The sequence below is a fragment of the Rosettibacter firmus genome (assembly GCF_036860695.1).
In the GTDB taxonomy this organism is placed as follows: Bacteria; Bacteroidota; Ignavibacteria; order Ignavibacteriales; family Melioribacteraceae; genus Rosettibacter; species Rosettibacter firmus.
Genome location: NZ_JAYKGJ010000001.1, coordinates 1,384,114 through 1,440,156, shown reverse-complemented (window position 1 = coordinate 1,440,156; position 56,043 = coordinate 1,384,114). Strand labels below are relative to the sequence as shown.

69 protein-coding genes (2 of these 69 cut by a window edge) are annotated in these 56,043 nt (G+C 30.9%); 38 read left to right on the top strand and 31 right to left on the bottom strand.

Annotation, left to right across the window (positions count from 1 at the left end; all coding sequences use genetic code 11):
- The 3 genes in view from VJY38_RS06220 to VJY38_RS06210 are tightly spaced (at most 44 nt apart) and all read right to left on the bottom strand, a layout consistent with a single transcriptional unit that may run on beyond the window.
- Positions 1-178: the start of a LytR/AlgR family response regulator transcription factor gene (locus VJY38_RS06220; protein WP_353679812.1), read on the bottom strand. Its footprint begins 593 nt before the window's first position; 178 of the gene's 771 nt are visible here — the first part of the coding sequence; it begins with the start codon at positions 176-178; its stop codon lies beyond the left edge, outside the window.
- Complete coding sequence (locus VJY38_RS06215) at positions 150-869, bottom strand: sensor histidine kinase (protein ID WP_353679811.1); 720 nt, start codon at positions 867-869, stop codon at positions 150-152. Before VJY38_RS06215 ends, VJY38_RS06220 begins: the two co-directional genes overlap by 29 nt.
- Positions 870-913: 44 nt before the next feature.
- Positions 914-1,807, bottom strand: a complete 894-nt coding sequence (locus VJY38_RS06210; protein ID WP_353679810.1) for a DUF1684 domain-containing protein — start codon at positions 1,805-1,807, stop codon at positions 914-916.
- 133 nt (positions 1,808-1,940) lie between these two features.
- On the opposite strand from VJY38_RS06210, the gene VJY38_RS06205 reads away from it, so the two are divergent.
- Genes VJY38_RS06205 through VJY38_RS06195 form a run of 3 tightly spaced genes read left to right on the top strand, consistent with a single transcriptional unit; the run spans position 1,941 to position 3,529 of the window.
- Positions 1,941-2,816 (top strand): SPFH domain-containing protein, encoded by an 876-nt coding sequence (locus VJY38_RS06205; protein ID WP_353679809.1) that lies wholly within the window; start codon positions 1,941-1,943, stop codon positions 2,814-2,816.
- Between the two features lie 13 nt (positions 2,817-2,829).
- Positions 2,830-3,330, top strand: coding sequence for a hypothetical protein (locus VJY38_RS06200; protein ID WP_353679808.1), 501 nt, complete (start codon positions 2,830-2,832; stop codon positions 3,328-3,330).
- A 1-nt stretch (position 3,331) separates the two neighbouring features.
- A complete protein-coding gene (locus VJY38_RS06195; RefSeq protein ID WP_353679807.1) occupies positions 3,332-3,529 on the top strand; it encodes a type II toxin-antitoxin system antitoxin in 198 nt (65 codons plus the stop codon).
- Positions 3,530-3,559: 30 nt separating this feature from the next.
- Here the strand turns inward: VJY38_RS06195 and VJY38_RS06190 are convergent, their stop codons facing one another.
- The 8 genes from VJY38_RS06190 to VJY38_RS06155 form a co-directional block, all read right to left on the bottom strand.
- A complete protein-coding gene (locus VJY38_RS06190) occupies positions 3,560-4,324 on the bottom strand; it encodes a hypothetical protein (RefSeq protein ID WP_353679806.1) in 765 nt (254 codons plus the stop codon).
- 206 nt (positions 4,325-4,530) lie between these two features.
- A complete protein-coding gene (locus VJY38_RS06185) occupies positions 4,531-5,124 on the bottom strand; it encodes a DUF502 domain-containing protein (protein WP_353679805.1) in 594 nt (197 codons plus the stop codon).
- A gap of 15 nt (positions 5,125-5,139) precedes the next feature.
- Positions 5,140-5,967 carry an MOSC domain-containing protein gene (locus VJY38_RS06180; RefSeq protein WP_353679804.1) on the bottom strand — a complete coding sequence of 276 codons (828 nt, stop codon included), beginning with the start codon at positions 5,965-5,967 and terminating at the stop codon, positions 5,140-5,142.
- Between the two features lie 79 nt (positions 5,968-6,046).
- A complete protein-coding gene (locus VJY38_RS06175) occupies positions 6,047-6,793 on the bottom strand; it encodes a Mut7-C RNAse domain-containing protein (RefSeq protein WP_353679803.1) in 747 nt (248 codons plus the stop codon).
- Positions 6,790-7,548, bottom strand: coding sequence for an enoyl-CoA hydratase/isomerase family protein (locus VJY38_RS06170; protein ID WP_353679802.1), 759 nt, complete (start codon positions 7,546-7,548; stop codon positions 6,790-6,792). The genes VJY38_RS06175 and VJY38_RS06170 overlap by 4 nt, the downstream gene beginning before the upstream one ends.
- Positions 7,549-7,567: 19 nt before the next feature.
- Complete coding sequence (locus VJY38_RS06165; protein WP_353679801.1) at positions 7,568-8,218, bottom strand: HAD family hydrolase; 651 nt, start codon at positions 8,216-8,218, stop codon at positions 7,568-7,570.
- Between the two features lie 20 nt (positions 8,219-8,238).
- Entirely contained in the window at positions 8,239-8,655 is a 417-nt protein-coding gene (locus VJY38_RS06160) for a DUF1761 domain-containing protein (protein WP_353679800.1), read from the bottom strand.
- Between the two features lie 97 nt (positions 8,656-8,752).
- Positions 8,753-9,703, bottom strand: coding sequence for an isoaspartyl peptidase/L-asparaginase family protein (locus tag VJY38_RS06155; protein ID WP_353679799.1), 951 nt, complete (start codon positions 9,701-9,703; stop codon positions 8,753-8,755).
- Positions 9,704-9,806: 103 nt separating this feature from the next.
- Here VJY38_RS06155 and VJY38_RS06150 point away from each other — a divergent pair, with 103 nt between their 5' ends.
- The 11 genes from VJY38_RS06150 (at position 9,807) to VJY38_RS06100 (ending at position 25,043) form a co-directional block, all read left to right on the top strand.
- Entirely contained in the window at positions 9,807-10,973 is a 1,167-nt protein-coding gene (locus tag VJY38_RS06150; RefSeq protein ID WP_353679798.1) for a C1 family peptidase, read from the top strand.
- Between the two features lie 299 nt (positions 10,974-11,272).
- The gene (locus tag VJY38_RS06145; protein WP_353679797.1) at positions 11,273-11,656 is read left to right on the top strand and encodes a hypothetical protein; all 384 of its coding nucleotides are present in this window, start codon (positions 11,273-11,275) and stop codon (positions 11,654-11,656) included.
- A 157-nt stretch (positions 11,657-11,813) separates the two neighbouring features.
- Positions 11,814-12,200: a hypothetical protein gene (locus VJY38_RS06140; protein ID WP_353679796.1), complete on the top strand. Its 387-nt coding sequence runs from the start codon at positions 11,814-11,816 to the stop codon at positions 12,198-12,200.
- A 361-nt stretch (positions 12,201-12,561) separates the two neighbouring features.
- Positions 12,562-13,905 (top strand): type II secretion system F family protein, encoded by a 1,344-nt coding sequence (locus VJY38_RS06135; RefSeq protein WP_353679795.1) that lies wholly within the window; start codon positions 12,562-12,564, stop codon positions 13,903-13,905.
- A 39-nt stretch (positions 13,906-13,944) separates the two neighbouring features.
- Positions 13,945-15,729: a GspE/PulE family protein gene (locus VJY38_RS06130; protein WP_353679794.1), complete on the top strand. Its 1,785-nt coding sequence runs from the start codon at positions 13,945-13,947 to the stop codon at positions 15,727-15,729.
- 140 nt (positions 15,730-15,869) lie between these two features.
- Positions 15,870-17,096, top strand: coding sequence for a type IV pilus twitching motility protein PilT (locus VJY38_RS06125; protein ID WP_353679793.1), 1,227 nt, complete (start codon positions 15,870-15,872; stop codon positions 17,094-17,096).
- Position 17,097: 1 nt separating this feature from the next.
- Complete coding sequence (locus tag VJY38_RS06120; RefSeq protein WP_353679792.1) at positions 17,098-18,654, top strand: hypothetical protein; 1,557 nt, start codon at positions 17,098-17,100, stop codon at positions 18,652-18,654.
- Positions 18,651-19,538: a hypothetical protein gene (locus tag VJY38_RS06115; protein WP_353679791.1), complete on the top strand. Its 888-nt coding sequence runs from the start codon at positions 18,651-18,653 to the stop codon at positions 19,536-19,538. Before VJY38_RS06120 ends, VJY38_RS06115 begins: the two co-directional genes overlap by 4 nt.
- A 1-nt stretch (position 19,539) precedes the next feature.
- A complete protein-coding gene (locus VJY38_RS06110; protein WP_353679790.1) occupies positions 19,540-20,790 on the top strand; it encodes a type II secretion system protein GspD in 1,251 nt (416 codons plus the stop codon).
- A 51-nt stretch (positions 20,791-20,841) separates the two neighbouring features.
- A complete protein-coding gene (locus VJY38_RS06105) occupies positions 20,842-24,360 on the top strand; it encodes a response regulator (protein WP_353679789.1) in 3,519 nt (1,172 codons plus the stop codon).
- 2 nt (positions 24,361-24,362) lie between these two features.
- Positions 24,363-25,043, top strand: coding sequence for a response regulator transcription factor (locus VJY38_RS06100; protein WP_353679788.1), 681 nt, complete (start codon positions 24,363-24,365; stop codon positions 25,041-25,043).
- Positions 25,044-25,084: 41 nt separating this feature from the next.
- Here the strand turns inward: VJY38_RS06100 and menE are convergent, their stop codons facing one another.
- Genes menE through VJY38_RS06065 form a run of 7 tightly spaced genes read right to left on the bottom strand, consistent with a single transcriptional unit; the run spans position 25,085 to position 33,283 of the window.
- Entirely contained in the window at positions 25,085-26,548 is a 1,464-nt protein-coding gene (menE, locus tag VJY38_RS06095; protein WP_353679787.1) for an o-succinylbenzoate--CoA ligase, read from the bottom strand.
- A gap of 2 nt (positions 26,549-26,550) precedes the next feature.
- Positions 26,551-27,603 (bottom strand): o-succinylbenzoate synthase, encoded by a 1,053-nt coding sequence (gene menC, locus VJY38_RS06090; RefSeq protein WP_353679786.1) that lies wholly within the window; start codon positions 27,601-27,603, stop codon positions 26,551-26,553.
- On the bottom strand, positions 27,600-28,499 hold the full coding sequence (locus tag VJY38_RS06085; RefSeq protein ID WP_353679785.1) for a 1,4-dihydroxy-2-naphthoate polyprenyltransferase: 900 nt from the start codon (positions 28,497-28,499) through the stop codon (positions 27,600-27,602). The genes menC and VJY38_RS06085 overlap by 4 nt, the downstream gene beginning before the upstream one ends.
- Before the next feature lie 16 nt (positions 28,500-28,515).
- Positions 28,516-29,349, bottom strand: coding sequence for a 1,4-dihydroxy-2-naphthoyl-CoA synthase (gene menB, locus VJY38_RS06080; RefSeq protein ID WP_353679784.1), 834 nt, complete (start codon positions 29,347-29,349; stop codon positions 28,516-28,518).
- On the bottom strand, positions 29,330-30,178 hold the full coding sequence (gene menH, locus VJY38_RS06075; RefSeq protein WP_353679783.1) for a 2-succinyl-6-hydroxy-2,4-cyclohexadiene-1-carboxylate synthase: 849 nt from the start codon (positions 30,176-30,178) through the stop codon (positions 29,330-29,332). Before menH ends, menB begins: the two co-directional genes overlap by 20 nt.
- Positions 30,153-31,937 (bottom strand): 2-succinyl-5-enolpyruvyl-6-hydroxy-3-cyclohexene-1-carboxylic-acid synthase, encoded by a 1,785-nt coding sequence (menD, locus tag VJY38_RS06070; RefSeq protein WP_353679782.1) that lies wholly within the window; start codon positions 31,935-31,937, stop codon positions 30,153-30,155. Before menD ends, menH begins: the two co-directional genes overlap by 26 nt.
- Positions 31,934-33,283, bottom strand: a complete 1,350-nt coding sequence (locus tag VJY38_RS06065; RefSeq protein WP_353679781.1) for an isochorismate synthase — start codon at positions 33,281-33,283, stop codon at positions 31,934-31,936. The genes menD and VJY38_RS06065 overlap by 4 nt, the downstream gene beginning before the upstream one ends.
- 179 nt (positions 33,284-33,462) lie before the next feature.
- Here VJY38_RS06065 and VJY38_RS06060 point away from each other — a divergent pair, with 179 nt between their 5' ends.
- Positions 33,463-33,894, top strand: a complete 432-nt coding sequence (locus tag VJY38_RS06060; protein ID WP_353679780.1) for a MarR family winged helix-turn-helix transcriptional regulator — start codon at positions 33,463-33,465, stop codon at positions 33,892-33,894.
- On the opposite strand, the gene prmA is transcribed toward VJY38_RS06060, so the two are convergent.
- The 3 genes from prmA to VJY38_RS06045 all read right to left on the bottom strand — a co-directional run bounded on the left by prmA (position 33,891) and on the right by VJY38_RS06045 (position 36,720).
- Complete coding sequence (gene prmA, locus VJY38_RS06055; protein WP_353679779.1) at positions 33,891-34,742, bottom strand: 50S ribosomal protein L11 methyltransferase; 852 nt, start codon at positions 34,740-34,742, stop codon at positions 33,891-33,893. The genes VJY38_RS06060 and prmA overlap by 4 nt on opposite strands.
- 40 nt (positions 34,743-34,782) lie before the next feature.
- Positions 34,783-36,210: a D-alanyl-D-alanine carboxypeptidase/D-alanyl-D-alanine endopeptidase gene (dacB, locus tag VJY38_RS06050; protein WP_353679778.1), complete on the bottom strand. Its 1,428-nt coding sequence runs from the start codon at positions 36,208-36,210 to the stop codon at positions 34,783-34,785.
- Positions 36,211-36,372: 162 nt separating this feature from the next.
- The gene (locus VJY38_RS06045) at positions 36,373-36,720 is read right to left on the bottom strand and encodes a helix-turn-helix domain-containing protein (protein ID WP_353679777.1); all 348 of its coding nucleotides are present in this window, start codon (positions 36,718-36,720) and stop codon (positions 36,373-36,375) included.
- A gap of 92 nt (positions 36,721-36,812) precedes the next feature.
- On the opposite strand from VJY38_RS06045, the gene VJY38_RS06040 reads away from it, so the two are divergent.
- From VJY38_RS06040 to VJY38_RS05970, 15 genes are all read left to right on the top strand, one after another.
- Positions 36,813-36,989, top strand: coding sequence for a hypothetical protein (locus VJY38_RS06040; protein ID WP_353679776.1), 177 nt, complete (start codon positions 36,813-36,815; stop codon positions 36,987-36,989).
- Between the two features lie 96 nt (positions 36,990-37,085).
- Positions 37,086-37,553 (top strand): phage regulatory CII family protein, encoded by a 468-nt coding sequence (locus VJY38_RS06035; RefSeq protein WP_353679775.1) that lies wholly within the window; start codon positions 37,086-37,088, stop codon positions 37,551-37,553.
- Positions 37,511-39,703, top strand: a complete 2,193-nt coding sequence (locus tag VJY38_RS06030) for a Mu transposase C-terminal domain-containing protein (protein ID WP_353679774.1) — start codon at positions 37,511-37,513, stop codon at positions 39,701-39,703. The genes VJY38_RS06035 and VJY38_RS06030 overlap by 43 nt, the downstream gene beginning before the upstream one ends.
- Before the next feature lie 24 nt (positions 39,704-39,727).
- Positions 39,728-40,012, top strand: a complete 285-nt coding sequence (locus tag VJY38_RS06025; RefSeq protein ID WP_353679773.1) for a hypothetical protein — start codon at positions 39,728-39,730, stop codon at positions 40,010-40,012.
- 25 nt (positions 40,013-40,037) lie between these two features.
- Entirely contained in the window at positions 40,038-41,003 is a 966-nt protein-coding gene (locus tag VJY38_RS06020; RefSeq protein WP_353679772.1) for an AAA family ATPase, read from the top strand.
- Positions 41,000-41,257, top strand: coding sequence for a hypothetical protein (locus tag VJY38_RS06015; RefSeq protein WP_353679771.1), 258 nt, complete (start codon positions 41,000-41,002; stop codon positions 41,255-41,257). Before VJY38_RS06020 ends, VJY38_RS06015 begins: the two co-directional genes overlap by 4 nt.
- On the top strand, positions 41,229-41,465 hold the full coding sequence (locus tag VJY38_RS06010; protein WP_353679770.1) for a hypothetical protein: 237 nt from the start codon (positions 41,229-41,231) through the stop codon (positions 41,463-41,465). The genes VJY38_RS06015 and VJY38_RS06010 overlap by 29 nt, the downstream gene beginning before the upstream one ends.
- 104 nt (positions 41,466-41,569) lie before the next feature.
- A complete protein-coding gene (locus VJY38_RS06005) occupies positions 41,570-41,932 on the top strand; it encodes a hypothetical protein (protein ID WP_353679769.1) in 363 nt (120 codons plus the stop codon).
- Between the two features lies 1 nt (position 41,933).
- Complete coding sequence (locus VJY38_RS06000; RefSeq protein ID WP_353679768.1) at positions 41,934-42,119, top strand: hypothetical protein; 186 nt, start codon at positions 41,934-41,936, stop codon at positions 42,117-42,119.
- The gene (locus VJY38_RS05995) at positions 42,104-42,349 is read left to right on the top strand and encodes a hypothetical protein (protein WP_353679767.1); all 246 of its coding nucleotides are present in this window, start codon (positions 42,104-42,106) and stop codon (positions 42,347-42,349) included. Before VJY38_RS06000 ends, VJY38_RS05995 begins: the two co-directional genes overlap by 16 nt.
- The gene (locus tag VJY38_RS05990; RefSeq protein WP_353679766.1) at positions 42,346-42,663 is read left to right on the top strand and encodes a hypothetical protein; all 318 of its coding nucleotides are present in this window, start codon (positions 42,346-42,348) and stop codon (positions 42,661-42,663) included. The genes VJY38_RS05995 and VJY38_RS05990 overlap by 4 nt, the downstream gene beginning before the upstream one ends.
- Positions 42,650-43,084, top strand: coding sequence for a regulatory protein GemA (locus tag VJY38_RS05985; protein ID WP_353679765.1), 435 nt, complete (start codon positions 42,650-42,652; stop codon positions 43,082-43,084). Before VJY38_RS05990 ends, VJY38_RS05985 begins: the two co-directional genes overlap by 14 nt.
- Positions 43,081-43,383: a hypothetical protein gene (locus tag VJY38_RS05980; RefSeq protein WP_353679764.1), complete on the top strand. Its 303-nt coding sequence runs from the start codon at positions 43,081-43,083 to the stop codon at positions 43,381-43,383. Before VJY38_RS05985 ends, VJY38_RS05980 begins: the two co-directional genes overlap by 4 nt.
- Positions 43,384-43,386: 3 nt before the next feature.
- Positions 43,387-43,596, top strand: coding sequence for a hypothetical protein (locus VJY38_RS05975; RefSeq protein ID WP_353679763.1), 210 nt, complete (start codon positions 43,387-43,389; stop codon positions 43,594-43,596).
- Positions 43,589-44,122, top strand: a complete 534-nt coding sequence (locus VJY38_RS05970) for a phage virion morphogenesis protein (protein ID WP_353679762.1) — start codon at positions 43,589-43,591, stop codon at positions 44,120-44,122. The genes VJY38_RS05975 and VJY38_RS05970 overlap by 8 nt, the downstream gene beginning before the upstream one ends.
- 119 nt (positions 44,123-44,241) lie before the next feature.
- Here the strand turns inward: VJY38_RS05970 and VJY38_RS05965 are convergent, their stop codons facing one another.
- The 10 genes from VJY38_RS05965 to VJY38_RS05920 form a co-directional block, all read right to left on the bottom strand.
- Positions 44,242-45,531: a phage minor head protein gene (locus tag VJY38_RS05965; protein WP_353679761.1), complete on the bottom strand. Its 1,290-nt coding sequence runs from the start codon at positions 45,529-45,531 to the stop codon at positions 44,242-44,244.
- Between the two features lie 32 nt (positions 45,532-45,563).
- Positions 45,564-47,003, bottom strand: a complete 1,440-nt coding sequence (locus VJY38_RS05960; protein WP_353679760.1) for a DUF935 domain-containing protein — start codon at positions 47,001-47,003, stop codon at positions 45,564-45,566.
- Positions 47,004-47,047: 44 nt separating this feature from the next.
- Entirely contained in the window at positions 47,048-48,415 is a 1,368-nt protein-coding gene (locus VJY38_RS05955; protein ID WP_353679759.1) for a phage terminase large subunit family protein, read from the bottom strand.
- 137 nt (positions 48,416-48,552) lie between these two features.
- Positions 48,553-49,371: a hypothetical protein gene (locus tag VJY38_RS05950; protein WP_353679758.1), complete on the bottom strand. Its 819-nt coding sequence runs from the start codon at positions 49,369-49,371 to the stop codon at positions 48,553-48,555.
- A complete protein-coding gene (locus tag VJY38_RS05945; RefSeq protein WP_353679757.1) occupies positions 49,371-49,829 on the bottom strand; it encodes a hyaluronate lyase N-terminal domain-containing protein in 459 nt (152 codons plus the stop codon). The genes VJY38_RS05950 and VJY38_RS05945 overlap by 1 nt, the downstream gene beginning before the upstream one ends.
- Before the next feature lie 20 nt (positions 49,830-49,849).
- Positions 49,850-50,191 (bottom strand): hypothetical protein, encoded by a 342-nt coding sequence (locus VJY38_RS05940; protein ID WP_353679756.1) that lies wholly within the window; start codon positions 50,189-50,191, stop codon positions 49,850-49,852.
- 1 nt (position 50,192) lies between these two features.
- A complete protein-coding gene (locus VJY38_RS05935; RefSeq protein WP_353679755.1) occupies positions 50,193-50,519 on the bottom strand; it encodes a hypothetical protein in 327 nt (108 codons plus the stop codon).
- A 169-nt stretch (positions 50,520-50,688) separates the two neighbouring features.
- Positions 50,689-51,078 (bottom strand): terminase gpP N-terminus-related DNA-binding protein, encoded by a 390-nt coding sequence (locus tag VJY38_RS05930; protein ID WP_353679754.1) that lies wholly within the window; start codon positions 51,076-51,078, stop codon positions 50,689-50,691.
- Between the two features lie 2 nt (positions 51,079-51,080).
- Entirely contained in the window at positions 51,081-51,332 is a 252-nt protein-coding gene (locus VJY38_RS05925; RefSeq protein WP_353679753.1) for a hypothetical protein, read from the bottom strand.
- The gene (locus VJY38_RS05920; protein WP_353679752.1) at positions 51,322-51,558 is read right to left on the bottom strand and encodes a hypothetical protein; all 237 of its coding nucleotides are present in this window, start codon (positions 51,556-51,558) and stop codon (positions 51,322-51,324) included. Before VJY38_RS05920 ends, VJY38_RS05925 begins: the two co-directional genes overlap by 11 nt.
- Before the next feature lie 127 nt (positions 51,559-51,685).
- On the opposite strand from VJY38_RS05920, the gene VJY38_RS05915 reads away from it, so the two are divergent.
- The 8 genes from VJY38_RS05915 to VJY38_RS05880 form a co-directional block, all read left to right on the top strand.
- The gene (locus VJY38_RS05915) at positions 51,686-52,654 is read left to right on the top strand and encodes a hypothetical protein (RefSeq protein WP_353679751.1); all 969 of its coding nucleotides are present in this window, start codon (positions 51,686-51,688) and stop codon (positions 52,652-52,654) included.
- Positions 52,655-52,676: 22 nt separating this feature from the next.
- Positions 52,677-53,594, top strand: a complete 918-nt coding sequence (locus VJY38_RS05910) for a major capsid protein (RefSeq protein WP_353679750.1) — start codon at positions 52,677-52,679, stop codon at positions 53,592-53,594.
- 69 nt (positions 53,595-53,663) lie between these two features.
- Positions 53,664-54,092, top strand: a complete 429-nt coding sequence (locus VJY38_RS05905) for a gp436 family protein (protein ID WP_353679749.1) — start codon at positions 53,664-53,666, stop codon at positions 54,090-54,092.
- Positions 54,089-54,508, top strand: coding sequence for a Gp37 family protein (locus tag VJY38_RS05900; protein WP_353679748.1), 420 nt, complete (start codon positions 54,089-54,091; stop codon positions 54,506-54,508). Before VJY38_RS05905 ends, VJY38_RS05900 begins: the two co-directional genes overlap by 4 nt.
- Positions 54,509-54,517: 9 nt before the next feature.
- Complete coding sequence (locus tag VJY38_RS05895) at positions 54,518-54,961, top strand: lysozyme (protein ID WP_353679747.1); 444 nt, start codon at positions 54,518-54,520, stop codon at positions 54,959-54,961.
- Entirely contained in the window at positions 54,954-55,328 is a 375-nt protein-coding gene (locus VJY38_RS05890) for a hypothetical protein (RefSeq protein ID WP_353679746.1), read from the top strand. The genes VJY38_RS05895 and VJY38_RS05890 overlap by 8 nt, the downstream gene beginning before the upstream one ends.
- A 1-nt stretch (position 55,329) precedes the next feature.
- Positions 55,330-55,641 carry a hypothetical protein gene (locus VJY38_RS05885; RefSeq protein WP_353679745.1) on the top strand — a complete coding sequence of 104 codons (312 nt, stop codon included), beginning with the start codon at positions 55,330-55,332 and terminating at the stop codon, positions 55,639-55,641.
- Between the two features lie 7 nt (positions 55,642-55,648).
- Positions 55,649-56,043, top strand: partial view of a hypothetical protein gene (locus tag VJY38_RS05880; RefSeq protein WP_353679744.1) — the start only. It continues 550 nt past the right edge of the window; the window shows 395 of its 945 coding nt (coding positions 1-395); the start codon lies at positions 55,649-55,651; its stop codon lies off the right edge, out of view.

Sequence of the window (56,043 nt, the reverse complement as noted above, 5' to 3'; positions counted from 1 at the left end):
CACTTAAATCAGATAACATTATATCACACAAAACTATATCTGGTGTCTCCTGCTGAAAAAGATTTAAAGCAGAAGTTCCATTATAAGCAACAATTGGTTTAAATCCTCGTTCTTTTAATAACCAATAAATATTATCTGCAAGGTCGTGATTATCTTCTATTATTAGTACTTTTTTCATTTTGATTAAAAGGTATAAAAACTTGAAATTCTGTTCCCTTGTTAAGAGAGCTATAACACTTAATTTTTCCTTCGTGCAATTTAACTAATTTATAAACAATAGCTAAACCCAGACCTAATCCAGGTATATTCTCAGCATTTTTAGCTCTGTAAAAAGGTTTGTAAAGATTTTTAATTTCTTTTTCATCAATTCCAATTCCTTCGTCTCTTATTGAAAATACTAAGAAGTTGTTTTCTTTTTTAATTGTTAATAGAATTTGTCCTCCATCTGGCGAAAATTTAATTGAATTAAGAAATAAATTCATTAATATTTGTTTTAATACAAATTCATCTGCAAGGATATATTTGGAAGTCGTTTCAATATTAACATTTATATAATGATCTTCCTTTGCTTCGACTATTACTTCTTCAATTAAATCATTTATAAATTTTCTTAACTCTATTCGCTTAACATTCAGTTTTTGTGTTTCGTTTTTGTAAAGTACGGTTATGTTATCGATTACATTTCTTAAGTTTATTACAGAGTTTTTAATTTTGTTTAAAACCTGTAACTGTCTACCAACATTTTTCTTTTTTATGTACAATTCAAGTAAATCAACAGAACTTAATATTGTTGATAATGGAGTTCTTAGTTGATGAGATATGGTGCTTAAGAATTCTTTGTTAAATGTATTTGAGTTTTTTTTCTTCATAGAATTGATTTAGTCTTTATGAAGAAAATAAATTTGGTAAATTGTTAATGATCACCATATTTTTTCTCACCAGCAGTAATTCGGAGTTTTAAATAATTTTGTTGTGGTGGAAGTGGACACGTAGCATATTTTGTAAATACACAGGGAGGATTATAAGCTTTATTAAAATCAATATAAATTTTTTCGTTTGGAGCTGGTTTTTTTATGTAAAGAAATCTACCACCTCCATAAGTTTCTTTTCCACTTGTTTCGTCTGCAAAAATTAGAAAATAAGAATCTCCTTCGTCAAGAACATCTAATTTGAATGTTTTACCATCTTTTGTAAACACTAACGAACCTGGTGAGCTTTCTTCTTCAATCATTCCAATAATGTTTGGTACAAAAATTTTCTTTGGTGGATTGTATGGTTCAAATTTAGCTTCGATTTTCCAGTCTTCATTAATAGGAAATGTTTCAATTCCTTTAAAGTTCTTTACCAGTTCACTTTCTATATCACGCAATCTAACACCATATTTATTCCCTCTTTTAATTATATACCATCTTAAACTACCGTGTTGAAGTATGGTTGGATTTCCATCCTTATCGTTTTTTAATTCGAGGGATTTTATTTTTTTACCATCACTGAAAACATCAACATTTTCATTTATTTCAACACGGACAATAGAATCTTTCAAGAAAAACTTTCCTATAAAAGCTGGAGCTTTTTTGGGAAAAATAAGATCATTTGCTTCGTTACTTCCAAAACTATTTTCACCTTCTTTTAACCAGTATAAACCAACAAGATTAAGCCAGCCATTTTCTTTTTTCAAATTTTCAATTCTTTTTTTGTGCCAGTTTTTAATCTCTTTGATATATTCTGGATTCCCTTTCTCAATTAATTTTTCCTGGCAGGCTAAAATTAAACTAAATAATAATGTGAGTAATAAAAATTTCTTCATACGGCTTCCTGGTTTTTATGCTGAAAAATTAATCAATAAATAATAAATAATCTTAAAAAAATTTAAGTATGGACTTGACAAAATGATATTAATATGATATCATTATGATAGCCAAAATAAAAAGGAGTTAAATATGGATGCAATTCAAGAAAAATCAGCAAAAAAAATTAATGGGTTTATAATGATTTTAGTCATAATTGCCCTTTTAATTGTAGATTATTTATTATTTAGGCAAAGTATTGAACCAATTTCAGTACCGTTATTAATTATTTCAGTATTGTTGTTCTGTTTTATTTCAATCAGTTTTAATGGTTTTATTGCAGTTCAGCCAAACGATTCGAGAGTAATAATTCTTTTTGGAAAATATTTAGGAACAGTAAGAACCACAGGATTCTGGTGGGTTAATCCATTTGTAATTAAAAAAAGTGTCTCTTTGAGGATTCATAATTTTAACAGTGAAAAAATAAAGGTGAATGACTTACACGGTAATCCAATTGAAATTGCTGCAGTTATTGTCTGGAGAGTAGTTGATACTGCAAGAGCAATATTTGATGTTCAGAACTATGAACAGTTTGTAGCAATCCAGAGTGAAACAGCAATTAGAGGATTAGCAACAAAATATGCTTATGATTCAGCAGAAGACGAAAAATTTTCTTTGCGTGGTAATCCACAGGAAATTGCAGAAGAATTAAAGAAAGAAGTTCAATCTCGTCTTGATGTTGCAGGTGTAGAAGTGATTGAATCAAGAATCAGTTATTTAGCTTATGCACCAGAGATTGCTCAGGCAATGTTAAGAAGACAACAGGCTCAGGCAGTTGTTGCTGCTCGTCAAAAAATTGTTGAAGGTGCTGTAGGTATGGTTGAAATGGCATTAAAAGCACTGAGTGATCAAAATATTGTAAAATTGGATGAAGATAAAAAAGCTACTATGGTTAATAATTTAATGGTGGCTCTCGTATCAGAAGTTCAAGCTCAGCCAGTAATTAATACTGGAACTCTTTATCAATAAATGAGTATTTAAAATGGAAACACCAATATCAGAATATCTTGGGAAAGAGTTAATATTTAAGAAAAAGCATTTCTTAAAAAGACTATATGAATTGAAGTTTGATGATGTAATTTTATGTCAAATGGAAATAATAAATCCCTTTACAATGCGTGCAATAGTTAAGGGATTTACAAAAGATGATGTTGAATTTTATAAAACAAGTTTATGGTCAAGGGAAATAAATATTAAATATTCGAATAACATGTTACCTTTTGCATCTTATAAAGGTCAGTTATTTAATTTATGGGGAACAATATTTTTGCCTGGTGGTGAACAGTTATTTATTAAATATGATCTGTTTGGTTTGAAATATGAACTAAAAGATAATTTTAATGAAACACTAATTTTATTAAAGAGTGATTTATTTTTTCCTTCAGCAAAAATTCAGATTTTAAAAAAATCACCAGTTGTTGATAAATACCCGTGGTTGATAGCTCTCTTGTTTTATATAATTTTAAAACGAAGAAGTAGATAATATGGCAGAAAAGAAAAAGTTTCTTCTTAGAATAGATGAGAATATTTATAATGCACTCGAAAAATGGGCTGCGGACGAGTTAAGAAGCATTAATGCACAAATAGAATTTTTATTAAAAGAAATTTTGAAAAAGAGTGGTAGATTGGTTGATGTAAAAGAGAATAATCAAACTAAAGAGAATGAAAAGAGCAATAATTAGTTTAATAAGAGTTCCATAAATTAATTTTATTTAATCGATTATGGTTTTGATTTTTCCTGAATATTGCTTGTTGTGTTTATACAATACCCATGAAATATATATGTTTTGATAAAGCACATAAAATACAGGGCCAAGTACTGTAATTGGTTCAAGAAATGTTAAAGAAATCCAGATCGTAAATGCATTGTTTTTTTGTCCAAGCGATTGACTTGCTTCGGCACGAAAATCTTTTCCACCAATTAACCATCCTATTGAAAAAAATAAAAGACAAAGTGCTGCAGAAATCAATGCGATATAAATTACTATTTCAATTTTTCCGGTTAATTCATTTCTTATATAATTTGTTGCATCAGAAGTAGCAATGTAGACATTTATTATTAGTAAGTAATAAGACATGTCCTTCCATTCCACTAATTTTTTCCAGATACTGTGAGATAATATTTTTGTTGCTTTCGCCAATAAAAATGGAATTGATAGAGTGATAATTACTGGAGTAAATATTTTTCCAATGGAAATATTAGCATTGCTATTCATCAATAGTGGTATAAGAAAAGGGATTAATAGAGTTATCACAACATTGTTTAATAATAAAGAGAAAAAAACAAATTCAACTTTCCCTTTTCGTAAACTTATAATTACAGGAGCAGCAATTGCTGTGGGGGCAATCGCAGTAATAAAAGAAGTTCGTGCTAATGAGTTATCGAATAAATTAAATACAAAGTAAAATAAAAGTGATATTAAAATTGTTGTAAATAAAATTACAAAGTGTTTTCTTGTTATTATTTCTTTGTTCACTTTAATATCGAGAAAAGAAAAAAATAAAAGAATCATTAAAAAGTATCTGATTAAAAAGCGATAGCTATGCCCGTATGGGAATAGAATCCCAAGTGTTATTGATAATAATAAGAGAATATTTTTCATAAATAAAAAATTTTTAGCCGTAACTTAACTTATTGTGGATTTATTTTCATTAAGAAGATGGTTTTATTATAGTTAGACAATTATAATTTTGATAGAAACTCTCTTGAACCTGCACCAAGACTTAAAACAACTTTCATCATTTGTTCGACTGGATAATCAAGTTTTATGATGTTTTCTTTTTTTAAGGTGTATATATATCCACCGGTAGGTGCTGGAGCAGATGGTATGAAAACCGTAACATAGCCATTTGAACTTTCATCTGTAACAAATCCTAAGATCATTGTATCGTTTGAAAATGGTTTTACCAATGCAGCATACTTGAATATTAATTTTTCGCCACCAAAAAGTTGAACGGTTGTATCTTTAATAATTTTATAAAAAGGAATTCTTTTTAATAATCCTTCTTCGATCATATGAATTATAATTTTTCCAGCACGGGTCTGAACTAATAATCCAACAATAAAAAATATTAGCAGAATTATAACAATTGAAAGAATGGATGCAATTAACTCATTCAATCTTGTTGTTTGAATAAGAATTATTGTGATGGGTCTAATTTTGTCGGTTAGGAATTCGAAAAGCCATATAAGAACTAAAATAGAAACTATTATTGGAAGGACAACAAGAAATCCACCAAAAAAAGTTGTGCGAAGGAACGATTTAATTTTTATCATAATAAAGCTCACAATTTATTTCCACTCTATAACTTGTAATTCACTGTTAGCCATAATTTCTCCTGTTCCTTGATGAACAAGATTCTGACCAAATAAAATTTTATTATCAAACTTTCTGAATGATGATAATGTTCTTAATGGTTCATCTGATTTTGTTGCAGTATTCTGATCAATAGTTGTTATTACACATCTTGCACAGGGTTTAACAGCATAAAAAGTAATATTCCCAATCTTAAAACTTTTCCATCTGTCTTCATCGAATGGTTTACCGCCAGAGAAAACAAAATTTGGTCTGAATCTATTCATTGGGAGTTTTTGCTTCAAACGAGTATTTAAATTACTTAAAGATTCTTCTCCAATAATAAGAAATGGAAATGCATCTGCAAAACTAACTGAATATTCTTCTATGACATATTTTTTTTGTGGATCAACTATTCTGATAGAACTTTCTGGCATATAAACAAGTGAACAACTTATTCCAAGTGAATCTGAAAAGAATTTATCTAATTCATTAGATATTTTTTTTGCCCTGATTTTATCATCCCATATTTCAACTTCCAGGTCTTCATATAATCTGGAATCTTTTTCTATTTTTCTTAAATTTATTTTTACTGAATTATTATTTCTTGAATCAACAACTGTAAGAATATCGTTATCAATTTTTGTTTTTAGCAATGCCATTTCTGGAAATTTCCTTTGTGTCATAAATATTTTATTTGAATCTACAAGCATAAATCTTCTATCGTATTTTAAGCCTTTTTCTTCAACAATAGCTTTTTGTAATTTTATTCCACCAAGTGATTTTATTGGATAAATATAGATTTCTGATAAAGTATAATTCATAGCTGTTCTATAATTAATTTTACATTATTGGTTATAATTCTTGTTTTAAAGATCCTGAAATTTTTTTCATCAGTTGTTTTTATACTAATAACGATTTGATTTTTTTGACAGTTGCATTCATCTTCTCGAAATGAATACCACGCCAGTATATTTTTTTGCATTGTGTACAAATGAAATATCTGTTTTGTGTTTTCTTTACTTTTTCCGGAATAAGATGAATAATTTCTTTTTTTGATATTCGTTTTAATTTACTCCCGCATTCAAGGCATAATGTAAATGGTTTTATTTGATTGGTTAAGTGGAATCTGTTTATTATCTCAATTATTTGTTCTTGCGGATTTTCACTGCGAACAAAGTAACCACGTATAACATTACTTCTTTTAAGTATTCCGAGATCTCTGGTAAGAATAGTTCTTTTTTCTTTTAATGAGATTTCAACAATTTTTTCGTCATTCAAATTATTTTCATAATAAACATCAAAGCCGAACATTCTTAAATTTCTTGCAAGTTTTCCGAGATGAACATCACAAATAAATTTAGGTTTACGAAGTGAGGTTTTTCTTAATTTCTGGAGATTGCTAATATCGAAGGTTTCAAATTCTGGATAAACAGAGATATGGTCATTATCTTTAACAAGATAATTAAAGCTAACAGATTCGCCGTTAACTAAAATTAAATCGACTTCGGTATGAGGAACACCAAGTGATTCAATTACATCTTTAATTGATGGTTGTCCCCAGAATTTATGCTCAAATAATCTTTTTCTTTTTTCTGCAGGAAGGAAATCATTTAGTTCTTCATAAAATCTTAAAAAGATAGTTTTCATAATTTCCCTTTGAAAGCTTTTATATAATTTTTTGTGAATTCAGAAACAACTAATCTACCACTAATTTCAGCTCGTTCTTCGAGTAACTCTTCCCAATCTTCAGTACCTTTCCAGAAGACCTTTTTCATTTGTTCAATTGCTTCGGGGTTATAGCTTGCTAATTTTTTTGCAAGAGAAGAGACAGCTTCGTCAAGTTCGTGATTGTTTGCGAAAACTTTTGTATATAAACCATTTTGTTTAGCCCAGAATGCATCGTGCCATTCAGCATCAATAGACATTGTAATGAATGCTGTCTTCCCGATTTTTCTTTCGATTGCAGGACCAACAACAAAAGGTCCAATTCCCAGGAGTATTTCACTTAATCTAACAGAAGCTTCGCTTGAGGCCAGTGTATAATCTGCAGAGGCTGCTATTCCAACTCCCCCGCCCACAGCTTTACCATGTACACGAGCAATGATAAATTTTGGACATTTTCTCATTGCATTAAATAGTCTTGCAAAGCCCATAAAAAATTCTTTTCCACTTTTGTAATCTTTAATAGCTAAAAGTTCGTCGAATGATGCACCGGCGCAAAATGTTTTATTCCCTTCACTTCTTATTATTATAACATTTGCAGATTTATTATTTGCCAGATTGTTTATTGCATCAGTAAGTTCTTTAAGAAGTGGACTGGGTAATATGTTGCTTTTAGGATGATAAAAATTAACTGTTGCAATTCCATTTACAACACTTACAGTAATTTTTCCTTTTTCCATAAATCCCTCCAATCATTTATCATACTCTACCATTTACAATACTAATCAGTTTAAACAGGTTATCTATAATAAAATCGGGTTTTGTTTTTATTAAATCTTCTTTTTTTCTGTATCCATAAGTAACTGCACATGTTAAAGAGTTTGCACTTTTGCCACACATTACATCTAATTCCGAATCTCCTACCATTAAAGTATTTTGAGTATTCATTTTCATTTCATTGCATATGTAAAGTAAAGGTTCTGGAGAAGGTTTATGTTGAATACCAGGTCGCCTTCCCATAATATAATCAAATTTGTTTTTTATTTTAAAATGTTCAAGAATTAATTCAGCCTGTTCTTGAGATTTTGTTGTTAATAATGCTATTTTGATTTCAAGAGCTTTTAATTTATTTAATGTTTCATTTACACCTTCGTATAAAAATGATGAATCAATATAATCGAAATAAATTGATTTGTAGATATCAATAAATTGTTTGAAATCCGGTACGTTCATATCAAACTCATTAAAAATATCTTCAAAATGTAAGCCGATTCTTTTGTAAAATTTTTCTTCGATAAGCTTATTCTCAATTTTTAGTTTTTCGAGAGTGTTGATTGTTGCTTTATAAATAGTTTCGTGCGAACTTATTAAAGTTCCATCAAGGTCAAAAACGATTAAGTCTATTTTCATATAATTGTTTTATTTGTTTATTAATGCCAGGCACCAAGTATGATTCCAAAAATTAATAGAACGATGAAATGGAATCCACCATCAATTAAAAATTGTGTGAACTTTTTACCTTCACTAACGTATGACATCGTTAAACTTGTTGCAATGAATCCAATCCACATCATAAATGCGAGTCTAATCCCTTCTTGAGGAGTTGAAGCCCCAATATAACTCATTAATCTGGCAAGTATGTATGCCATCACAAATTGAGAAAAGAAATTTATCATACATAATTTTATTTTGACAAAATTATTTTGTTCAGTTTCATCTGATTTTTCATCAGAGGTAATCCAGAGTTTACCTAATAAAATAGGACTGTAGTAAAGAAAATCGAGTCCCATTGCTATTAATGCACACACAAATATTGCAAGAAAATTAATAGGATATAAAGGCTCCATCCTTCCCCTCCATGTAATTTTTTGGAGATTTAAATTATTAGCAATGATTTAAATAAAACAGAAATTACAATTTCAAAGCCTGATTGTAGAAGTAAGTCTATTCTTTATAGATTTTAATAATTTTATTACCATCACTTAAATAATATCCTCTAAACATACCATCTGTGTTAAATGGCATTGCAATATTACCGTATCGATCAATTGCAATAACGCCTCCAGTTCCACCGAGATTAGTTAATTTGTTAATAACCTGATTTGCAGCTTCTTCTAATGATAGATTTTTATATTCCATAAGAGAAGAAATATCTTTAGCAATACAGAGTCGAATAAAATATTCGCCGTGTCCAGTGCCAGAGACTGCACACGTATTATTATTTGCATAAGTACCTGCACCAATTATTGGAGAATCACCAACTCTTCCAAATTTTTTCATTATCATACCTCCAGTAGAAGTGCCTGCTGCAAGATTTCCGGATTTATCAAGAGCAACTGCACCTACCGTTCCATGTTTTTCTAATGTGTCTTTCAACTTTAAATACTGGTTCCATCTTTCTTTTGTGATGAAATATGTAGAATCTACAAGTTCGATATTGAATAGTTTTCCAAATTCTTCGGCTCCTTTTCCAATCATCATAACATGGGGAGATTTTTCCATTATTAATCTTGCAAGATTAATTGGATTTTTTACATGGTGTACACCTGCAACTGCTCCAGCTTTTAATGTTTTACCATCCATTATTGATGCATCGAGTTCTGCTATTCCATTTTCTGTTAGAACAGCACCTTTTCCTGCATTAAATAATGGTGAATCTTCAAGTATATTAATTGCAGCAGTTATTGCATCTAAAGAAGAGCCATCATTTTGTAGAATTTTATATCCTGCTTCGAGTGCTTCTGATAATTTTGAAATATATTCTTTTTCTATTTCGGGCGGTAAATTTTTTATTACTCCAGCACCACCATGTATTACAATCCCAAACTTATTCTGAGCTAACAGCAATGAGCTTAATAACAGGAAACTAATAAACAGACGAGTAATAAATTTCATTTCTAATTCCTAAATAATTTTATTCTAAAGTGAAATTATGTTTAGATAATTTTAAAATCAATCATTAATTTTCTTTAGTTAATTATTAATAAAGGAAATATTTATGAAAAGATTTTCGGCAAACAAAGTACTCATATTATTTTTGATTATCCCGTTAATTTTATTTGCACAGGATAAAAAGAAGAAAGAGAAGAAAGAACAATATCAATTCACAATGATTTATCAGGTGAAGACCACGCCAGTCAAAGATCAGGCAAAAACTGGAACTTGCTGGTCGTTTGCTACAACTTCTTTTATTGAAACTGAATTAATAAGAATGGGGAAAGGAGAACATATTCTTTCGCCAATGTGGAATGTTAGATTTACTTATCCTAAGAAAGCTCAAAATTATATTCGATATAATGGATTAACTAATTTTGGGATGGGGGGACAGGCACATGATGTTATGAATGTAATAAGAGAATATGGATTTGTACCTGAAGAAATTTATAAGGGAATGAACATAAATGAAGATAAACATAATCATGGAGAAATGGATGCCGTACTAAAATCAATTGTTGATGCAGTAGCAAAGAAACGTGGTGGAAAAATTACTCCCGTATGGCAAAAAGTTGTTGAATCAACACTTGATATTTATCTCGGTGTTCCACCAAAAGAATTTTATTACAATGGTAAATTATATACACCAAAGAGTTTTGTGGATTCTCTTGGTTTTAATCCAGATGATTATGTGGAATTAACTTCGTTTACACATCATCCATTTTATACAAAATTTGAGCTTGAAATTCCAGATAACTGGAGTAAAGATTTATATTACAATGTTCCAATAGATGATTTGATGAGAGTAATGGATTATGCACTTGAGCATGGATACTCGATTGCATGGGATGGTGATGTAAGCGAAAAAACTTTTGACAGGAAAAAATGTATTGCAATTATTCCAGTTGATTCGACAGATGAAGAAGATGATAAAGAAGATAATGTTAAGAATGATTCACCAGTAAAGGAAAAATTTGTTACACAAGAGATGCGTCAGGAAACTTTTGATAATCAAACTACTACAGATGACCATTTAATGCATGTTGTAGGACTGGCAAAAGATCAAAATGGAACAAAATATTATTACACAAAAAACTCATGGGGAACAAAAAATAAAAAGTATGATGGCTACTGGTATATGTCAGAGTCTTATGCAAGATTAAAAGTGATAGCTATAATGGTTCACAAAGATGCAATTCCACCTGATATAAGGGAAAAACTAAAAATATAAGTGTAAAGGAAAGTCAATTGAACAAGTTGGCGATTAAGATTTTATTTAAAAATTATTTTGTGGATTAATTTTATTTATCAAAAAAAAATTGGAGTAGCCCAAGATTACATGTAAATTTTACAAACGAGGGCTGGTTTATCAAAAATCATTTGCTTTAATTATTTCCTTTCTTATATTATAAAGCAAAATAAAAGCATTTGGTTTTTCCTGTATGATTGGTTCAAGATTTGAGTAGCTTCAATAAGTTTTCTATTGAAATTCAGGTGGAAAATTTTACAACTTGATTTTATGGAGTGGTTGTGGGACAACAACAGTTATTATTGATTTTATTAGGAATAATAATTGTAGGAATTGCAATTTTTATGGGAATAAACTTATTCAGGGCAAATGCAATTGAAGCAAAAAGAAATAATGTAACCAATGAACTTGTGAATTTAGCTGCTATGGCTCAAAAATATTATTTGAGCCCAAAAGCACTTGGTGGTGGTGAAAGATCTTTTCTTGGATGGGATATTCCTTCTGAACTTAGAGTTACTGCTAACGGAAATTATAAAAAAGAAAGTATAAGTAGAGATAGCCTGGTTATTCTTGGCACGGGAAATGAAGTTGTTACGAGTGATGACTCAATAAAGGTTAAAATTACTGTTAAAGCAACAACATATAAAGTTACTATTATAAACTAATGTTCTTTTAGTTAATGATTTATCAAAATTGAAGATTTAGAATGATAAAACAACACTCAATATCATTCTGAAAACAGCAAGCTGAAAAGGAAACTAATGTTTTTATTGATTTTATACTCTAATTAACTAATCAAAAACAAATTACAAGGAGTAAGTTATGGGTCAACAACAATTATTACTTATCGTTCTTGGCGTTATAATCGTTGGCATTGCTGTAGTAGTTGGTATTAACGTATTTACAGCAAGCAGTACTCAAGCCAATAGAGATGCTGTTATAGCAGATTTAACAAACCTGGCTTCGTTAGCTCAACAATATTATAGAAAACCAACTGCTTTAGGTGGTGGTGGAAATGCATTTACGGGTTGGACAATTCCTGCTCAACTTGATACTACTGGTAATGGTGTCTATACCGCTACAGTAGGGGCACAATCTGTTACATTGGTTGGAGTTGGTAACGAAACAGGCAACGATGGTTCAAATCCAGTTAGGGTAACTATGGTAGTTGGTCCTACAAGGATAACATCTACAACTATTAATAATTAAATAATAATTAAAAATGATTTTACAGGCTGCCTGAAAATGGCGGCCTTTTTTCTTTTCATTGGACTTATAACTTAGGATAAAGTTTTAGATTAGTTATTTCTTCAATTAATGCAAATCGATTTTAGTAACACACAATTTCATTTTAAAAAACCATTTTTATTTTCAAAACATGGCTGAAAGGGTTTTTATATTTAATATCTTCACGCAAATAATTTCTTACCTATTTTATGTAATGGTTTAATATTTGAAGTAATTTGTCGATTATAATAAACAGATATTTAGTTAATCTATTTATTTTAATAATATTTTCTTAATTTAATAAAGGATTTTAAGTGGAAGATTTGATAAATAGAGGGAAAAAATGATAGAAGTAAGATTTAATGCAATAAGACCTACAGGACAGGCAATAAGTGGAACACTTACAGAGCCTACTTATGGAGAAGCAAAAAAGAAAATTCATAAACTTGCTCAAAAAAATAACTTAAAAATTCATTCCATTCAGAAAAAAAGCACATACATTTATAAAATTAGAAGAGGCAACGAAAAACCAATTGTAGGAGAACAAAGAGCATTTAGTAAAGAAGAAGTTGTAAATGCATTGCGAAAACTTGGTTATGAGGTTATATCCGTCAACAAAAAATATTTTGAATTTAATTTCAAACCACCACAACAGGATATTGTTTCTTATGTAAAAATTAGTGCAGAACTTTTAGATCAAAAATTACCGTACAGCGAGATTCTAACTCTTTTAATAAATGATATACAGAATAAAACACTCCGTGAAACTTTAAGGCAAATTAACAACGAACTTAAAAAAGGGGCTGATAGCGAAACTACTTTTCTTAGATATCAATCTGTGTTTGGAAAGTTTACTGCCTATATGCTTGGTCTTGCATCTAAAAGTGGTAATATGGCAGAAATTTATAAAGCCACAGCAAAATTTCTTGAACGTCAACAGGAATTTAAAAAGAATTTAAGAAGTGCATTAATTACACCGCTGGTTACATTGTTTGTTCTATTTCTTGCTGTAATATTTTATGTTGGTTACATCTTTCCAGAAACAGCCAAATTATTTGTGAAATTTAAAATTGATTTGCCACCACTAACTGCTGCAACATTAAAAATTAGTGATTTTCTAATTGGTAATATTTTATGGGTTACACTTGCAATAATATTACCACCTATTATTCTTTTTCAATTTGCAAAAACCAAAAAAGGGAAATTGATAGTTGATAGACTGATGTATAAAATACCAATTATCGGGAATCTTATTCACAAAACTTCTATTGAAGTATTCTGTCGTGTGTTTTATACACTTTATACTGGTTCGGCAGAAAGTATTGATCCTATTAGAATTGCAGCAGAAGCAACGGGAAATAGTTACTTTGAAAATCAAATAAAAAACGTTGCTATACCTTTAATGATTAAAAGAGGAATGGGTATAACAGATGCCTTTCAGGCAAGTGGAGTATTTACAGAAACAGCATTATCGAGATTCCATTCTGGCGAAGAAACTGGAACTATTAAAAATACTGCTCTTCAACTTGCTAATTATTATGAAAGCGAAACCGTATTCAGATTAAAAAATATAATTGAAATGATTCAACTTGCTATTGCTATGGTAATAATGATAGTTATGATAGGCTTGACATTAATATCTGCTGAGACAGCAACTATAAGTCCAAAATCACCATTAGCACAATAATGTGTTGATAATATAAAATATTAAAGAAGGGGAAAGGTTATGTTAGATGCCCAATTGGAAATGGCGGATAAAATTGGATATCTATTATTAAAAAAGGGAATTATCGATTCAAAAATTTTGGAACAGGCATTAAAAGTAAAAGAAGCAGATCAGACAAATAAAAAGCGTAATCTTGCACAAATTCTTGTGGAAGAATTTGGATTTGAACACGATGTAATTTTTAGAGAAGTAGCCATTCTTTATGCATTTAAAGAATTAAACATTCGACCAGAAGAACTTCCCGAGGAAAGAATTAATGAAATAAAAAATTTTATTAACAGGCAACCGCAAGAAGTTAAACAAATGCTTCTTGAACATCGGATTATTCCTTTCAAATATGATGAGAAGGTTAAAGATAAACTTATTCTTGCTGCTGTTGATCCAACCGATAGGGCAATTGCAAAAGTTGCTTATGCACTGAATGTTAAGAAGTATGAAATAAATTATTTAAGAAAAAAAGATTATGATAAACTTATCAATATGATCATTGCTTCCGAAAATGTATATCTTAAAATGATTGAGGAAGCAGGCGAAGAACTTCACGTTGTTCAGGAAGAAACAATAGACGAAGAAGAATTAGATGCCGAAATAAATAAAAGTGCATTAATTAATTTAATCGAAGCTGCATTGGTTGAAGGTGTTCGAAAAGGTGTGAGTGATATTCATATTATTCCTAAAGGAGCAATGCGAACTGAAATACATTTTAGAATTGATGGAAAACTTCAATTATGGCATGTTCAGGAAAATACAATGCCCGAAGCAATTATGGCTGTTGTTAAAGATCGTTCTAAAGGTCTCGATCGTTTTGAAAGAGAAAAAGCTCAGGATGGTTTTATGCAAAGAGAAATTGATGGACATATAATTCGTTTCAGAGTTTCTGTTCTTCCAATAGTTGGAACAGAGTTAAAAAATAAATTTGAAAGCATTGTAATAAGAATACTTGATGATAGAAAAGTTATAAAAGATTTAAATAAACTTGGATTGACAGGCTATGCACATCAAGCATTTGTAAAAGCAATAAATCAACCACAGGGAATGATAATTTTAACAGGTCCTACAGGAAGTGGAAAATCTACAACACTAATAGCAGCATTGTATCAGGTTATTAATCCAACTAAAAATGTTCTCACTGTAGAAGATCCAGTTGAATATGTTATTGAAGGGGCAAGACAGCTTAAGATTGGTCACAAAATGAATTTTGAACAGGCAATAAGATCAATACTTCGTCACGATCCCGATATTGTTCTTGTAGGAGAAATGCGTGATAAAGAAACTGCAGAAACTGCTATAAAACTTGCAAATACAGGTCACCTGACTTTTTCAACACTTCACACAAATGATGCTCCAAGTGCTGTTGCACGACTTTATAAAATGGGAATAGAACCTTTCTTAATTGCATATGCAATTAATATTATTGTTGCTCAACGATTAATCAGAAAACTGTGTGAACATTGTAAAAGAAAAGTAACAAACATTGAAGAACATGTAAAAAGTGCAGGTTTAAATCCGCAAGACTGGCTTGGTTATGAAATTTATGAAGCAGTTGGATGTGATAAGTGTAATAATACTGGTTATAAAGGAAGAATGGCAATTCACGAAGCTCTTTATTTCACAAAAGAAATTAGAAGAATAATTGTTCGCTCTGGCGAAGAAGTTGATGAAGAAGCAATTCGTGAACAGGCAAGAAAAGATGGAACTATCAGTCTTCGTGAATCTGGTTTTGAAAAAGTAAAACTTGGTTTGACTTCAATTCAGGAAGTTATTGGTGCAACAATGGAAGATTGATAGTTTAACAAATTCAGAAAGTTGTTCGATAATAAATTTGTCATTAGTAAAATAATTCTTTGATATTAACTTCATTTAAATTAAGTTAAATAAAAATTTTGCATTTATTTTTAATATAAAAAGCGAGTTTTTCCTGATTTATGATTGAAGAAGCAAAACAAATACTTGCAAATTTTGCAAATAAAATTCCTGCTACGGTTTTTGGACCTGAACGGGTAAAATTTATTGCTGACCATATTGAGAGCATACCAGACGATCAAAAATTATTAATAATTCAATTTGCAAATCACATTTTGAGTTTAATGATAGAACGACAGGCTTCTGATGTTGAAATAGGTGGATTTGGTACTCAGGGTTATGTATGGTTTAGAATTTTTGGAAAAAAAGAGCGTGTAAAAGATTTGCCTACAATGACACCCGACCAGGCTGCTGTACTTATCTTATCTTTATTAAATAAGAATCAAAGAAATTATTTGCTTGAACAAAGAAATCTCGATTTCAGTTATACTTTTTTTTATGATAAACAAAATACAAATGTAAGATTTCGTGCAGATGCTTACTTCGATCTTGATACTCTTGCCTTAAATATGAGAGCAATTCAAGCTAAAATTAGACCTTTAGAATCTCTTGAATTTCATCCACTCGCTATTAAAACAATGAGCCATAATTACATTAAGTTTGGTCTTTCGCTGGTTACAGGAATAACTGGTTCTGGTAAATCCACAACATTGGATGCTATTATTGATTACCATAATCAATTTGATCCATGTCATATAGTTATAATTGCTTCTCCAGTTGAATATGTTCATACATCAAAAGTTTCTATAATAAAACACAGAGAAGTAGGACGAGATGTATTATCATTTAAAGATGGAGTAATACAATCGTTGCGTCAGGATCCAGATATAATTGTTATTGGAGAAATGAGAGACCCCGATACAATTATGGCAGCTTTAGAGGTAACAGATACAGGTCATAAAGTATTTTCTACATTGCATACATCTTCGGCTGTAGAGTCAATTGATCGTATAATTGCTGAAGTTCATCCAGTTGAACAGGAAAGAGTAAGAAATAGATTGGCAGATGTTTTAATTTCAGTAGTATCTCAAAAACTTGTTCCAAGTCTTGATGGCAAAAGAGTTTTAGCAAAAGAAGTTTTAATTGTAACGCCAAGTGTTCGTGCTGCTATTAAAAACAATAACACGAGTGAAATTTATATGATGATTAATCAAGGTGGACCACAGGGCATGATTACAATGGAACAAGATTTGTTGCGTCTTTATATGGAAAAGAAAATTTCGAAGGAAAATGCAATTGCTTATGCCAATAATAAAACTCGTATTATGCAATTATTAAAAGCAGTGTAATATGAAACAGGTAGTCTGTTTATATAACGAAGGTATAGACGTTAAGCTGGTTGTAATGTCAAAAAATGGGGAAGCTGTAACAATTAATCGTGTTATTTCGCTTACCATGCCATCTGTGCTTCAAACAAAATCAAAACACGAAGATTTGTCTGATCTTGGAAATATTGATACTTCTGATGAAATTTCTTTTGATAGCATAGAGAAGATTGATTCTGGAGCAGCAGAGATGGGGGATTCTTCAGATATCAGTCAGCTTCAAACTTCACTATCAGGATTAAATATAAAATCTCTTCAGTTTATTCCTATAGTTGGCGAACCAATAGTAAATTATCATTTATATGAAGGACCTAAAGAAGAAAATAAGAAGAAATTACTTCAGGCAATAGTATCAGATATTCAGAACACCAAAGGGATTACTGTTCCACTTGACTTAATTGATTTCATTGAGTTTAATGAAAATACATTATTAAGTGTTTTTATTGAAGGAGATATTGCAGGAGCTTCTATTGTTGATTTACTTGCAAGTTATAATAAAAGAAGATATTTAAAAATACCAACTGTTAAACCTGCAGAACTTGCTCTTGCATATTATGTTGGTAAAACTCATAAATTCTTTCCAGAAGATAACACGCTTATTATTCACATTGGTAAAGAATATAGTAAGTTAATTTTCTTAGAAGGTCAAAAACTCAAGCACATTGGAGCAACACTCGATATTGGTACAAAAAATCTTCACACATACGATGTTTATTTTTCTAAGATTCTACTTGAAATGGAAAATGGTGCTATCCCAAAATTGGATAATATAATTCTTTGTGGAGAAGATCGTTCTGAAAATTTAATATTATCATTTTATGGAACATTTCCAGAAGCAAATGTATTTGAATTGAAATTTGAAGGTCTGGATACTTCTTCCTTAACAGAACCAGAAATTAATAACTTAGCTCTCTATGCAATTCCATTATCTGTTGGTGTTGAGTACTTTGACGAACTTGATAAGACTTATACGGGGATTAATTTCCTGCCAAAATATATTCAGGAGAGACAAAAATTCTTCCAGTTTGGATGGCATAGTTATGCAATGCTTCCATTACTTTTTGGGGCAACATTCTTTTTCACATTTAAAATCCTTTCGAGCTATGAACAAATGAAAGAGCTGGATTTAGAGATAGAAAGATTAAATATGCTTCAGCTTCAGAATCAGGCACTATTACAGGAAATTACTCCTTTAGATAATCGAATAAGAAATTTTGATGCAACACAGGCAATCTTAGATTCTGCTTCGGCTGGTGCAGGTATATGGAATAAAAATTTAAATAAAATATCTGACTTCATTGAAAGAAGAAGAAACTTCTGGATCAGTCGTCTTGAAATGGCATCTCCAAACGAAATTAAAATAACTGGTTATTCTCTTTCAAGAAGTGTTTTAACAGAATTTTCAGAATTATATCCTTCTGCTATTATTAAAAACATTAACTTTGAAACTATACGGGAAAAAAATGCTTTCTCTTTTGTAATTAATTTTAAACTGGAAGAAGAGACTCCAAAAACACAATGAATAGTAAAGTAAAAAATACAATTATTATTGCAGTTATTCTGTTGTTAATATTGCTCGTTGGTGGATTGTTTAATTATGTTTATTTGAAAAATAAAATTTCTGATAAAGAGAAAAAAATTAAAGAATTAACTCTCTACCAGCTGGATCCAGAAACCTTAACAGAACAACTTGCTTTACTGCGAAAAAGAGTTGCTCAGCTCGATTCAATTCTTGCTAATAGAAAATATAATGTGCCTTACAATCTTTCACAATCGGATTTTTACAACTTCATTAATGAAATTAGTTATTCTTTTTCTCCATACTCGTTTGTAAATATTGAATATGAAACAACCGTGCAGGGCAATCCACTAAGTATTTATCGATATATACTAAGTGGAACAGCAGAATATAATGATTTGAATACACTTATCTATGCAATAGAAGAAAGTAAAATGCTCAAAAAAATTTCTAATGTAGAGATGAGCAACAATGTAAAAGTAGACGAAGATGGAATACCACACTATCTTGTTACATTTAAGTTCAAAGTCGATGTTTATTTTTCTAATGATGATCGTTTTTATGTAAAAGATTTTGTTGAAAATAGATTGATACCAAATCCTGCTTACGATATTTTCTATCCATTAATACGTAATGAAATTCCACCAAACACAGAAGGTTTGCTCGATGTTCAGAATGCTAAATTACTGGCATTGATTCCAGAAGGTGCATTTCTTTCTGATGCAAGTGGGAATACGTTTCTCTTGTGGGAAGGAGATAAAGTTTATCTCGGTTATTTAACTAACATTAATTATGATAAAAACGAAGTAAGCTTTGTTCTTAATAAAGGTGGAATTATTGAAACTGTAACTTTAAAACTCGACAAAGAAATTAAGAAGAGTAAATAAAATGAAAAGATCATTTATACTTTTGATATTGCTAATTCAATGCTTGCATTTAAATGCTCAAATAGACCTTCAACAAAAATTGAAAGGATATGTTAATCCAGAAGAACTTGTAACACTTTCAGAAAACATTCCCTTCAATCAAGCAATTGAAGTGCTTAGTGCAGTTAGCCAGAAGGTTAGCGGTAAAAAAATAGTTTCAACTGTGAATTTGACAACTCCAATTGGAGTTGAGTTAGATAAAATTCATTATAAAAAGGCTTTGTTTATCATTGTTCAATATAATAATCTAACATTAGAAGAAACTGAATCAACAATAATTGTAAAGAAAAAAGAAGAACCAAAAGCACAACTTGCAAAAGATGTTTATGCTCCAGTTGACGAACGCGAAGTTCGTATATCTGCTGTTCTATTTGAAGCCAATGTAGCAGAAATGCGTGAACGCGGTATAAACTGGGAATTTTTACTATCACGCAGTGGACTTTCTATAGGTGGAAAATTAGTTACTGTTCAAGAGCAAGTTCAACAACAAACTGGAACTACTACTCAAGTTCAACAAAAACCACCAGAATTTAGTGTAGAAACTCAATCCGAATTTTCTATGGGCAAATTTGATGGTTCTGCTACTTCTCTATTTAGATTTTTTGAATCACAAAATCTTGGTAAAATTATATCAAGACCAACAATAAGTACTGTTAATGGAGTTAAAGGAAGAACACAGGTTGGTTCGGATATTTCAATCAAAGAAAGAGATTTCGCTGGAAATTTAATTGATAGATTTTATTCAACAGGAACAATCATAGAAGTAACTCCATACATCTATACAGAAGAAGGAATTGATTATGTTTATATGAAGCTTAAAGTAGAAAGAAGCTCTGCAATACCCGGAACAATTACTACTGAAATTAGAAAAACTGCAGCCGAAACAAATGTTCTTTTGCTTGACGGTGAAGAAACTGCTATCGGTGGCTTATTCCTTAACGAAGAAAGCGTTGATAGACGTGGTGTTCCAATTCTTAAAGATTTGCCCTGGTGGGTTTTTGGATTAAAATATATCTTTGGTTACGACCAAAAAACTGTAACAACTAAAGAAATCATTATACTGATTAAAGCAGAAATTCTACCACCACTTAAAGAAAGAATCTCAACAAAAAGAGAACGTGGTGTTTTGAAAGATGAATTATTAAAAAATAAAGAAGCAATGGAAAACTATAAACAGGAATCTAATATAAAAAGTGATGACCCTAAAAAATAATTTAATTGTTTTTGTAGAATTATAAAGCTTTTAGCATGAATTTAAGAAAATATGAAACTGAATGCGAAACTAATATTATTTGCTTTTGTCATTGTTGTAATTACATCAACAGCTTCGGCTATAATATATTATTCACTTACCAATAGATTATTACAAAGATATCAATCACAATCAATCTTAACCTCTACAAACGATTTTATTTTTGCTTTCCAGAATTCAGTTGAACAAATTCAATACGACTTCAGAAAAATATTACCAAACTTAACAGATACTAAAAATATAAATCTCGATTCAACCAGTATCGATTTCATTTTTACACTTGAAAACGATTCTTTAATTAATGTTAATAACCTGTTCAAAAACAAAAACTCGAATTTGAATATAGCTACTCGATCATTTAAAAAATTTTTTGTTGATAATCCAAATGTAATGTTATTCTATACACCATATAAAAATGATATTCTTTATTATGGTAAAGCTATTAATTATGACTTCTTGAATAAAATTGCAGAAAAAACAAGAGTTGATATTGCACTTGTAATTAATAATGAGCTCTATGAATTTTCAAATTCAGATAAAAATAAAATATTAATTCCAGTAATTAATAAATCGATACAAAACCTAAAATTTAAGAATAGTTACGATCTTTATTATGACCAGCTTGAAAGTGCTGATTATTATGCAGCTCTTTATACACCAAAACAAATACTTACACCCGGCGGGAAGTTTAATTTTATAATCTTTTCTTCTTATGAAGAAGCAGCAAGTTTTAGATTGGTTTTAAGAAATGTAATTATTCTAATAGTTATAGCAATTTCTACGCTTACATTTTTATTTGTTCTGGTGTTTACATATAAGTTCAGAAAACAAATTACACTTTTAAGCGAAGCCACCGAAATTACAGCCAGAGGCAATTTAAACCATCGTGTAACTGTAATTATAAAAGATGAAATTGGCAAACTTGGTCATGCATTTAATAGAATGCTTGATGTTATTCAGAAGAAAGAAGAACTGGAACAACAATACATTGATTTTATTAAGCTTGTTAATCAAAATCCTACACTTAAAGAAGTTTCGGAAGCAGCACTCGAAAAAATTATAAATGCAACAAAATGTTCTTTTGGTTTGCTATATGTACTGGAAAATAAAAAATTAAGATTGATATCGTCATATGGTATAAATAGAGAAACAGTTGAATCGAGAAATTTCTCTGAAATTTATTCTAATGTAATTGATAAAAAAGAAACTCGAGAATTTATATTTAATGAAAACTTTCCAGAAATAAATACTGGATTAACATCAATTAAATTAAAATACTTATTGATTTATCCAATACTTTATAACAAAGAAACAATAGCTCTGCTCGAGCTTGCATCAACTAATATACCGGATGCAGAAGTAAAAAGTTATCTTGATAATGTGCATGAACATTTTGCAATTGGCTTGGTTAATGCAATGTCGCTCGAACAACTCGAAAATTATATTACAGAATTAAGAAAATTAAATGATGAGTATCAAAAACAGAATACTCAAATCACTATACAGAATGAAGAATTAAAAGAACTTCATAAACAATTAAAAGAAAAAGCTGATGAACTTGAAAAACAAAAACAAAAAGCCATTGAGCTCACAAAAGTAAAATCTCAATTTCTTGCAAGCATGTCACATGAATTGCGAACGCCGTTAATTTCAATTATTGGATTATCTGAATTGCTATTAAAAGAATTTCGGCATAATCAAAACCTTTATGAAAGATTGAATATTATCTATAGAAATGGTAAAAAACTATTGAAGCTTATTACAAATATACTTGAGTTTTCACGGATTGAATCTGGTAAAATTGAAATAAAAAAAGAAAAGTTTTTATTGAATGAATTAATCGATGAGTTGAGACAAAACTTTGAAAGCTCTGCACGGGATAAAAAATTGAAACTTGTTATTGATTTGCCAACAGGAAAAAATATTTTACTGAATACCGATAAAAGCAAACTCGATCATATACTTTCTAACCTTTTAATGAATGCAATTAAGTTTACAGATGCTGGAGAAGTTAGATTATCAGTAGAATTGCTGGATAATCAATCTATTAAATTTACTGTTTCAGATACAGGCATTGGTATTTCTGAAGAAAATAAAGAAATAATTTTTTCGGAATTCAAACAAATCGAAACCGGAAATTCTAAACATTTTGGCGGCACAGGATTAGGTTTAACAATATGCAAAAGATATGTAGAATTACTTGGTAGTCATCTTTCTCTCGAAAGTAAATTAGGTGAAGGAACTAAATTTTCTTTTATATTGAATGACGTTATAGTAGAATTAATTGATGTAGATGAAAGTGAATTTCTCAAGTTAGAAAATAATATAGAAAATAATGAACAGCCTTCCGCTTTGATTATCGGCAGTAACGAAAACGCCAATAAATTGATAAAAGATTATTTAAATACTTATAATTACCAGTTAATTACCAGTGATAATAAAAAGACAAGTCTTGATGTTATTGCTAAACAAAAAATAAACTCTATTATTATTAATTCTGCCATTAATGATTCGGATATCTGGAATTTACTGGCATTGATAAGAAGAAATCCTCTGGCGAATGATGTGCCAATAATATTATGCAATGTAATGGAAAAAGAAAAATTAGGATGGGCACCATGTATTTTTGATTATCAAATAAAACCAGTAAATGATATTACCATTGGCAAATTATTACAACAAATTGAATTGTTTGCCGGTGTGCAAATTGAAAAAATAATTTATGTATCTGGCAATAAAGCTGAATTTGAAATCTTAAAAGATGCAGTTCTACCCAAATTTAATGTAGAGTGGAGAAACACACTTGAATCTGCTATGAGTCTTATTGATTACTCACAATCTCAACTGTATCTAATTGATGTTGAAACATTTAAATCAGATGCACTCTTATTTAGTTCTTTGATTAGACAGAACAAATATACAAGAAATATATTTGTTGTCTTCTTGCTTCCAGATAGTCTTAACGAAGAAGATGTTAAAGAATTAACAAATACATTTAATGCACTTACATTAAGAGAAAAAAATCATCCACTTGATATTTTGAAATTTATTAAAGATAGATTACAAATTGACGATAGTGAAGCAAACAAAAGATTAAATCTTATGATTGAAACATCAATTATTAATAAAAATCCAGTTGAACATTCAGATAATCTGAATAAACCAACAATTATGATTGTAGATGATGACGAAGATACATTATTTACTATTGGTGAAATATTGAAAGAATTGAATTGCAATACAATATATGCTCACAATGGTATGGAATGTTTATTAACATTAAATCATATATTACCCGATTTAATCTTTCTTGATATAATGATGCCAGTAATGGATGGTTTTGAAACAATAAAGAGAATTCGTTCCAGTAGTAGGACAGCTAATCTTCCCGTTATTGCACTTACAGCGTATGCAATGCTCGAAAATAAAGAAGTAATTGAAAAAAATGGTTTTAATGATCTCGTAACGAAACCAGTTGATTCTTCTACAATATTAAATAGAGTTAATAATTTTCTGAAAGTAAAAGTTTAATTATGAAAAAAATATTAGTAATAGACGATTATCCCGATAATGTATTTTTAATTCAGGATAGACTTGAACAGGAAGGCTTTGAAGTAATAAAAGCTTATGATGGTTTAATGGGAATTCAAAAAGCAATAGAAGAAAAACCAGATTTAATACTTCTTGATATTATGATGCCCGGCATTTCTGGTTATGAAGTATGTAAAACTCTTACTACAAGAGAAGAAACAAAGCAAATTCCCATAATTCTTTTAACTGCACTTACAGAAGCAGAAAATTTAAAAGAAGGATTACAGGCAGGTGCATTTGATTATATTAAAAAGCCTTTTAATAAAACTGAATTAATTGCGAGAATTAATTCTGCACTCCGTTTTAGTGAAACAAATAAATTCTTAATTGAAATAGAAAAAATAAAAACATTTGCTGCTACAGTAACCACAGCCAATCATGAAATAAAACAACCTCTTACTTTAATCAATCTCTCAACAGCAGCTATTAGAAGAGAACTTGCAAAAGAAAACTTTTCGAAGGAAGCAATAATTAAAAGAATTGAATTTATTGAGAAAGCTGCAAATGATATTATTAAAGTGCTTGAAAAATTAGGCTCGATTAAAAAACCAGTTATTACTCCATATGTAAACAATTTGCACATTGTAGATCTTGAAGCAGATCTTGGCAACAAGGAAGTTTAAAACCTTTAAACGAAGCTAATTTTTAGCAGGCTATAAATTTGTTAATGAATTGCACCATCAATTGCTTTTATTATTGAGTTTAGTTTTTCTTTATCAACCTTGCCCAATTCTGTTCTTGGTATTTCAGAAACAAAATAAAAATTCTTGGGAATTTTATAATTAGCTATTAATGAACCGAGTTTTGTTTTTATCCCGTCAATATCTATTTTGTATTTAATTACTACTGCTGCAGAGATTGATTGTCCCCAGATTTCATCATTTTCAGAAAACACATATGCATCTTCAACTTCATCTAAATTATTTAGAGCATCTTCAACTTCCCGGGCACTTACATTTTCTCCACCTGTAATAATTATATCATCCTTTCTTGATTCTACATATAAATAACCGTCTTCGTCAATCCATCCATAATCTCCAGTAAGAAAAAATCCATCTATTTCTCTTTTTGTTCCTATAGAAAATAAATATTCTTTAAACAAGGTTTTGCTCTTTACAGCAATTTCCCCTTTTTGATTATGTTTAAGAAATGAACCTGTAGAATCAACAATTTCTATATTCACATTTCTAAGTGGTTTACCTGCAGAATCTGGTTTTAAAATAAAATCTTTGCTGCTTAAAGCTGCAATCATTGAACATGTTTCTGTAGAGCCATATACTTTAATAATATTCCATCCTTCTTTAATTGCCTGTTTACAAAGTGATGCTTCTACGGGTCCACCACCAAGAAAGACATATTTTATGTTTTTATTAGCTTTGAATCTTTCATTAATTAATTTCTTGAGAGTTGTAGAAACAAATGAGATATGAGTTGGTTCGAATTTTTCAATAAAGTATTTAATCTCTTCGTGCTTAATGGAGGAAGGAATTATTAAAGTACTTCCTGAAATAAGTGAGCGACATAAAATCATAAAGCCACCAATGTGATAAAATGGTAACGAAGCCAGCCATCTATCGTTATCATTTAAATTTATGAATGAATTTAGAGAGAATACACTTTCATATATGTTTTCAAATGTATGAACTACTGCTTTCGATTTTCCAGTACTGCCAGATGTAAACATTATTAATGCATCATTCTTTAGATCAAAGTCTTGAATGCACTTTTGATTTATTTGTGATTTTGATTTTAAGGAAGAAAGAGAAATTACTTCAACAAAATTTTTGCTAAACCTGGTTTCTTCTGCAATCAAATATGATAACTTTATGTTTTCTATTTGTTGAGTTAATTCATTCTCTGTTAATCTTGTATTTAATACAACTGGAACAGCACCACAAAACCAGAGTGCATTTATTATAAAAAGAAATTCTTTTGAGTTGTTTAAAAGTACTCCAACTCTATCTTTGTTTTTAATTCCTGATTCTGTAAGACTGCAACAATATTGAACAGCGTACCTGTAATATTCTTTATAGCTTATTTTTTCGGTCTTTGAAATTATTGCAATGGAATCAGGATTGTTTATGCTCTGTGTATATAACCAGTGATTATTTTTTTCTATTAAATTCATATTTATAGATCATATCTTGGAGGAAAGAAGTCTATATTAAAATTTATTCTGCCGTTATTAACTTTGTAAAAATCATCGAAGTTATTTGAAAAAATATCAGCCGCATCCAGACCATGTGCATAAGTGTGTGATGTTAAAGAAGCAAGTAATACCAGTGCACTTTTTCCAATATTACTTTCGAAAGCTGATGATATAATTATGAATTTATTTTTTGATTCGGCATAATTTATTAGATCAATTATATCAAATATAGAGCCGTATATCATTGGTTTGATAATTATGAATTCAATTTTGGAGTTATCGATAATTTGTTTTGCCTGAGCAATATTTGTAATTGATTCATCAAGAGCAATTTTAATTCTTGTATGCTCGATTAATTTCAAGTTATTATCTAAATTAAAGCATGGTTCTTCAATATATTCAATTTCATATTTTTCGAGATTTTCAAGAAAGTTCAGTGCTTCATTAAATTCCCATTTACCATTTGCATCCAATCTTATTTTTATTTTATCACCAAAATTTTTATAAATACTATCCACAAGCGATAAATCATCCTGGATATTATTTCTTCCAACTTTGATTTTGAATGTTTTGTATCCAAGATTAAATTTCTTTTTAATCTCATTTATAATGAAAGCTGATTCATAAATGCCCAAGACAGCATTTACATAAATTTCTTTCTTGAAATTTTTGCCAGAAAGAACGTCTGGTAATTTATTATTTCTTATAAATAAGAGATTTAGAAAAATTTGCTCCAGTGCAAATCGTAGTGGATGCAGTTGTGTAAGTTCTTTAATTTGATTTGAAGCTTCGAAGATATTTTCACTTAATATTATTCTTTTTGAAGTGATTAATTGTAAATTATTTTCGGTTTCTTTTAATGTTTCTACACTGAAATTTTCTAAAGGCGAAGCTTCGCCATAAGAAATGTTTTTAAATTCATCTCTGGCAGAAATAATAAATCCTTCTCTTTTTTTTATAGACGTCGATGAATTTTTGAATTCAGATTTTAAAGGGAATGAGTACTGAAAATATTTTATTTCTTCTAAGATCATAATATTATTCCAGCTGCAAAGAGCAAACCATAAATAATAGAAAACTTTGCAGTAAGTTCTAAGGTTTTATTTAGTTCTTTCCCTTTAAGTGTATAAATCATTTTAATTAATTTAATTGATAATGGTATAGAAAGTAGTGGAAGGAAAATAATAAGATTTTTTTTATACAGGAAGTAGACAATAAATAGAATTAAATATGACACTACTACAAAGAATAAATATTGTAATCTTGTTAGTTTTTCTCCGATGATAACTGCAAGTGTATTTTTGTTACTTAATTTATCTTCTTCTATATCCCTGTAATTATTAACAACAAGGATATTGGTTATTAAAGCACCAACAGGAATTGAAGCCCAGAATGCTAATGGTTCAAATTCGTGTGCCTGGACATAATATGTTCCAATTGTTCCAGCAAAACCAAAAAAGATAAACACAGCTAAATCTCCCAGTGCATGATAAGCAAGCGGGAAAGGTCCAGCTGTGTAAGCAATTGCAGTAATGATTGAAAGAACTCCAATTAGAAAAATAAACCATCCACCAAGATACACAAGATACAAACCAAGCAGAAAGCTTAAGCCAAAAGTTATAATTATTCCAGTTTTCATTTCATCAATTGAGATTAAACCAGAAGCCACTACTCTTTGTGGCCCTGTTCTTTCTTTTTTGTCTGCACCATGAAGATAATCAAAAAGGTCGTTTGTAAAATTAGCTCCAATTTGGAATAACAATGAACAAAGTAGAGCTATTAATGCTGCAATGAAATGAAATTTATCATAATAAATAGCGATGGATGTTCCTACTATTACAGGATTTAAAGCAGCTGGTAAAGTTTTTGGTCGAGCTGCAAGAATCCAATTATAAATTTTTCTTCTTAAATCAATTATTGTGATATCCATTTTATAAAATTCTTTATTATGGTACTCTTGGAAATTTTGAAAAATCTGGTTTCCTTTTTTCGAGATAAGCATTTTTTCCTTCCTGAGCTTCTTCGGTCATATAATAAAGTAAAGTTGCATTTCCTGCTAATTCCTGAATTCCAGCCTGACCATCTAATTCAGCATTAAATGCAGATTTGAGTAAACGAATTGCAAGAGGACTTTTTTCCAGAATTTCTTTTGCCCACTTTATACCTTCTTCTTCAAGTTGTTCAACCGGAACAACTTTATTCACTAAGCCCATTTCAAGAGCTTCCTGAGCATTATATTGGCGGCATAGATACCAGATTTCGCGAGCTTTTTTCTGACCAACAATTCTTGCAAGATAACTTGCACCAAATCCGCCATCAAAGCTTCCCACTTTAGGTCCAGTTTGACCAAATATTGCATTATCGGCTGCTATTGTTAAATCACAAACAACATGCAATACATGACCTCCCCCAATTGCATATCCGGCTACTAAAGCAATAACTGGTTTGGGGATACTTCTTATTTGTTTTTGAACATCAAGAATATTTAATCTTGGGATACCATCTTTACCAACATAACCTTTATCACCACGAATTGATTGATCGCCACCAGAACAGAATGCATATTTACCATCTTTAGCTGGTCCTTTTCCGGTTAACAAGATTACTCCAATATTTGTATCTTCTCGTGCATCATTAAAAGCATCGTATAATTCCGAAACTGTTTCTGGACGGAAAGCATTTCTTTTTTCTGGTCGATTAATAGTTATTTTTGCTATTCCATCCATCTTTTCGTAAATAATATCCTGATATTCTTTTGCTTTAATCCAATTGTAATTCATACTGTTTCCTTTTTTTATTGTTTAAGAAGTCCAGAACAAATTTAATAAAAACATCAGGTTTTTCTAAGTGAACATTGTGACCACAACTTTCTGCGATTTTATGTTCTGCATTCTTTAATTTTTCTTTCATTCTTTTTGAAATCGAAGTATACTTTTCATCTAAACTTCCAGTAATTAGAAGAACTGGAAATTCAAGTTGATTTATTTTATCCCAGTAACTGGGCATTAAACCAGTACTAAATCCCATTAATAAATTTGATAGACCGATTACACTATTTTTATATTTTTTTTTCTTAATCAATTCATATTCTGGAATTTCTTTTTGTGTTTTGAATAATGGGTTATTCATCCAGTAATCAATAAAACTCTCAATTCCTTCTTCACGTATTTTTTCTGCAAGTAAGAAATCTGAAATTACTCTTTCTTTTTTTATGGTTATGTCTTCAATTCCAGCAGTTGTACTTTCGAAGATAGATGCAATAATTTTTTGGGGATAATGTAGGCAATAAGATAAAGCAGCTCTTCCCCCCATTGAATATCCACAGAGAATTAATTTATGAATTTTTAGAGATTCAAAAATATAATTAAGTTGATTAACTATAGCTCTACAGGTATAATAATTGGGATCATCTGGCGAGTCGGTTAAACCATGACCAATTAAATCAATTGCGATGGGATAATATTCTGAAGGAAGTTTATCGAAAATGAATAACCAATCTTCTGCACATCCAGTAAAACCGTGAAGAAAAATTATAGGTGTTTTTTCTTCTTTATAATTTTTTTCATCAATCAGAATATTAAATTCAATTTGATCTACTTTTATTTTCATTCAGATACAAATCAATTGCTGAAGTAATTGAACGCCAGATTTTTTCGCGAATTAATTTTGATTCTTTTGCATTTGTTCTAATTTCAAGAACTGATAACTTTCTACTTTTTAATGATTCATCAAGTTTCATTTTAAATTCATTAAAATTACTAATTAGATAATGTTTGCCCCCATAAGCTTCTACAAATTTTGAAAAGTCAATATCTAATGGAGTTACAAAATTTTGAATATATGTTTTTCCATATCTTGATATTGGTAGAGATTCAAAAATTCCCCCACCATTATTGTTTATTAAAACTATTGTCAAAGGAATATTAAATTTAATTGCATTGTGTAGTCCATTCATATCGTGATAAAAAGCTAAATCGCCAGTAACAAGTACAGTTGGTTCTTTTGATAGTTTTGCAATTCCAAGTGCAGTTGAGTTTATTCCATCAATTCCACTTGCCCCACGATTACTAAAAATGTTTATTTGTTTGTTGGTACAGGAAACAAAAAAATCGGCATCCCTTATTGGTAAACTATTTGAAATCATTAAATTGGATTTCGAAGGAAGAAGATTGTATAATTCATAAATAATCTTTCCTTCAAAATTAATTTCTTCTTTTTGAAATTCTCTACGTTTAATTGTTTCTGCTATTTCATTTAGTTTGATGTTTTTTTCAAACCAATCCTGTCTTCTGGTTAATTTTTGTAGATTTATTTTTTCTAAAATGAGTTGACAAAATTCTTCTGGTTTGATCTTTAAAATTGTTCTGGCTGTTAATGATGGATCGTTTTTATCACCAAATTCGTTAACAATAATTTTTTCTGCTTTTGATTCTTTAAAGAAGTTTTGAACAATATTTGAAGTTGGAGTTCCACCAAATTGAATTATTATTTCAGGGTCAAATTCTTTTTTGTAGTTTTTTGATCTTATTAATGATGTAAAATTTTCTATTACATTTTTTTGTGAGTGGTTACAACATCTTAAACCAGAAGAAGCATCTGCAAATACTGGATATTTTAATTTACTGGATAATCTGGCACAAAGATTTGAAAATTGATTATCGTAGTTATTGTATCCGACAATTATTAATCCTTTTTCAAAGTGAGTTAGTTTTTTTAATACCTTATCAATCGATGTTGTTTCTTTTCTTTCTTTAAAATCGATTTTATTAAAAAGGCTGTAAATTTTATTAATGTAATTGACATCAATTTTTTCTGTGTATGTATCTGGCTCGAATGGTTTTTCAAATTGAAAATTAAGATGGATGGGACCCACATTTTCTATCAATGCAATATTTAATGCGGTATCAGTTTTTTTAATTAAGGATGATAAACTTTTTAGATTGACATCGGGTAAACCAACATCTGCAAAATATCTTATGTGGTTTCTAAAAATATTATCCTGATTTATTGTTTGATTTGCACCTGTATTTCTTAAGTAATGTGGTCTATCTGCAGTGCAAACAATTAGTGGAATTCTTTGATAAAATGCTTCGATGATTGCTGGATAAAGTTCGGCTACTGCAGTACCAGAAGTAGTTACTATTGCAACAGGAGATTTTGATTTTTTTGCAAGTCCAAGAGCAAAAAAAGCAGACGAACGTTCATCAACTATTTGAAACAACTTTATAGATTTATTTTGTGAGAATGCTAAAGTAAGAGGAGTACTTCTTGAACCTGGTGATATACAGGCATATTTTACTCCATATTCGATTAATCTATTTACAAATAAATCACACCAGATAGTATTTCTATTAACTGATATTTTCATATTTGATTTAGTTTAAATATTGACATCAATGTTTTGAACTTTAGTTCAGTTTCTTCGAATTCATTTTTAATTTCTGATTCTTCAACTATTCCGCTCCCGGCAAATAAATATAATGATGAATTTTTAATAAGAGCGGAGCGGATGCTCACAAAAAATTCACCATTTCCATTTAGATTAAACCATCCCATCACTCCAGCATATAAACCTCTGTCGAAGTTTTCAAGTTGTTCAATTGTTTTTAATGCTTTTACTTTTGGTAAACCACAAATTGCAGGTGTTGGAAAGATATTTTTAATTAACTCAATAATTGAAATATTTTTTCTAACTTTTGCTTTGATGGGTGTCCATAAATGCTGGATGTTTTTCAGTTTTCTAATTTTTGTTTTATCATAAGTTACACTGGTTGAGTATTCTGATAATTTATGAATTAAATAATTTACCACACTATTATGCTCGTTGATATTTTTTTTGTCATTTAATAATTGATTTGCCAGTAGATCATCTTCGTTGTGATTTGTTCCTCTTCTAATTGAACCAGCCAGTGCATCTGTTTCAAATTTGTTATTTGAAAATTTTCCAAGTAATTCAGGAGAAGCTCCTAAAAAAATAGAATCGTTATTTTTCCAGCAAAAAACATAACACTCCGAATTTTCTTTCTTTAATTTTTCTATTAGTTCTTTCAGGTTAATGTTAGTTTTAAGCGGTCTCTTTTTTAATCTTGCTAAAACTACTTTATAAAGTTCTCCACTTTCAATCTTTTTAAAAGCAGTCGAAACCATTTTTTCCCATTGATTAAACGTGGTGCTCTTTAGGAAAACTTCGTTTAAAGATTCTGTTATATTTTTTTGTGGTCTGAATATAGTCTTTAGCTTTTTGTTAAGAGTTTCGGTATTAATAACATCATCAAACATAAAATTAAATGCAAAGAAATATCTATTCTTGTATGTGATAAAAGAAATTTCAGGCACATACCAGATTTCAGTGGGAAAGTCATTCCAAAGATTGGATTTTTCTTTTATCGGGAATTTTATTCCTCCAACAAATAATGGATAGAAATTAAACTTGTTTTTTTTAAAATTATGAATGTGTTGTATGTGCAATTTGTTAGTACGACTGAATTTTTTATTATAATTAAAGATATTTCCAAGTGCTATAAAAGAGCAATTTTTTTCTGGTAAGTTTAATAAAAAAAAGTTTGTATTATTCAGAATAGAATTATAATATTTATAGTAAGTAATCTTGTTAATTTCCTGAATATAGCTGCAAATATGAATTGCATTCACAGGTTTAGAAATTTTTTGTAATTTAAAAATAAATGTTGTAAAACTTTTATTATTAACTTTCAATTTAAATGTTCTTTTAATATTTTTATTTGCAGATGCAAAATAATAAAAAGACTCGAAACAACTTTTTCTATATAGTTTTAATTCTATAGATTTATAATTGAAGAACAAATTATTTAGCAGGTTAGATTTTTTATATGAGGGCTGGGGAAGTTAATTAGTAACTAAAAAGGAAGGAGAAAATGGCAATGCAACAAGAAAAAGGGGAAGCAGCACTCCAACTTATGGAAAAAGTTACAAAAGCAGGGGATAAGTTCAGAAAACTTCAAGCTAAGTATATGTTTGAGCAAAAACTTACAGCTCCTCAATTTGGGGTGTTGGAGATTCTTTACAGAATGGGCCCTTTACCACTAAAAAAAATTAGTGAAGAGATGCTTGTTACAGGGGCTAATATAACCTGTGTTGTTGATAATCTTGAAAAAGAAGGACTGGTAAAAAGAGTACACTCTAAAGAAGACAGACGAGTAATTCTTGGTGAACTAACACCTGCTGGTAAAGCTAAACTTGATCAAATTATGCCTCAATATATTGAAAAAGTTATTTCGGTTACTTCGTCTTTGACAGAAAGTGAGCAAAAGCAACTTATATCTTTATTAGAGAAATTAGCTTTTTAATTTTGTAGCTTAAATGATAGGCAGATCCATTCGTCCATTTGCATTTTTGCGATTTGATCGAAGCCTAATGAATTATATTTTTTGACAATATCAATCTCATCAGAAATTAGAAGACCGGATAATATTACAATTCCGGTCTTTTTTATTTTCTTTTTAATTTCCTCTGCTATTTCAAGCAATATGTTTTTGTTAATATTTGCAACAATCACATCAAAGTCTTTTTCTTCTATTTGATGAATTTCAGACAAACGGATTTCAACTTTATCTTCAACTTTATTCATTTTTATATTTTCATTGCCATTAAGAAAACACCATTCATCATTATCGATTCCAATTGCTCTTTGTGCACCAAGAAATACAGATGCAATTGCAAGAATACCTGTCCCTGTTCCAACATCTAAAACAAAGTCATCTTTTTTTATATATTGTTCTAAAAATCTTAAAACCATTTTTGTAGTTTGATGTTCACCTGTTCCAAAAGACATTTTTGGATCGATTATTATAACTATTTGATTTTCTTTGGGTTGATATTCTTTAAAAGATGGTTTAATTACAATTCTATCAGAAACTTCTATTACATTTACTCTTTTTTCATATTCTTCATTCCAGTTTTTATCTTCAAGTATATCTTCGCTTATCTGATAAGATTCAATTAAATTATTTTTTTTAGCTTCTTCGAGTATTTCTTTTATTTCTTTCAATGAAATATTTTTTGTTTCATCAATAAAGATGATTAATTCATTCTCGGTTTCATTTATACCATTTAAATCTAATTGCCACAATAAGCCACTTATAATCTCAAAGTTTTTTGGAATTGTGGTAATGGTAAATTGTTTGAAGTTTTTCATTTGTATTACTCATTAATTATAAAATAGTAGTTTATTGAGCTTAATTACGTTGATAAATTAATTCACAAATTTTATCCTGAATATCTCTTGCTTTTTTTGCAGGAGTAGTAAAATTCTGCATCATTATACAAAATGCAATAAGATGATTATTTTTATTAAACATATAACCAGCAAGATTACTTACTCCACTTAAAGTTCCAGTCTTGGCTCTTACTTTTTTGTATGCTTTGTTGTTAAGCATTCTGTTTTTTAATGTACCATCGTAACCAGAAATTGGAAAAGTGTTATAAAGTTTTATGAATAAGTCTTCTTTTTCATAATAGAAATATTTTAGTATGGAAGTAATTAGTTCTGCAGTAACCAGATTATAGAACGATAAACCAGATCCATCTACAATTTTAAAATTCTTTGGGTCGAAACCTGCAATTGTTATCAAGCTATCAATTAATTTTATTCCCCTTTTTGCCGAAGCTGGTTTACCATAATATTCCAATGCAAGTGTTCGTAAAATTAGTTCAGCACCTAAGTTATAGCTCTCTTTATTAGTTTTAAGTAATACTGTATCGATATTTCTTTCAAAAGAAAAGATTTCATCGGCATTATTCGGGACACTTTTAAATTCGATATTACCATTAATGATAATTTTGTTTTCAATTAATCTTTCTTTGAGCAAAGTCATAAAATACAATGCAGGCTTTGCGACACTGAATTTTAATGTATCTGCATTTAGTAAAAAAGGAATATTTCCACTGGCTATAATTTTATCTTGTTTATTTAGCCAGTCACGTGTAATAGAAAATGTAGAAATAGTATCTTTTACGGTTGTAGAGTTATTAATTATATCAAAATAATTTGTTTGGGGGATAATATTAATGATTGCTGGTTCGCCTATGTTTGATGGTTTATAAATTACGTTGAAACTATTTTCGTTTATCGAGAGTGCAGATATGTATGAAGCAAAAGGATATGGGTCATCGTCCCACATCCAGCCTTCGCCCCAGTATAGAGAATCCATTATTGAAATATCACCGCACAGGTTTCCACGTATTTCTTTTATGCCTAATTTTTTTATTTCTTTAACCAGAGAGTCTAAATCATTCAGTGAAAAAAGTGGATCAAATCCTCCAGCTACATATAAATTACCATTACATACTGAATCTTCAATCTCTCCATCGTAATAAATTTTGGTTTGGAATTTATAATCATTTAGGAAAAGTAGAGCAGCACCTGTAGTTAAAATTTTTTGTAAAGAAGCTGGACGCAATAGCAACTTTTCGTTTTTTGAATAGAGTTTTTTGTTTGCGTTTAAATCATAAATATCAATTGCTATTTGGGTAGAATTAAAAAATTCATCTGCAAATAAACTATCAAGAGAATTAGAGAGAGAATTTGTATCTAATTGTGAATAAGAAGATTTGAATAGTGATAAGAATATTATAAAACAAAGGATGAAAATTTTATTATTCATTATAATTTTTCAGGTAAAATGGCAAAGATGAATATATTAAATAAAATACCATAAGTGAAATAAATATAATAAGTTAAGTAATGTGCGACGGCAATAGTGCTTGGCAAAGAATTTTACATTTTTTTGCCACTTTTTACACAAATTTGGCAGAAAAAATATTGCCTACTTTTTGGGTTTACGCTTACTTTTTTTTTGCTGCTCTACTTCTTGAGCGAGGAGAAGAAAACGGCTAATACTATCCCTAAGGCGTTGATTCTCCTCCTCTAACTCTTTTAGCCGAGTTAGTAGCGTTTGTATTGTCTCTGGCGGCGGATCCGGGGTGTCGCTTAAGAGCCAATTAATGTCGCAACCAAGGTCCTTCAGCTTCCTTAGTATATCTCCACCAGGAATACTCTCATTATTTAGATAAACATATAAGCTCGGTGGCTTCATATCAAGTAATTCGGCAAGTTTAGCAACCGAACCAATATAATTTTCTGCAAAAAAACGAAGTTTTTCACCTATTGTCATAAAAATTTTATAATTACCTAAAAAAATACTTGACAAGAATTAGGTAATTACCTATATTTGTAAAGAAACCTTTAATAATTTTTAATAAAAAAATGACTGACGAAAAGCAGCCATTAAAATTAAAACTTGATCGTAAGTTAATTAACCAGGCGGAAATAGCAAGACGCACTGGTTATAGCGAAGCAATGATCTCATTAGTGCTTTCAGGTAAAAGAAAGAACGATAAATTACTCGCTAAAATTATAGAAATTGTAAAAAATGCTGCTTAAGAGCTTATTAAAAGCTCTTTAAGCGGCATTTTTTGTTTGTTCTAAATTAAATAATTGTACAATGATAAACAATTAAAATTATCCGGGAAGTTTTTAATGGCACAAAGTAAATCTATTAAAACAATTCTTTATGAAACTATTCACCGGAATAAAAAGTCTGTAGAACAAATTGCTGATGAGATAGGAATAAGCAGCAATTACCTATATAGAGCAGGTCTTCCGCTGGAAGAAAGCGGAGTGAAATTCCCACTTGATTATTTAATTCCACTAATGAAAGCAACCGGAAATTATGCGATTTTGGAAAAAATTGCGTGGATTTGTGGGTTTTTGCTGGTTAAAGAGCCAAAGGTAAGGATACCAAAGACGGAGGGGACAGAATTAGTGGCTGATTACCAGGATGCAACGACGCTGGCGGTTAGATGCCTGAAGAAATTCCTCGATAAGCCAACCGAAAACCACTATAATGAAGTAATAGAAGCTTTGCAGTTGGTTATGACAAAGTCTGCAGAGGCAAAAAAATATTGCAACAAACATTATCAGGGACAAATGGAGCTGGAGTTATGAAGGACCCTTTTGCTGAAAATTGCAGTAATAATATCAATGAAAATTCAGCCGATGCGGTTGCGACCTTTGAGGGGAAGGTCGCAACCAAGGTCGCAACCGAAACAAATATGGTTGTTACCAATGATAAAATAATAGAAAATAAGAACTTACAGCAATCAGTTAAATGGATAAGCACTCTTGAAGGTCGCAACCACTTAGGTATATCTCAGCAAGCTTTAAGAAAACACGTTTCCAAAGGACATTTTGTCACACGTAAGGTGAAGATGAATGGTGGTTTTGGATATGAAATTGCCCTGGAAAGTATGTTTAATTACTATAATTCTATTGGTGATTGGGATAAGTGTGAGAAGATTTTGGGGTGGATACAGGAGCTTTCGGAAAATTCAAGCGAAATTATATCGGATGGGACGGACAGAGCAAGCTCTGTCAATACAATAACAACAGATGAGGCATTGGCAAAGTACCAGATATGCAAGCTACTGGATGAGGTAATATTAAAGGCGGATAAGAAGACAATTGCAGTTGAAAAGTTTGTTAATAGTTTTAACCAGGGAAGTTACCCGAAATTGCTCGAGAGTGTTGGAAAAATAAGTATGAGATCAGTTTACCGCTGGTACAAGACATTAATAGATAATAATTGGGACATAAGTATATTTGAGAAAAAGTTAAAGCCCGCCGCAAGAACCATTTCAAACAAAGAAGCAGAGGTGATTATACCAATGTTACTTAATCCGAATCGCCCATTAATAAGTGAAATAATTAAGAGAGCTAAACAGGAATTTTTGAATCGTGGAATTGCAATAAAAAGCGATATTACTTACAGAAGATTTATCCAGGAATGGACAAAAAGAAACATAGATCTATGGACGCTTGGAAGGTATGGAATGAAGGCATTCAATGATAAAATAATGAAAGATATTTTGCGTGATAAGGACCGTGTGGAAGTCGGTGACATAGTTGTAGCTGATGGTCATACGCTTAATGTAATGGTGATAAATCCACTTACCGGCAGATCGCAGAGGATGACGCTGATAATGTTTTTTGATTTTAAGTCTTCAATGCCACTTGGCTGGGAAATAATGCCGACTGAGAATGTGCTGACGATTGCGAGTGCACTGAGAAGAACGATATTGCTGCTGGGAAGGTTTTTTGGGAATAATTCCGAAGCTGGAAGCTTCGGTTACATTCCGAGGATTGCTTATCTGGATAATGGACGGGCTTTCAGAGCTAAATATTTCAGAGGGATTAAGGATTTCAGGGATTCAATAGTGCCGGGATTATTTGGAAAACTTGGCATTGAAACGATGTATGCAACGCCTTATCACGGGCAATCGAAGACAATTGAAAGATGGTTTAAGACGCTTGGAGAATTTGAGAGACGTTTACCTGCATATACTGGGACCAATATTGCCGGTAAACCTGCAATGCTTATGAGAAATGAGAAGCTCCACCAGAGACTTTTTGATAATACTCCGATTCATGTTGATAGTTTGGCTGCTACTCTTGAAGAATTTATTAAAGAATATGCAGAACAGCCACACCAGGACGGGCAATATAAGGGATTATGTCCGGCTGAGGTATTTATGCACAGCGTTAATAAAATAAAGAGTGAGCCGGAGCGATTGAAAGGCAGATTGATAAGCAAGCAAGAACTTAACTATTTAATGCTAAGTGATGAGACGAGGACAATAGGTAAGAATGGAATAAGATTTAGAGGGAATTATTATTACAATGAAGAAATGCCGAGGATAATCGGGAGCCGGGTAGTGATTAAATATGACATTTGGGACGATAAAGAAATTATAGTTCTTGATGAAAAAGAGAGATTTTTATTTACGGCAAGTAAGGATGATTATCGTTATCATCCGGCAGCAAGGCTGCTGGGGAAGGATGAGGATATTGTACTGCTGCAGGAAGCATTGAGGAAAAAACAGCAGATGAAGAATGAGACTATGGAGCAATTTAAGGAGATTGTAAAATTAGGTAATGAATTGATACCTAAAAAGCAAGTTGATGTTTTTGAAATGCCAAAGAAAGAAGAGAAAAAGCAGCCAAAGAAGAAAAATGCATTTAAGGAATATATGAAATTGTGCGGGATTGAGTCGAAGATTTACAGCAATCCCATTGAGGCATTGTTAAAAAAAGGATAATTATAAACAAAAAGGAGAAATAAAATGAAACCTAAATTAATTTCTTATGGTCGTTTAGTCAACAAAGGTAATTACGAGCATGTACGAATTGAATTACAGGTAGAGATAGAAGAAAGCGAAAAAGTAGCGGATGTTTATAAGAAAATAAAAGATTTTGTAGATAAAAAATGTGAAATTGAAACGATAGACTCTTCTAAAATAGAAAAAGCAAAGGAAATATTAAATAATAAGCTTAATTACAGATTGAGAGAAATAGAAGAAGCTGAGAGGATTTTACAGAAAATCGAACTTGATGAAAATATATTTTGATAATAACTCCGCAAGTAGACGAGACTTGCGGAGTGAAAAAAACAATAACGTTAACAAAAATGGAGTTAACATGAACAAAAATAATGAAAATCTTCCTATGATGGAAGGAAATATTTTAAATAAGCTTCGTGATTATATCGAACGAAAAGAAGTTTCGATAAATAGAATTGCGAAGCAAATCGGCTACAGTGCCAGCGTCATCTCAACATATCTTCAAGGTAAATATCCGGGTGATGTACAAAAACTTGAATGGGCAATTGCTTCATTTCTTATGCGACAGGAAGAAATTGAGGCAATGCCCAAAGAGATGATTCCATTTTGCCCAATTACTAATGCAGAATTGCTATTCCAAACAGCAAAGATTGCACACCTGGATCAAGAGATTGGAGTAGTAATAGGAGAGGCCGGCACGGGTAAAACAAAAGCAGCAAAGGAATATGCAAAGCAAAATCCAGACGTAGTACTAATAGAAGCTGATTTAAGTTATACTACAAAAGTTTTCTTCCGAGAACTTCATAAGAAGCTTGGAATGGATGGTAATGGTGGAATATATGATTTATTTACAGATTGTTGCGAGAAGCTGAAGGATAGTAATAGACTTATAATCATTGATGAAGCTGAAAATTTACCTTACAGAGCATTGGATATGGTCCGCAGACTTTATGATAAAGCAAATGTTGGAATATTGCTAATTGGTTTACCGAGATTGATTGCAAATCTAAGAGGTAAACGAGGTGAATTCAAGCAATTATATAGCCGTGTAGGGATAGTGACGCAGCTTGAAGACTGGAGTGAAAGCGATGCAAAGTTAATAATTCAGACAGTATTTCCATCAACAAACGGCGTTTATAAAACCTTTTATGAGCTTTCGAAAGGCAATGGAAGAAAGCTTGAAAAATTAATTTTAAGAACATCAAGGGCAGCAAGAACCAGTAAGAAAGAAATTACAGATAAATTGGTTAAATCTGCTGCGGAGGTGTTGATGTTATGAAGATAAGAATATCAAATCATGCAATTAAAGCATATAAAAACAGAATATTATTGAATGAGGCAATAGATGAAAAGCAAATTATAAATCAGATAAAAGAAATATTTAAACAAGCTCGTTATATAAGTGACAATAAGAATGGGATATTATTTCGTGATGATAATTTAATGATAGAATACATAGTAAAGAATAAATGTATAGTTACAATTTATCCAATAAGGAGGAATAGTGGAAATAACGGCAAAAATATTAGGTAAACTTCTATTAGATATGTTCCCCGAATCAGACAATGCATTCGAAGCAATAGATAAATACAGCACATTACTTTATAACAGAATAATGCTAAAAGATAAAGCAATGATTGATTATAAAGATGAACTCGAACTTTTTATTTTTCTAAATGGGTACAAAAGCAAAATAGCTGAAATGGTTCATAAAGAATATTTAAATAAACAAGGAGAATAATATGTACGAATTATTTTTCGCATTCATAATGGGGTTTATATTTGGCGCTATAGGGATTGCAGTAATTACATATTTCGCAATAAAGAAATTTGAGGATGAATAAAATGAAATTTTTAAAAGCTTATGCCAAGTATTACAAAATGTATAAAGCATTTGAAGAGATCTTAAAAGATTTACATCCACTTGCACTAAGGGAATTAAAGAAATACCCAGAAGGCAAAGCAGATTATGATGGTGTTGAGTTTCATCTTACAAAAAAAGTTGAGAAGAAGTTCGATGAATTTGTTGAAGTGCAATTAAAAGAATTGAGAGACAAGATTAATGAGATCAAGAAAGAAGCAGAACAGAGAGGAGATGTAATAATCAATGAAAAAGAAACATTTGATGCGCAGATACCAAGAAGCAGCAAGGAAGAAGTGCTTGCTACGGTAAAAGATTACAAAAAATATTTTGCAATAGGAGGTTAAAATGTTATCACTCTCAGTAAAATCTCACTGGAGATTAGCATATAGAACATTTTTAAAGGCAATAAAAGTGACATTACAGGATATAAAACAACAATTTAAGGCACAAAAATATAGAATGCATATAATAGACGATTTAGATGAACAAAGATATTTTTTTAAGGTAGGTGAAAAATGGGGAAAGCGATAGGGAAAGAATTGCTTGAGCTTTATAGAAAAAAAATTGTAACAAGAGATGAAATAATCAAAATGACTGGTAAATCTCATATGGCAATTTATTCGAAAATTAAAAGATATGGCATAGAATTATGGGATAAAAAGAAAAAGAAAAAGAAAAAGATGTATAAGATAAAAAATAGGGACAAATATTTTTCGCTAAAAGAATATAAAAATCATTATTTATTTAATTACAACAAATGAAAACGAGAGAAGGATATTTAAGTGAAAAGATAAGAGATATTGCTTATGTAGAGCAGCTGGATAAGCTTGGTAATATGCAGAAGAAAGTTTATGATATTATCAAGAGATATGGTCCCTGCTCTACAGAATTTATAGCAATAACTCTGAATGTTTATCCGCACCAGATTACACCGAGGGTTAAGGAGTTGCGAGAAATGGGGCTTGTATATTTTTATGATATTGGGCGGAGTCCAAAAAGCGGCAAGGCAGTAAGCCTCTGGAAGGTAACGAGAATTGATCCACAATTAAAATTATTTAGTGATGGAAATAAATAAAGCTCAAATAGCTAAGATACACGCATTAAAAAGCCAGTTAAAATTATCTGACGAAGAATATAGTGCTGCGTTGGGAAGTTATGGAGTTACTACCAGTAAGGATTTAAGTTATGAGCAGGCATCAGACTTAATAAAAAAACTTGTTAAACTATTGCCACAATATTTGGAATATAAAGAAAAGAAAAAATATAAGAAATATGATGAACTTGGAATAAGATGGAATGAAAAACTGAAGCAGCACTATGCAACGCCTAAACAACTGAGAATGCTTGAGGCGATGTGGATGACATCGCCGAGAGTTGAAAATAAAACAGAGGATGCATTTAGAAAGTTTTGTAAAAGAATAACAGGAATTGATAGAATTGAGTGGCTAATGATGAATGATGTGAGAAAAATTAAAAAAGCAATTGAGAATTTATGAACGAATGGTTCAAAGAAATAGATTATAAGAAATTTCTTCAAGGTGATTTAAAATTGCTTGAAGAAATTATTGGTATCGATAAATTTATAGAACTTTATAATTATTTTGGCAAAACAAGTATATATTTTAGCGAGAAACCTCTAATGGAAATGAAACAAGAATATATAAGAAAGTATTTTGGATATAAAAATGAAAAAGAACTTGCAAGATTGCTTGGTGTAAGTGAAAGACTTATTTATAAAGTTGCTGAGCAAAAAATTATATTAAAAGAACAACAGGATTTATTTGAAAAGGAGTAAAAAATGAAAATTGAAAAAATTATAGTAACATATGGAGAAACAAGACATACTGATGATCCATGGCATTCATATAAAAGATATGAATTATCAATGGAAGTAAGTTTGGATCCAAAAGATTCACGAAGTTATTATAGAAAATTAATAACTGAAGAATTAGTAAGAGAAGTAAAAAGATTTTTTGAAGAAAATAAATATAAGGATGAAAATGAATAATGAATTTAAATCTCCTGAAATAATTGAATTACTTAAGAATAAACTTTCAAACAAAAGCAAATTAATGGTAGCTATTGCAGAAACAATGCGTTCTGCAGTTCTGAAAAATTTTGAGACTGAAGGCAGCAGAATCGGGAAGCCCTGGCAGAGACTATCGCATCAGACAATTAAACAGCGTGAAAAGAAAGGTTATTGGCCTGGGAAAATATTACAGAAGACAGGACAGTTAAAAAGAAGTATTATTAGCAGCTATGGTGAAGATTATGCACAGGTAAGCACAAATTTAATTTATGCTGCAATACAGAATTATGGCGGAGTGATACATAGAAGTACTTTGAAAACCTATCTCAAGAGAAAAATAAATTTAAATCCGTTGACTAAAAGTCAACTGCAATATAAGGCTGGAAGCAATAAGATGAGTTCGATCAGGATACCGGCAAGACCATTTATGCAATTAAATAATCAGGATATTGAGAAGATAAAGAAGAAGATAATAGAAGCCCTGTCTGCCGACAGGCAGGATTGACAAGGAAGGAATAAAATGATAATTTATAATACCGGTGTAAGGTGCTTCCGTGAGCATAACCTTACATCGTCTGTAAGCAGGCACGGAACTGGATAATGCTTACAGTATTCAGCCCCGAGTTATCGGGGCTTTTTTGTATAAATAAGTTTCCCCTTTCGAACTCTATCAATATCTTTAAGGTTATAAGGGAATGCATTATAGAATATTGTTGAATCTTTTTCCATTCTCAGCACAACAAAATAACTTCTTTTCTTTTTGTCTTTGAACAAACCGATATAATGTTTACGATATTCAACAAATCCTTTATCGGATTGATACAAAGCAAGATAAACTTCAAATGGATCTTGAAGAGTAGGTTTTATAAATGGTATAAATTGTTCTCTATTATCGGATTTTGTAAGCAAATAATTTAATCGATTTTTTGAAACAACTGCCAGGTCGTTATCAGCAGTAGGAATAATTGCATAATTGTCTTTTCCCGAAGGGATGGATTCCCAAAAATCAAATTCTTTTTCTATCAATTTCCATAAATTATCTTTACCAATTTCCTTAATTGATGGGAATTTATCTGGTTGTTGTATAAAATATGAATCATCTAACTCTTCAATTGATGGTCTATTATTATCTCTAAATGTAGGTTGAAGTTGATAAAGTGAAAATTTTCCGAAATCATTATCAAATTCAAGTGCTGCTTTTCCTGGATTATATTCCCATCCTTTGCCGGGCTTAAGCTTCTTTATAAACTTCTCAGCTTCTTCGTTTGGCAATCTGGAAGGTCGCGGTATATTCATTTCTTTGAGGTCGTCATTGTCAAGTGGAATAACAGAACATCTGCAGCCCCAATCGTTTGGTGGGTATATTTTATCCCATATAGGATCATCAGCACGGAAAACTTTGCCGTGTAATGCACGGTGAGATGGTCTTGTATTGCTATCCAGTACTGCGTTATACATCCAGTAAGGTCTATCATCAATGTTGTCTATCATTGCTTTGTAATGCCCGCTTGCATAAGCAACGTCAATATTAGTGCGATAAATTGTTTTAAGACGCCAGGGAGAGCCGAGAAGAATTTCTTTTTCCGGATCAATATCTTCCGGCAATGGGAAGTCCGATGGTACATCTTTAGCTTTAACTTTCCCCCACCAGCCTTTTGCCTTAAGAGTTGGTTTTAAGTTTTCTTTGAATTGTTGATATGTTAAACCGTTATCAATTGCTTTCTGAAGCTCATTTCTGATGTCTGATAATATATCGAGTCTCATTGCTTTTGCAACAGTAAAAGCTTTGGTGTATGCTTCTTTCCAGGTGTCCTGCCAATTCCAGCTTATCTTGTATCCTTTGCGTTTAAGATATTCGATTATCTGTTCTGGCTTAAGTCCGATTGCAAGTTTTATGTCGATATTTTCTGGCATTGCAACTCCAACACACAGACTAATAGTCTGTGCTACAATTGATTACGACCGATTATTTCGCTTATGAATAGAAGTTTTGCTAATAAATCTTCAAGTTGATTTGTTGACATTGCCGGATAAGTTTTTGCAAGTTCTTCCATAATTGTTTCGTAAGATTCTCCTTTTTCGATTAGCGATAAAACGGGCTTTAAAGTGCTTTCAATCTGGAGTTGAAGAAGCTTGTCCGGGAGCTGGGTGATTATATTATCGGTTATGTCTTTGTTTTCGAAGCTGGAAGCTTCGTTTACTTTTTCTTTTTCAGCGAAGCTTGAAGCTTCGCTTGTATTTATTTCGAAGTCATCAGGAAGCAGATTATAATTGCGGATATAATAATCTTTGGTGAATTTAATTCCTGTATTGACTAATATCTGATCTCTTTCTGCGAGCAGTTTATCAACATCTTCGTCGGCATAAAGGATAAACTTAGGTTTATTAGGCGAGTTAAAATTAATCTGATAAATTAAATCAATAATTTTGTTGATAGTTCTTTCAACAATTCTCTTATCTGCTTGCTGCACTTTTTCAAGCATATCACCCATTGTTTTAGACGCAGCATAAGTGCCTGTATCTTGAACTTCTGTAGTTAATGTTTGAGTAAGAATTGCTTTAGAGATTTCGGAGTTCATAAAGTTCATAAGCTCTTTGAAAACTTCTACAGAGCTGGAGCGTTGAGCTTCTTTGATTTCCACGCTTGAGTCATCTGGAATGACAGCAACAGCATCCTGAATCATATTATCAAGTGAAGAAAGCAGGTTATCAATATCTTGTTGAGAAGATCCCCGAGGAAGTTTGCCAACCAGAAATGGATTGCCATATTTCTCGGTGAATGTAATCCAGAATTTTAATCCGCCACGTTTGAATGTAACCGGCCAAAAACAACGGCTTAATACACGCTCGCCGTAAGGGTTTTGGTATGTTGGTTTATGTTGTACTAAAATAAACTTAAGCGGATTAATGATCTCGCCTTCATTTGTACCAAGATTTGGATTAAAGTTTTTCTTATAATTAAGATTATTATATTGATCGAAGAAAAACCATTCCTGCGGTTTCTCATCAATTCTTTCTGGAATTAAATAGCTGCCATCTTTTTTCCAGATTATTTCAAAAACTGTAAAGCCAAATAGTGGTGTATTAAGAATTTGATCAATAAGATTTTCAAGATTGATAGAATTGAGAAAATTATTAATTAAATCATATTCATTTTGGTTAGAATCAAGTTGTTGAAGTTCCCAGTTAAGAGAAAGTACTCCTGATTTACGTTGCTGTATTGTAGAAAAGAGATGAGGGTCTGTCATCAGTTCACGGTAGGTTGTGATGTCTTTACCTATTTTTCTTAGAATAGGGTCAGGATCCGGAAGCATATTCCAATAAGTAACTATCTTCTCAAAATTCTGTCTGGTTGCTATTTCACTTGTTAAAGTTTTTGTATCCATATTTACCTCATTTGTTGAGGCACAGACTAATAGTCTGTGCTACATTAAAAATTTTCAATTAATTTATAGGATTCTCTTTTGCCTTTTGATTTTGCAAATGTGATTCCTGCATTGCTCTTGGCTGCATAGCAGCAAAGTGCTAATGCCCAGAATCTGTCAGCATGTCCGCTTACTTCAGATTGCTGCACATCAAATCTTATGTTATTACTTGCAGTTGTAACTTTTCTAACCGAATGTAAATCTTCCCGGATATTTTTATCAGGCGGAATAAAAATTTGTCTATCTTCAACCATCCTTAATAAATTATATGCGAGCTCTTCCTTTGTCTTGCCAGTAAAAGTAATTGGCTCAACTCTGAATCGTCCGAATTTATCCTGAGCTTCCTCAGCAAGCTGCATACCAAGACCAGTGGCGTCGATACAAGCTCTGCGAAATCCTGGTAAGCTCAAGTAACTAAATAAAATTTCCTTCTGTGCTTTGAATGGAGTTCGTTCGAGCTCAATTACTTTTCGTGTAAATAAAAACTTTTCGACTTCTTCTGCAATCCAGATAACAGTGAGGTCTTTCTTCCTGCCGATGTCAACACCGATATAAAGATTCTTCGCTTCCTTGCCGTCAGGCAGGCTCAGAATTACATCATCAATGATTCCTTCTCGTTCGATGGCAAAAATTTGTTCGTAAGACAGGAATGCAATTGCTTCATCAACCGGAGTGCAGCAATATTCTTCGAGCCAGGTTGTGCGGTCGAAGGAATTTTCTTCTTGTTCTTTTAACCAGGCATCTCTTTCTTCTTTTGTGGTTGGTCTTTTATAGATTTTATCAACTAAACCCTGTTCTACTGCATCAAAGATTGTTGTTGTATGTAATGACCAGTTGAGTTTGCCTGTTTTAATTGATTCAACGAATTTATAAAACAAACTTTGTTTTCCTTTGTGAGTGGAGAGTATTCTAAGTGGATAGCCCCAGGTGATTACGGGTTTAGCGGCTTTCCAGAGCTGAACAGCATCATTATGAAAAGCAAATTCATCCAGAACAACTTTACCACCTTTGCTTCTAAATGCTTTTGGATTGCTGGACAAAGCATTTATGCGTTTGCCGTTTGTGAATTCAATTGTGAATGTTTTTATTGATTTGTCGGATTCGAGAACCTGCTCGCCTAAATCACGAGCACCTTTGTCAAAGAGTTTAGCCCACTGAGCACAATACAGTATGTATTCTTTAGCAGCACTTTCGTCTGCTGAAGAAAACCACACCGCCGGGACATTACCAAGCACAACATCACGCACATCCTCGTAAGCCTGCACATAGGTTGCACCGATGCGTCTGCTTTTTTCCCATACCTTAATTTGACTGTTATCATTCAGCCAATTGATCTGATATTGTAAGAAATATTTATTAATGTTATTGCTCATAAGTTTATTGAGCTTTAACCAAATTCAATTGATAATTTCTTTATAATTAGTAGCATTGAAATATTTGTTATATTTAACTTCTATTTTATAATCAATTATGTTATTATTTGTTTTTATTTTTATTCTCATAATTTATTCTATATTTCAGCGATATAGACCACTGATCCCATCCTAATAATGGCCGGAGAACTACTATCTGTACAATATGTTTTTACGATTGCATTAGTATTCGCATTTGTAAATACATAGCCTTCCAAAACAAGATAGTTAGGGGAACTATTGATATGTGATATTATATAGTTAAGATAATTATATGAAATTTCTGCTACTTCAGCCGACGCTATTTTTCGTCTTGCCACAGCAAATAATATTGAATTAATATTAAAACTAAAATAGATTGTAGATTGATTACTATTATCGGGAAATAACCAGACGCTAAAATAAAATAATTTATTAGCTGGGAGTTGATGAGTTAAGTTTGTTATTTCCACTGGACTGGTTGATGATGTCGTAAAATCCGATGTAAGATATTTAAGAGATTTATAGCCACCTGTATTACTCCACACAGGCAATCCATTTGCCAGCGTTAATACCTGCCCATCTGTGCCTTTAGGTAATCTTTGCCATCCTGTTGAAGCACGATATAATATATCACCTTCTTGAGCAGAACCAATAAAATCAAGAATTTCATTTAGTGTTAATTCCTCAATTGCCCCCGAACCTGTTGACTTTCTTCCCAGGATTCTTGAATTAGCCGATACATAATCATTTTTTTTGGAATCTAATTCGGATTTTTTAGCAAAATCTTCATAATTATTATTAGCAATTCCAATTGCAAAACGATTTTCATCTGTTATTAAATAAGGCTCACCTTGAATTAAATTACCCAATGATTTTTGATTATCAAGATTAGCTCTTGTTGTGCGAAGAAATTTTAATATTTTATCCCGAGCCATTAAAATGTTCCTCCATCTATTACAGCAACATCTATTGTAACATAATTATTGCTTACATCCTTAGCCCATTGCATAGAAGACCCCATTCTTATCACTCCATCTGTGCCATCTGTCCCCCATATATATCCCGCAGTTCCCCCATTAACAACTGCAACTTTTTCATCTGTAGAAGTTGGCGGTATATTCAATGCACTTTTAAAATCATTAAATGTAATTTTCTTTTCTTTTTGCCCTGTTGTTTCAGATGCATCGTGAATTATTAAAAGATCCTCTGCTCCTGATATAGATGGTATAGTATTTAAAGTCTCAATGGCAGGTACAACAGTTTTCAATGTTGTAGCATCTGTAGCGATGTGTAAAGTACCACGATCAGTTGTAAACAAAGGTTCGCCAACATTTAATCCTGTTGTTGGTAAATTTGCTTGTAATCCTCTTTTAATTTTAATTATTTGTGGCATTTTATCCTCCTTAATATTAATTAGAAAGTTCCACCGTCAATAATTTTTGTAAAATTAAATCCCCTATCTGAATTGGGATCCACTATAAGAATATAATCAGGAGAACCTATTGGTAATCGTGATGGTTGCCCATATAAATCACCAATTATTAAGTCTCCTTTCGCATTAATAATCGATTTCGGTATATATGTACTATTTATTTTATATGAACTAAAAGTTTTATTTTCTAAAATCAAATTATCATCAATTATATTTGTATCCCCTTGATTAATTATTATTGGAGAAGTTGCAATAGACAATGTTATTGGGGACATATAAGTTGATAAATTAATATTATTATTAATAAATGTTAATGTTACCATTTTATTCTACCATAAATGATTTATTATTTAACCATGTTTCAATTATTCCATTTGCTCTTGTAACGATTAAATCATATTTATATTTTCCACGCTCGATATTAATAGTAGATAAATCTTTTGAAAATTTTATTAAACCTGGTGTTGATAAATCAATACCATTTGTTTCATCGAGTATAAATTTAATATCATCATTATGATCATAAACTATAAACTTTATATGCCAATTTGTAAAATCTATGGGTGTACTATTTTCTTGTGCAATAAGATTAAAATAAAAAGTATCACCCTTAACCCAATAAATGTGCCCATTTTGATCCATTTTAACCATTATATATCCTCAAATTTCTTTCATAAATCGTTTATAAGCCAAGATCTCAAAAAAGCCATAGTTTATATCGTCCGAAAAAAGATCGTAATTTTTAAATGGGTTTTAAATGGGTTTTAAACGAAATTAATAAGCTGTCTCAACCCATTTTCGCCGAATCAGAAAGATTCGGTTATAAACCCAATATTTCTTTCTGAATGAATTCAATAGTATCTTTTGATATATTTTTGACTTTCTCTTCATTACCATCTTCAATTATTTGTATTCCTTGCATAAGTTTGAGAGCACTTAGTGCTTTAACAACCGCATAAATATTATGCGGAGTTGGATTAGCTTTAGCTTCTTTAATAGCAATGCGAGCAATTTCTTTAATCTCTTTCTGGAGATCTTCATTTTCCTGCTGATAAGCTTTGCGCTGGTCATCCCAGTTATTTGCAACTTTCCAGTTGTATAGAGTTTTTCTTGAGACATGATTTTTTAAAAGTTCTACAATTGCATCAATTGAAAAACCTTCGTTTACATATAATCTTTTTGCTTCTTCGTATAAAGCTGCATTTTTCATCTTCAACCTATATTATAAGTTTCTTTTATTTTATAAATCTTGTCGCTACATTCTCTTGCTTTAAGTTGTAGTTGGCGAAATTCTTTTACGAGCATCAATACTTTTTCTAGATCTAGTTCAAGGAAATCGCTGAATGGATTGAGTAATTCTCTTATTTGGATTAAAAGAGAATCTGCTTTCATCTCATATTCTTTATATCGTTCGTTTAATTCGCTTAAGCGACCTTTTGCAATTAATAATTCGTTACTGCTCATTTCTCATTCTCCTATCTTGAATGTCGATTTTAGTTTCCAGTCGCGTCAAAATGCCAATGAGGAGTTCTTTATATTTCAAATCTTGCTCGATTTGCTTAAATAATCTTTCAACTAAATCCGTATAGTTTTTTGATTGTGTTTTGTATGTAACATACCATATAACAAATATAATTATTGCTATTCCCCCATTAGCAAGAACTTTTAAGACGTCTGCACTTAAATCCATTTAAGACTCCAAAATTTTATACATAATATAAAATGAATTTGGTTACAAATATTTTGAACCGTGCAGTATATCTTATTTATTTGTAGCAATAACTTTGTAATAAATACTTTATAAAAAAGGAGTTAATATGAAGTGGTTTTCAATTTTTAAGACTGGCAAACATACTGATAGTTCAGGTAATACGAGAGAATGGACTGAGGCTGATTTAGATAAAATTGTTGAGAATTACGATCCAAAAAAACACGAAGCGCCGATTGTGATTGGTCATCCTAAAACAAATGCGCCAGCTTTCGGCTGGATCGAAAAGCTGAAGAGAGTAGGTGATACATTATATGCATTGCCTAAGCAGCTTGCAAATGAATTCGTAGAAATGGTAAACAAAGGTCTTTTCAAAAAAAGATCTATAAGCCTTTATCCAGATGGAACGCTGAGGCATGTAGGATTTCTTGGTGCACAGCCGCCGGCGGTAAAAGGTTTACCAGATGTTGAATTTAAAGACGAAGACAATTTCAGTTCAATAGAAACAGAAGGCAATATTGATCTTGAAGAAAGTAACACCCCCGACCCCTCCCGAAGGGATGGATTCCCAAAGAAAGGAGATAATAATACTCCTCCCGAAGGGATGGATTCCCATGAATTTTCTAAGAGAGAGGAATATATAGAACTTAAAACTAAATTGAAACAATATGAAGAGCAATTGAAAAAACTTGATCAGAAAGAAAAAGAATTTGAAGAACTCCAGACAAAATATACTCAGTTGCTTGTTGAAAAATCCGCTCTGGAAAAAGAGATAGAAAAACAGAAAAGAGAAACTCAATTAAAAGAATTTGCAGAAAAAGTTGATAAAGCAATCGCCGATGGCAAGCTATTACCCAAGATGAAAGATACTATGACAAAATTATTTGAAGTTGTGTCCTTAACTCCTGTATATGAATTTAGTGAAGGAGTTAAAACAAAGACATCAGAATTGTTAATAGATTTAATTAATTCAATGCCTAAATTGATAGACTTTGAAGAGACTAAGAATAATCAAAAGAAAAATGATATTCCGGTAAGCAAAATATTAGCAGAGGAAATAAGAAAAAACATGAAATAACTATAATAATTAGAGGAATAATATGAAACTACAACAAATATCAGCACAAGACACATTAACACAACAAGTAGTTACTCAAATGATCTCAAGAGCAACTGTACTTGAATTTGCAGAATTTTACTCTATTATTGGCAATGCAGATTATACACGTAAAGCAGCTGCTGCAAGTGGAGGACAATTTAGAGCACTTGATAGTGATTATCCAGATAATAAAATTAGCCCTGCATTTGCAAATCCAATACTTAAAATATTAGGAGACAAGGTTCAAGTTGATCGAGCACATGAAAGAAGAGGTTTGGATATTGCAAGTGTAAGAGCAAGAGAATTAATGAATTTTGCACAAAGCCTTGGAAAACAATTCCAAAAATACTTCTTTAATGGACAGGCATCGGCAACTGAATTTGACGGATTAAAAAATATAGTCCCAACTTCTCAAAAAATAGTTGCTGCTACGAATGGTTTAAGTATACCACTCGGGAATGATAATACTGCAAAGACTTCGCAGCAAAAATTTCTGGAACTTGTGAATAAATTAATACGAAAAATTGATGGTGGTGCACAAGTACTATTTATGAATGGAGATACTCTTAGTAGATTAACCACAATTGCGAGAGAGTTTATTCAGTGGCAGGTGAATCAATTTGGGCAATTGATTCCTTATTTCAACGGAATACCTATCAGAGATGCCGGATATGACAAAGACGGTAATTTAATTATTGGTTTTGATGAGACCGTCGGGACAAGCACAGACTGCACTTCAATTTATGCTGTTAGATTCGGTGAAGGTGCAGACTTAAGCATTGCAACCAATGTTGGTGTTGAAGTTAAAGATCTTGGACTTGTTGGTGTACATTATACTCACAGCGTTGAGTTTGATGCTGATATTGTATTATTAAACGATAAAAGTGTTGCAAAGCTTGAAGGAATTAGATTAGCATAGAAAATCATAAATATATTGGGTGGGGTATAAATTAAACAAGCCCACTTCGGTGGGCTTTAAAGGAAAAACATGTATATAAATAGAGATATATTAATAAAATATATCGATGAACAGGAATTAATTAGATTAACAGATGATCAGAATCTTGGAGCAGTTAATCAACAAGTTCTTGATGAAGCTATTAATAATGCTGAAAACGAAATAGATGGATACTTGATTCAATTATATGATAAATCAGCATTCCCGGCAGAGCTACCGGGAATACTAATACAAATTACAGTAGATCTTACGATTTATAATTTATATAAAAGACGATATAGATTGGAGATGCCAGAATCTTTAGTAAAATTACATGAAGATACATTGCAGAAACTTCAGCGCATAGCAAAGGGAGAAATTGTTCTATCTCTACCCAAAAAATCTGAGGCTGGATTCATTAAAATTAATAAAACATCTCAAGATAGATTATATGATATAGACAAATTAGAAATGCTATGATTACAGAAATTAAAAATATGATAAAGAGTAATCTGGAAGCTGCAGTGAGTAATTTACCACAACAATTAAGGATACCAGTTGAAATACCTATCTCAATTGATCAATACAAATTGAGTCATCCAATTGGAGCTTATTTAGTTATTTATAAGGGCAGTTCATTCAAACAGAAAGATGTAAAAAATATTATTGCCCAGGACAGAGATATTGAAATAATGGTTGTAGTAACTGCAAGATACAGAGAAGAAATGAAACCAGAAGAATATCTTGATTATGCAATTGAACAACTTAGTGGCTATCAGACTGATTCCAAACGCACCGTTTATTGTAGCCAGGATGAATGGCTTGGAGAAGAAGCGGGAATATGGAGTTATGCAGCAACTTTTGTTGTACCTGTTGAATTTTTTCAATCAAATTAATTAAGACAGATGCAGGCAAGTGAAAAAGCAATTGAACTGATAAAAAAATATGAAGGACTCAGGTTGACAGCATATAGGTGTCCATCTGGAATACTAACAATTGGATATGGGCATACTAAAACTGTTAAACCAGGTATGACAATTAATAAAGAGATGGCAGAATTATTATTAAAACAGGATTTAAAGGATTTTGAAAAAGCTATTAATGAGCTTGTAAAAGTGCCTTTAACTCAGAATCAGTTTGATGCATTAATAAGTTTTGTCTTCAATATTGGTACAGATAAATTTAAAAAATCAACTCTATTAAAAAAATTAAATGAAGGCAATTATAAAGAAGCAGCTAATGAATTCTTAAAGTGGACAAAAGCGATTTCACCAGTTGGACTAAAAGAATTACCAGGATTAGTTAAACGAAGAAATGAAGAAAAAAAATTATTCGAGTCAAATGATTAATAAATTAAAAATATTATTTGTCTTAATAATTCTTATAGCTTGTAAAGAAATTCAATATATAGAAAAAGTAAAAATAGATACTATAAAAGTAGCAAGTCCAGTAATAGAAGATACTATTAAAGCTAAGATTATCACAGACACAGTGATCGTTGCAGATAAAATTAATAAAAAAGATACAGCAATAATTGTAAAATATTTCCCTGTTGCAAAAAAGTTTTACGTAAAAGCAAAACCAGATACGGTTACAATTTTAAAAATTGATACAGTTAAGACACAATTAATAAATAAAAACAATGAGGTTACTAATATTCTGATTTTAGTAATAATATTGTCAATTATAATAGTAGCAATAAAATGGAGCAGATAAAATGGAAGCAGAATTATTACAAACAACTTTTATATCATTAAATGGCATGGCAACAGCAATATTATTGATTACTGAATTTATTAAGAATAAACTATCAATAAAAGGCACATTAACAATAGTGGTAAGTTATTTGGTTGCATTAATAATAAGCATTATTGGTTTTGTGTTACGGATAGGAATGTTTGAATATATTGAATGGTATTACATAATTATATATAGTGTATCTGCAACACTTATGGCAAATGGACTCGCAACATGGGGAATTATCAAAGAGCTATTGACAATATTAAAATTAAAAACACCAAAAAATTGAGGTAAAAATGTATTCACCAGCAGGATTAAAACAAATAGTATTATGCGATAAAGGTACATTAGCAACCACACCAGTTGACCCAATTGCGATGGGGATTCGCAAAGAAGCTAAATTAACAATAGAACATTTTAAGCAAGTTGAAGATTATCGCAAACGAAAATTTAGAAATATGCTCAACTTTAAAGTTGAAGTTGATACATTACAACCAACTATCTTTTTATTCAAAAAATTAATTAACTGGCTTAATGGTAATGTCGACACTCAAATTATAACACAAAAACAAAATGCATCGAATAAAGATGTATTTAAGTTTGTGAGTGGAAAGGAGCTTGGGATTGATTTTGAATGGACTTACAATCAAGAAGGTCGTAGTTGCAAAATAACACTTGAAAGAGCTTTGCC

What these genes read in the sequence shown, in the direction of transcription:
- menC (WP_353679786.1), bottom strand. Translation starts at nt 27,603, where the DNA reads ATGATCTTAGAAGAAATAAAATATTTTCAGTACTCATTCCCTTTAAAA.
- VJY38_RS05935 (WP_353679755.1), bottom strand. Translation starts at nt 50,519, where the DNA reads ATGGTTAAAATGGATCAAAATGGGCACATTTATTGGGTTAAGGGTGAT.
- VJY38_RS06155 (WP_353679799.1), bottom strand. Translation starts at nt 9,703, where the DNA reads ATGAAATTTATTACTCGTCTGTTTATTAGTTTCCTGTTATTAAGCTCA.
- VJY38_RS06040 (WP_353679776.1), top strand. Translation starts at nt 36,813, where the DNA reads ATGACTGACGAAAAGCAGCCATTAAAATTAAAACTTGATCGTAAGTTA.
- VJY38_RS05970 (WP_353679762.1), top strand. Translation starts at nt 43,589, where the DNA reads ATGAATAATGAATTTAAATCTCCTGAAATAATTGAATTACTTAAGAAT.
- VJY38_RS06180 (WP_353679804.1), bottom strand. Translation starts at nt 5,967, where the DNA reads ATGAATTATACTTTATCAGAAATCTATATTTATCCAATAAAATCACTT.
- menB (WP_353679784.1), bottom strand. Translation starts at nt 29,349, where the DNA reads ATGAATTACAATTGGATTAAAGCAAAAGAATATCAGGATATTATTTAC.
- VJY38_RS06195 (WP_353679807.1), top strand. Translation starts at nt 3,332, where the DNA reads ATGGCAGAAAAGAAAAAGTTTCTTCTTAGAATAGATGAGAATATTTAT.
- VJY38_RS06125 (WP_353679793.1), top strand. Translation starts at nt 15,870, where the DNA reads ATGATTGAAGAAGCAAAACAAATACTTGCAAATTTTGCAAATAAAATT.
- VJY38_RS06165 (WP_353679801.1), bottom strand. Translation starts at nt 8,218, where the DNA reads ATGAAAATAGACTTAATCGTTTTTGACCTTGATGGAACTTTAATAAGT.
- VJY38_RS05890 (WP_353679746.1), top strand. Translation starts at nt 54,954, where the DNA reads ATGATTAATAAATTAAAAATATTATTTGTCTTAATAATTCTTATAGCT.
- VJY38_RS06135 (WP_353679795.1), top strand. Translation starts at nt 12,562, where the DNA reads ATGATAGAAGTAAGATTTAATGCAATAAGACCTACAGGACAGGCAATA.
- VJY38_RS06150 (WP_353679798.1), top strand. Translation starts at nt 9,807, where the DNA reads ATGAAAAGATTTTCGGCAAACAAAGTACTCATATTATTTTTGATTATC.
- VJY38_RS06100 (WP_353679788.1), top strand. Translation starts at nt 24,363, where the DNA reads ATGAAAAAAATATTAGTAATAGACGATTATCCCGATAATGTATTTTTA.
- VJY38_RS06105 (WP_353679789.1), top strand. Translation starts at nt 20,842, where the DNA reads ATGAAACTGAATGCGAAACTAATATTATTTGCTTTTGTCATTGTTGTA.
- VJY38_RS05980 (WP_353679764.1), top strand. Translation starts at nt 43,081, where the DNA reads ATGAACGAATGGTTCAAAGAAATAGATTATAAGAAATTTCTTCAAGGT.
- VJY38_RS06060 (WP_353679780.1), top strand. Translation starts at nt 33,463, where the DNA reads ATGGCAATGCAACAAGAAAAAGGGGAAGCAGCACTCCAACTTATGGAA.
- VJY38_RS05895 (WP_353679747.1), top strand. Translation starts at nt 54,518, where the DNA reads ATGCAGGCAAGTGAAAAAGCAATTGAACTGATAAAAAAATATGAAGGA.
- VJY38_RS06160 (WP_353679800.1), bottom strand. Translation starts at nt 8,655, where the DNA reads ATGGAGCCTTTATATCCTATTAATTTTCTTGCAATATTTGTGTGTGCA.
- prmA (WP_353679779.1), bottom strand. Translation starts at nt 34,742, where the DNA reads ATGAAAAACTTCAAACAATTTACCATTACCACAATTCCAAAAAACTTT.
- VJY38_RS06215 (WP_353679811.1), bottom strand. Translation starts at nt 869, where the DNA reads ATGAAGAAAAAAAACTCAAATACATTTAACAAAGAATTCTTAAGCACC.
- VJY38_RS05885 (WP_353679745.1), top strand. Translation starts at nt 55,330, where the DNA reads ATGGAAGCAGAATTATTACAAACAACTTTTATATCATTAAATGGCATG.
- VJY38_RS06205 (WP_353679809.1), top strand. Translation starts at nt 1,941, where the DNA reads ATGGATGCAATTCAAGAAAAATCAGCAAAAAAAATTAATGGGTTTATA.
- VJY38_RS05940 (WP_353679756.1), bottom strand. Translation starts at nt 50,191, where the DNA reads ATGGTAACATTAACATTTATTAATAATAATATTAATTTATCAACTTAT.
- VJY38_RS05975 (WP_353679763.1), top strand. Translation starts at nt 43,387, where the DNA reads ATGAAAATTGAAAAAATTATAGTAACATATGGAGAAACAAGACATACT.
- VJY38_RS05900 (WP_353679748.1), top strand. Translation starts at nt 54,089, where the DNA reads ATGATTACAGAAATTAAAAATATGATAAAGAGTAATCTGGAAGCTGCA.
- VJY38_RS06000 (WP_353679768.1), top strand. Translation starts at nt 41,934, where the DNA reads ATGTTATCACTCTCAGTAAAATCTCACTGGAGATTAGCATATAGAACA.
- VJY38_RS06085 (WP_353679785.1), bottom strand. Translation starts at nt 28,499, where the DNA reads ATGGATATCACAATAATTGATTTAAGAAGAAAAATTTATAATTGGATT.
- menD (WP_353679782.1), bottom strand. Translation starts at nt 31,937, where the DNA reads ATGAAAATATCAGTTAATAGAAATACTATCTGGTGTGATTTATTTGTA.
- VJY38_RS06170 (WP_353679802.1), bottom strand. Translation starts at nt 7,548, where the DNA reads ATGGAAAAAGGAAAAATTACTGTAAGTGTTGTAAATGGAATTGCAACA.
- VJY38_RS06015 (WP_353679771.1), top strand. Translation starts at nt 41,000, where the DNA reads ATGAAGATAAGAATATCAAATCATGCAATTAAAGCATATAAAAACAGA.
- VJY38_RS05990 (WP_353679766.1), top strand. Translation starts at nt 42,346, where the DNA reads ATGAAAACGAGAGAAGGATATTTAAGTGAAAAGATAAGAGATATTGCT.
- VJY38_RS05955 (WP_353679759.1), bottom strand. Translation starts at nt 48,415, where the DNA reads ATGAGCAATAACATTAATAAATATTTCTTACAATATCAGATCAATTGG.
- VJY38_RS05965 (WP_353679761.1), bottom strand. Translation starts at nt 45,531, where the DNA reads ATGCCAGAAAATATCGACATAAAACTTGCAATCGGACTTAAGCCAGAA.
- dacB (WP_353679778.1), bottom strand. Translation starts at nt 36,210, where the DNA reads ATGAATAATAAAATTTTCATCCTTTGTTTTATAATATTCTTATCACTA.
- VJY38_RS05915 (WP_353679751.1), top strand. Translation starts at nt 51,686, where the DNA reads ATGAAGTGGTTTTCAATTTTTAAGACTGGCAAACATACTGATAGTTCA.
- VJY38_RS05950 (WP_353679758.1), bottom strand. Translation starts at nt 49,371, where the DNA reads ATGGCTCGGGATAAAATATTAAAATTTCTTCGCACAACAAGAGCTAAT.
- VJY38_RS05925 (WP_353679753.1), bottom strand. Translation starts at nt 51,332, where the DNA reads ATGAGCAGTAACGAATTATTAATTGCAAAAGGTCGCTTAAGCGAATTA.
- VJY38_RS05960 (WP_353679760.1), bottom strand. Translation starts at nt 47,003, where the DNA reads ATGGATACAAAAACTTTAACAAGTGAAATAGCAACCAGACAGAATTTT.
- VJY38_RS05995 (WP_353679767.1), top strand. Translation starts at nt 42,104, where the DNA reads ATGGGGAAAGCGATAGGGAAAGAATTGCTTGAGCTTTATAGAAAAAAA.
- VJY38_RS06140 (WP_353679796.1), top strand. Translation starts at nt 11,814, where the DNA reads ATGGGTCAACAACAATTATTACTTATCGTTCTTGGCGTTATAATCGTT.
- menE (WP_353679787.1), bottom strand. Translation starts at nt 26,548, where the DNA reads ATGAATTTAATAGAAAAAAATAATCACTGGTTATATACACAGAGCATA.
- VJY38_RS05985 (WP_353679765.1), top strand. Translation starts at nt 42,650, where the DNA reads ATGGAAATAAATAAAGCTCAAATAGCTAAGATACACGCATTAAAAAGC.
- VJY38_RS06175 (WP_353679803.1), bottom strand. Translation starts at nt 6,793, where the DNA reads ATGAAAACTATCTTTTTAAGATTTTATGAAGAACTAAATGATTTCCTT.
- VJY38_RS06045 (WP_353679777.1), bottom strand. Translation starts at nt 36,720, where the DNA reads ATGACAATAGGTGAAAAACTTCGTTTTTTTGCAGAAAATTATATTGGT.
- VJY38_RS06035 (WP_353679775.1), top strand. Translation starts at nt 37,086, where the DNA reads ATGGCACAAAGTAAATCTATTAAAACAATTCTTTATGAAACTATTCAC.
- menH (WP_353679783.1), bottom strand. Translation starts at nt 30,178, where the DNA reads ATGAAAATAAAAGTAGATCAAATTGAATTTAATATTCTGATTGATGAA.
- VJY38_RS06120 (WP_353679792.1), top strand. Translation starts at nt 17,098, where the DNA reads ATGAAACAGGTAGTCTGTTTATATAACGAAGGTATAGACGTTAAGCTG.
- VJY38_RS06210 (WP_353679810.1), bottom strand. Translation starts at nt 1,807, where the DNA reads ATGAAGAAATTTTTATTACTCACATTATTATTTAGTTTAATTTTAGCC.
- VJY38_RS05905 (WP_353679749.1), top strand. Translation starts at nt 53,664, where the DNA reads ATGTATATAAATAGAGATATATTAATAAAATATATCGATGAACAGGAA.
- VJY38_RS06025 (WP_353679773.1), top strand. Translation starts at nt 39,728, where the DNA reads ATGAAACCTAAATTAATTTCTTATGGTCGTTTAGTCAACAAAGGTAAT.
- VJY38_RS06200 (WP_353679808.1), top strand. Translation starts at nt 2,830, where the DNA reads ATGGAAACACCAATATCAGAATATCTTGGGAAAGAGTTAATATTTAAG.
- VJY38_RS06005 (WP_353679769.1), top strand. Translation starts at nt 41,570, where the DNA reads ATGAAATTTTTAAAAGCTTATGCCAAGTATTACAAAATGTATAAAGCA.
- VJY38_RS06185 (WP_353679805.1), bottom strand. Translation starts at nt 5,124, where the DNA reads ATGATAAAAATTAAATCGTTCCTTCGCACAACTTTTTTTGGTGGATTT.
- VJY38_RS06115 (WP_353679791.1), top strand. Translation starts at nt 18,651, where the DNA reads ATGAATAGTAAAGTAAAAAATACAATTATTATTGCAGTTATTCTGTTG.
- VJY38_RS05930 (WP_353679754.1), bottom strand. Translation starts at nt 51,078, where the DNA reads ATGAAAAATGCAGCTTTATACGAAGAAGCAAAAAGATTATATGTAAAC.
- VJY38_RS06110 (WP_353679790.1), top strand. Translation starts at nt 19,540, where the DNA reads ATGAAAAGATCATTTATACTTTTGATATTGCTAATTCAATGCTTGCAT.
- VJY38_RS05910 (WP_353679750.1), top strand. Translation starts at nt 52,677, where the DNA reads ATGAAACTACAACAAATATCAGCACAAGACACATTAACACAACAAGTA.
- VJY38_RS05945 (WP_353679757.1), bottom strand. Translation starts at nt 49,829, where the DNA reads ATGCCACAAATAATTAAAATTAAAAGAGGATTACAAGCAAATTTACCA.
- VJY38_RS06130 (WP_353679794.1), top strand. Translation starts at nt 13,945, where the DNA reads ATGTTAGATGCCCAATTGGAAATGGCGGATAAAATTGGATATCTATTA.
- VJY38_RS05920 (WP_353679752.1), bottom strand. Translation starts at nt 51,558, where the DNA reads ATGGATTTAAGTGCAGACGTCTTAAAAGTTCTTGCTAATGGGGGAATA.